The sequence below is a fragment of the Pseudomonas aylmerensis genome (genome assembly GCF_001702265.1).
Lineage (GTDB): Bacteria > Pseudomonadota > Gammaproteobacteria > Pseudomonadales > Pseudomonadaceae > Aquipseudomonas > Aquipseudomonas aylmerensis.
Genome location: NZ_MAUE01000033.1, coordinates 1 through 56,961 on the forward strand (window position 1 = coordinate 1; position 56,961 = coordinate 56,961).

Annotated in this window: 51 protein-coding genes and 3 pseudogenes; 20 read left to right on the plus strand and 34 right to left on the minus strand. The window is 61.4% G+C overall.

All coding sequences use genetic code 11. The features are described from left to right. Positions 1-168 precede the first annotated feature (168 nt). Complete coding sequence (locus tag BBG20_RS22040; protein WP_065907302.1) at positions 169-4,965, plus strand: RHS repeat-associated core domain-containing protein; 4,797 nt, start codon at positions 169-171, stop codon at positions 4,963-4,965. Between the two features lie 7 nt (positions 4,966-4,972). Further along, complete coding sequence (locus BBG20_RS22045) at positions 4,973-5,389, plus strand: hypothetical protein (RefSeq protein ID WP_065907098.1); 417 nt, start codon at positions 4,973-4,975, stop codon at positions 5,387-5,389. Positions 5,390-5,457: 68 nt separating this feature from the next. Here BBG20_RS22045 and hemB read toward each other — a convergent pair whose 3' ends face one another. The 3 genes from hemB to BBG20_RS22060 form a co-directional block, all read right to left on the minus strand. Beyond that, the gene (hemB, locus tag BBG20_RS22050; RefSeq protein ID WP_065907100.1) at positions 5,458-6,432 is read right to left on the minus strand and encodes a porphobilinogen synthase; all 975 of its coding nucleotides are present in this window, start codon (positions 6,430-6,432) and stop codon (positions 5,458-5,460) included. 130 nt (positions 6,433-6,562) lie between these two features. Beyond that, positions 6,563-7,405, minus strand: a complete 843-nt coding sequence (locus BBG20_RS22055) for a PhzF family phenazine biosynthesis protein (RefSeq protein ID WP_065907102.1) — start codon at positions 7,403-7,405, stop codon at positions 6,563-6,565. A 3-nt stretch (positions 7,406-7,408) separates the two neighbouring features. Beyond that, a complete protein-coding gene (locus BBG20_RS22060; RefSeq protein WP_065907103.1) occupies positions 7,409-8,107 on the minus strand; it encodes a glutathione S-transferase N-terminal domain-containing protein in 699 nt (232 codons plus the stop codon). A gap of 251 nt (positions 8,108-8,358) precedes the next feature. Here BBG20_RS22060 and BBG20_RS22065 point away from each other — a divergent pair, with 251 nt between their 5' ends. Together BBG20_RS22065 and BBG20_RS22070 are read left to right on the plus strand one after the other, a co-directional pair. Then, a complete protein-coding gene (locus tag BBG20_RS22065; RefSeq protein ID WP_065907105.1) occupies positions 8,359-9,060 on the plus strand; it encodes a histidine phosphatase family protein in 702 nt (233 codons plus the stop codon). A gap of 44 nt (positions 9,061-9,104) precedes the next feature. After that, on the plus strand, positions 9,105-10,160 hold the full coding sequence (locus BBG20_RS22070; protein WP_065907107.1) for a permease: 1,056 nt from the start codon (positions 9,105-9,107) through the stop codon (positions 10,158-10,160). A 111-nt stretch (positions 10,161-10,271) separates the two neighbouring features. On the opposite strand, the gene mnmH is transcribed toward BBG20_RS22070, so the two are convergent. The 4 genes from mnmH to BBG20_RS22090 form a co-directional block, all read right to left on the minus strand. Beyond that, positions 10,272-11,375, minus strand: a complete 1,104-nt coding sequence (mnmH, locus tag BBG20_RS22075) for a tRNA 2-selenouridine(34) synthase MnmH (RefSeq protein ID WP_065907109.1) — start codon at positions 11,373-11,375, stop codon at positions 10,272-10,274. Further along, complete coding sequence (gene selD / locus BBG20_RS22080) at positions 11,375-12,409, minus strand: selenide, water dikinase SelD (protein WP_065907111.1); 1,035 nt, start codon at positions 12,407-12,409, stop codon at positions 11,375-11,377. The genes mnmH and selD overlap by 1 nt, the downstream gene beginning before the upstream one ends. 94 nt (positions 12,410-12,503) lie before the next feature. Beyond that, a complete protein-coding gene (locus BBG20_RS22085; RefSeq protein WP_065907112.1) occupies positions 12,504-13,253 on the minus strand; it encodes a TerC family protein in 750 nt (249 codons plus the stop codon). Between the two features lie 28 nt (positions 13,254-13,281). Then, complete coding sequence (locus BBG20_RS22090; protein ID WP_065907113.1) at positions 13,282-13,527, minus strand: hypothetical protein; 246 nt, start codon at positions 13,525-13,527, stop codon at positions 13,282-13,284. Between the two features lie 134 nt (positions 13,528-13,661). Here BBG20_RS22090 and nhaR point away from each other — a divergent pair, with 134 nt between their 5' ends. After that, the gene (gene nhaR / locus BBG20_RS22095; protein WP_065907114.1) at positions 13,662-14,573 is read left to right on the plus strand and encodes a transcriptional activator NhaR; all 912 of its coding nucleotides are present in this window, start codon (positions 13,662-13,664) and stop codon (positions 14,571-14,573) included. 1 nt (position 14,574) lies between these two features. Here the strand turns inward: nhaR and BBG20_RS22100 are convergent, their stop codons facing one another. Continuing rightward, positions 14,575-15,729, minus strand: coding sequence for an MFS transporter (locus tag BBG20_RS22100; RefSeq protein WP_065907119.1), 1,155 nt, complete (start codon positions 15,727-15,729; stop codon positions 14,575-14,577). A gap of 158 nt (positions 15,730-15,887) precedes the next feature. Continuing rightward, entirely contained in the window at positions 15,888-16,397 is a 510-nt protein-coding gene (locus tag BBG20_RS22105) for a DUF1993 domain-containing protein (RefSeq protein ID WP_065907120.1), read from the minus strand. Between the two features lie 125 nt (positions 16,398-16,522). Here BBG20_RS22105 and BBG20_RS22110 point away from each other — a divergent pair, with 125 nt between their 5' ends. Next, positions 16,523-17,170, plus strand: a complete 648-nt coding sequence (locus tag BBG20_RS22110) for a YceH family protein (protein WP_065907123.1) — start codon at positions 16,523-16,525, stop codon at positions 17,168-17,170. A gap of 261 nt (positions 17,171-17,431) precedes the next feature. Here BBG20_RS22110 and BBG20_RS22115 read toward each other — a convergent pair whose 3' ends face one another. Further along, positions 17,432-18,250, minus strand: a complete 819-nt coding sequence (locus BBG20_RS22115; RefSeq protein ID WP_065907125.1) for a shikimate 5-dehydrogenase — start codon at positions 18,248-18,250, stop codon at positions 17,432-17,434. Between the two features lie 156 nt (positions 18,251-18,406). Here BBG20_RS22115 and BBG20_RS22120 point away from each other — a divergent pair, with 156 nt between their 5' ends. The 3 genes from BBG20_RS22120 to BBG20_RS22130 all read left to right on the plus strand — a co-directional run bounded on the left by BBG20_RS22120 (position 18,407) and on the right by BBG20_RS22130 (position 19,462). Then, complete coding sequence (locus tag BBG20_RS22120; protein WP_065907126.1) at positions 18,407-18,760, plus strand: hypothetical protein; 354 nt, start codon at positions 18,407-18,409, stop codon at positions 18,758-18,760. A gap of 233 nt (positions 18,761-18,993) precedes the next feature. After that, on the plus strand, positions 18,994-19,188 hold the full coding sequence (locus BBG20_RS22125) for a hypothetical protein (RefSeq protein WP_065907127.1): 195 nt from the start codon (positions 18,994-18,996) through the stop codon (positions 19,186-19,188). Between the two features lie 91 nt (positions 19,189-19,279). Further along, complete coding sequence (locus tag BBG20_RS22130; RefSeq protein ID WP_065907128.1) at positions 19,280-19,462, plus strand: hypothetical protein; 183 nt, start codon at positions 19,280-19,282, stop codon at positions 19,460-19,462. 3 nt (positions 19,463-19,465) lie between these two features. On the opposite strand, the gene BBG20_RS22135 is transcribed toward BBG20_RS22130, so the two are convergent. Beyond that, entirely contained in the window at positions 19,466-20,533 is a 1,068-nt protein-coding gene (locus tag BBG20_RS22135; RefSeq protein WP_065907130.1) for an AI-2E family transporter, read from the minus strand. A gap of 107 nt (positions 20,534-20,640) precedes the next feature. Further along, positions 20,641-21,087 (minus strand): annotated as a pseudogene (locus BBG20_RS22140) (thioredoxin family protein); the annotation flags it as partial. Positions 21,088-21,348: 261 nt separating this feature from the next. Here BBG20_RS22140 and trhP point away from each other — a divergent pair. Next, entirely contained in the window at positions 21,349-22,677 is a 1,329-nt protein-coding gene (gene trhP, locus BBG20_RS22145) for a prephenate-dependent tRNA uridine(34) hydroxylase TrhP (protein WP_065907133.1), read from the plus strand. Here the strand turns inward: trhP and BBG20_RS22150 are convergent. The 6 genes and pseudogenes from BBG20_RS22150 to BBG20_RS22170 all read right to left on the minus strand — a co-directional run bounded on the left by BBG20_RS22150 (position 22,674) and on the right by BBG20_RS22170 (position 28,389). Continuing rightward, the gene (locus tag BBG20_RS22150) at positions 22,674-23,876 is read right to left on the minus strand and encodes a pyridoxal phosphate-dependent aminotransferase (protein WP_065907134.1); all 1,203 of its coding nucleotides are present in this window, start codon (positions 23,874-23,876) and stop codon (positions 22,674-22,676) included. The genes trhP and BBG20_RS22150 overlap by 4 nt on opposite strands. Then, positions 23,873-24,532 carry an RraA family protein gene (locus BBG20_RS22155; RefSeq protein WP_065907135.1) on the minus strand — a complete coding sequence of 220 codons (660 nt, stop codon included), beginning with the start codon at positions 24,530-24,532 and terminating at the stop codon, positions 23,873-23,875. Before BBG20_RS22155 ends, BBG20_RS22150 begins: the two co-directional genes overlap by 4 nt. Then, a complete protein-coding gene (locus tag BBG20_RS22160) occupies positions 24,529-25,197 on the minus strand; it encodes an RraA family protein (RefSeq protein WP_065907136.1) in 669 nt (222 codons plus the stop codon). The genes BBG20_RS22155 and BBG20_RS22160 overlap by 4 nt, the downstream gene beginning before the upstream one ends. Before the next feature lie 102 nt (positions 25,198-25,299). Then, on the minus strand, positions 25,300-26,121 hold the full coding sequence (locus BBG20_RS33540) for a methyl-accepting chemotaxis protein (RefSeq protein WP_371920706.1): 822 nt from the start codon (positions 26,119-26,121) through the stop codon (positions 25,300-25,302). 36 nt (positions 26,122-26,157) lie between these two features. Next, positions 26,158-26,979: pseudogene (locus BBG20_RS33545) on the minus strand (cache domain-containing protein); the annotation flags it as partial. A gap of 90 nt (positions 26,980-27,069) precedes the next feature. After that, positions 27,070-28,389 (minus strand): Na+/H+ antiporter family protein, encoded by a 1,320-nt coding sequence (locus BBG20_RS22170; RefSeq protein ID WP_162946149.1) that lies wholly within the window; start codon positions 28,387-28,389, stop codon positions 27,070-27,072. Between the two features lie 1,384 nt (positions 28,390-29,773). Here BBG20_RS22170 and BBG20_RS33550 point away from each other — a divergent pair. Together BBG20_RS33550 and BBG20_RS33555 are read left to right on the plus strand one after the other, a co-directional pair. Then, a pseudogene (locus tag BBG20_RS33550) lies at positions 29,774-29,920 on the plus strand (HAMP domain-containing protein); the annotation flags it as partial. A gap of 102 nt (positions 29,921-30,022) precedes the next feature. Continuing rightward, the gene (locus tag BBG20_RS33555) at positions 30,023-30,778 is read left to right on the plus strand and encodes a methyl-accepting chemotaxis protein (RefSeq protein ID WP_371920707.1); all 756 of its coding nucleotides are present in this window, start codon (positions 30,023-30,025) and stop codon (positions 30,776-30,778) included. 704 nt (positions 30,779-31,482) lie between these two features. On the opposite strand, the gene BBG20_RS22180 is transcribed toward BBG20_RS33555, so the two are convergent. From BBG20_RS22180 to BBG20_RS22195, 4 genes are read right to left on the minus strand one after another with little or no spacing between them, the layout of a single operon-like run. Then, a complete protein-coding gene (locus BBG20_RS22180) occupies positions 31,483-32,802 on the minus strand; it encodes a sensor histidine kinase (protein WP_065907144.1) in 1,320 nt (439 codons plus the stop codon). Next, positions 32,799-33,467, minus strand: coding sequence for a response regulator transcription factor (locus BBG20_RS22185; protein WP_027603141.1), 669 nt, complete (start codon positions 33,465-33,467; stop codon positions 32,799-32,801). The genes BBG20_RS22180 and BBG20_RS22185 overlap by 4 nt, the downstream gene beginning before the upstream one ends. Beyond that, positions 33,467-33,778, minus strand: a complete 312-nt coding sequence (locus BBG20_RS22190) for a PepSY domain-containing protein (RefSeq protein WP_065907150.1) — start codon at positions 33,776-33,778, stop codon at positions 33,467-33,469. Before BBG20_RS22190 ends, BBG20_RS22185 begins: the two co-directional genes overlap by 1 nt. Continuing rightward, positions 33,778-34,080, minus strand: a complete 303-nt coding sequence (locus tag BBG20_RS22195; protein WP_065907152.1) for a PepSY domain-containing protein — start codon at positions 34,078-34,080, stop codon at positions 33,778-33,780. The genes BBG20_RS22190 and BBG20_RS22195 overlap by 1 nt, the downstream gene beginning before the upstream one ends. A gap of 160 nt (positions 34,081-34,240) precedes the next feature. Here BBG20_RS22195 and BBG20_RS22200 point away from each other — a divergent pair, with 160 nt between their 5' ends. The 7 genes from BBG20_RS22200 (at position 34,241) to codA (ending at position 40,841) form a co-directional block, all read left to right on the plus strand. Next, the gene (locus tag BBG20_RS22200; protein WP_065907154.1) at positions 34,241-35,320 is read left to right on the plus strand and encodes a patatin-like phospholipase domain-containing protein; all 1,080 of its coding nucleotides are present in this window, start codon (positions 34,241-34,243) and stop codon (positions 35,318-35,320) included. A gap of 75 nt (positions 35,321-35,395) precedes the next feature. After that, positions 35,396-35,752 (plus strand): 6-carboxytetrahydropterin synthase QueD, encoded by a 357-nt coding sequence (queD, locus tag BBG20_RS22205; RefSeq protein ID WP_003190259.1) that lies wholly within the window; start codon positions 35,396-35,398, stop codon positions 35,750-35,752. 91 nt (positions 35,753-35,843) lie between these two features. Continuing rightward, positions 35,844-36,284: a GNAT family N-acetyltransferase gene (locus tag BBG20_RS22210; protein WP_065907155.1), complete on the plus strand. Its 441-nt coding sequence runs from the start codon at positions 35,844-35,846 to the stop codon at positions 36,282-36,284. Positions 36,285-36,293: 9 nt separating this feature from the next. After that, positions 36,294-36,917: an NUDIX hydrolase gene (locus BBG20_RS22215; protein WP_065907157.1), complete on the plus strand. Its 624-nt coding sequence runs from the start codon at positions 36,294-36,296 to the stop codon at positions 36,915-36,917. A gap of 190 nt (positions 36,918-37,107) precedes the next feature. Beyond that, positions 37,108-38,376 carry a cytosine permease gene (gene codB, locus BBG20_RS22220; RefSeq protein ID WP_065907159.1) on the plus strand — a complete coding sequence of 423 codons (1,269 nt, stop codon included), beginning with the start codon at positions 37,108-37,110 and terminating at the stop codon, positions 38,374-38,376. Beyond that, on the plus strand, positions 38,373-39,578 hold the full coding sequence (locus tag BBG20_RS22225; protein ID WP_065907163.1) for a PucR family transcriptional regulator: 1,206 nt from the start codon (positions 38,373-38,375) through the stop codon (positions 39,576-39,578). Before codB ends, BBG20_RS22225 begins: the two co-directional genes overlap by 4 nt. A 27-nt stretch (positions 39,579-39,605) precedes the next feature. Next, positions 39,606-40,841: a cytosine deaminase gene (codA, locus tag BBG20_RS22230; RefSeq protein WP_065907166.1), complete on the plus strand. Its 1,236-nt coding sequence runs from the start codon at positions 39,606-39,608 to the stop codon at positions 40,839-40,841. A 9-nt stretch (positions 40,842-40,850) separates the two neighbouring features. Here codA and BBG20_RS22235 read toward each other — a convergent pair whose 3' ends face one another. The 5 genes from BBG20_RS22235 to BBG20_RS22255 form a co-directional block, all read right to left on the minus strand. Then, positions 40,851-43,001, minus strand: coding sequence for a lipase family protein (locus BBG20_RS22235; protein ID WP_065907167.1), 2,151 nt, complete (start codon positions 42,999-43,001; stop codon positions 40,851-40,853). A 12-nt stretch (positions 43,002-43,013) separates the two neighbouring features. Continuing rightward, positions 43,014-43,796: a hypothetical protein gene (locus BBG20_RS22240; RefSeq protein ID WP_065907169.1), complete on the minus strand. Its 783-nt coding sequence runs from the start codon at positions 43,794-43,796 to the stop codon at positions 43,014-43,016. After that, a complete protein-coding gene (locus tag BBG20_RS22245) occupies positions 43,789-44,625 on the minus strand; it encodes a DUF4123 domain-containing protein (RefSeq protein WP_065907170.1) in 837 nt (278 codons plus the stop codon). The genes BBG20_RS22240 and BBG20_RS22245 overlap by 8 nt, the downstream gene beginning before the upstream one ends. Next, on the minus strand, positions 44,625-46,643 hold the full coding sequence (tssI, locus tag BBG20_RS22250) for a type VI secretion system tip protein TssI/VgrG (RefSeq protein WP_065907171.1): 2,019 nt from the start codon (positions 46,641-46,643) through the stop codon (positions 44,625-44,627). The genes BBG20_RS22245 and tssI overlap by 1 nt, the downstream gene beginning before the upstream one ends. Positions 46,644-46,944: 301 nt before the next feature. Beyond that, positions 46,945-47,931, minus strand: coding sequence for a hypothetical protein (locus tag BBG20_RS22255; protein WP_065907176.1), 987 nt, complete (start codon positions 47,929-47,931; stop codon positions 46,945-46,947). Positions 47,932-48,279: 348 nt separating this feature from the next. On the opposite strand from BBG20_RS22255, the gene BBG20_RS22260 reads away from it, so the two are divergent. Beyond that, positions 48,280-49,431: an MFS transporter gene (locus BBG20_RS22260; protein WP_065907177.1), complete on the plus strand. Its 1,152-nt coding sequence runs from the start codon at positions 48,280-48,282 to the stop codon at positions 49,429-49,431. A gap of 49 nt (positions 49,432-49,480) precedes the next feature. Here the strand turns inward: BBG20_RS22260 and BBG20_RS22265 are convergent, their stop codons facing one another. From BBG20_RS22265 to BBG20_RS22295, 7 genes are all read right to left on the minus strand, one after another. Beyond that, a complete protein-coding gene (locus BBG20_RS22265) occupies positions 49,481-50,362 on the minus strand; it encodes a hypothetical protein (protein WP_226939954.1) in 882 nt (293 codons plus the stop codon). A 203-nt stretch (positions 50,363-50,565) separates the two neighbouring features. Then, positions 50,566-50,964 carry a type III secretion protein gene (locus BBG20_RS33245; protein ID WP_226939955.1) on the minus strand — a complete coding sequence of 133 codons (399 nt, stop codon included), beginning with the start codon at positions 50,962-50,964 and terminating at the stop codon, positions 50,566-50,568. 59 nt (positions 50,965-51,023) lie between these two features. Further along, the gene (locus BBG20_RS32665) at positions 51,024-52,013 is read right to left on the minus strand and encodes a type III secretion effector protein (protein WP_107338962.1); all 990 of its coding nucleotides are present in this window, start codon (positions 52,011-52,013) and stop codon (positions 51,024-51,026) included. A gap of 196 nt (positions 52,014-52,209) precedes the next feature. Beyond that, positions 52,210-54,615, minus strand: a complete 2,406-nt coding sequence (locus BBG20_RS22280) for a TonB-dependent siderophore receptor (RefSeq protein ID WP_065907181.1) — start codon at positions 54,613-54,615, stop codon at positions 52,210-52,212. 97 nt (positions 54,616-54,712) lie between these two features. After that, positions 54,713-55,687, minus strand: coding sequence for a FecR family protein (locus tag BBG20_RS22285; RefSeq protein WP_065907306.1), 975 nt, complete (start codon positions 55,685-55,687; stop codon positions 54,713-54,715). A gap of 31 nt (positions 55,688-55,718) precedes the next feature. Next, positions 55,719-56,219, minus strand: a complete 501-nt coding sequence (locus tag BBG20_RS22290; RefSeq protein WP_065907182.1) for a sigma-70 family RNA polymerase sigma factor — start codon at positions 56,217-56,219, stop codon at positions 55,719-55,721. Positions 56,220-56,303: 84 nt separating this feature from the next. Continuing rightward, a complete protein-coding gene (locus BBG20_RS22295; RefSeq protein ID WP_065907183.1) occupies positions 56,304-56,948 on the minus strand; it encodes a CGNR zinc finger domain-containing protein in 645 nt (214 codons plus the stop codon). Positions 56,949-56,961 lie beyond the last annotated feature (13 nt).

Genomic DNA, 56,961 nt, shown 5'->3' on the forward strand with positions numbered 1-56,961 from the left:
TGCCGGATAAGCACTACAGATATCACTTAAAAACCGCTGCAAAGTCCCTCGCCTGATCACACAGTGCGAGGGATTGCAGATGTTTTTTTTCGATAGCCCCGCCGTTTTGGTGGGTGCGCCTTGATCAACGCCACCAGCCAAACCATCGGCCTCCTGCTGCTGACGGCCATGGATGCCAAGACGCGTGACGTCGAAGCCGTGCTCAGCGACTTCAGGCGCTGCCTCAATTCCTACGAAACCTTGGCGCAAAGCGTCCTCAGCTCTTCGGCGCTGGATGTCGAGCAGGTATTCAAGGTCGGCCGTGAGGTGGCGCTTGTCACGCCGATCAACCGCTCGATCCTTCCCAGCAGTACCGTCGCCGCGTGCCAGGCCAACGGCACATTGACCCTGGTGCACATGTTCCAGAGTTCGAGGTTCGTGCCCATCGGCAATACGCCCGTGATGTTGCAGCGTATCGACCCACACGGCGGCCCGCTGGGGGCGCCCATCCATAAAACCATCGGGCCCAGCGGCATTCTGGAAGTTACCGAGTGCGATCGTAACCAGCAGTACCGCATCAGTTTCTACCCCAACGTCTCCCAAGAGCATTTCAAGGCGCTGTATGCCTCCTATCAGTCGGTCATCGGGCCGCTGGAGGGCTGGCTGCGCAGCGAGTGGGACGCCACGTTTGCACCGCTGTGGGCGGACTACTCCGAGGCCAATTTCCTCAAGCGCTACCTGATGCTGCACCGAGCCTACGCCCGGGGATTTGGCAATGCGCTGTATGAACTCTGGGATTCCCTCAAGCAGCTGCTTCAGTGGCTTATGGACCCGCTTGCCAATGCCGAGAAGCTGCTGCATTACCTGTCCCGCGCCGAACTCGAAAAGCTCCTGAACCTCAGCGCCGAAATCCTCGCAAAAGGCATTTTGGTGCTCAGCGATGAGCCGCTGCTGTTCATTTACTTGTCGGTATTGGTCAGTTGGATGCGGATGATGCCGCCGCCGTACATGAATGAATTGCTCGGGGAAATCAGCGCCGAAGTGCTGATCAACCTGCTGCTGGCCCTCGCCACCGGTGCGATGGGCGTGGCGATCGGCATGAGCGCCAAGGTCCTGGACGGCATCAAGTCTCGTCGTGCGCGCCAGTGGTTCAAACAGGTGGCCAGGCAATTTGGGAAATCTCGTGTGCAGGGCCATGTCGAGGCGGCCAAACCGTTGTTGCTGAGGAGCGCAGCGACGCCGATCACGGTGATTCCGGATGTGCCATTGAAGGCCGGGGATCAGCTGATTTCCAACCCGGTGCCGGCGGTTCGCGGCAAGACGCAGCGGACGACGTTGGTTCGGCAGGAGCATGTCGACGATGTGCCTGCTGCTGGCAAGAATCCAAACGGGGACTCGGCGGCGCCTGCGGATAAGACCGCCACTAATGGCTGCCCGGTCTCGATGGTCACGGGCGAGGAATTGCTCACTCTCACCGATGGCACGTTGGATGGAGTCTTGCCGTTTGAGTGGAGCCGCTTGTACCGCACCAGCGCGGTCGAAGTGGATGGCGGGTTGGGGTTTGGCTGGAGTCATTCGCTGGCGCATCGGCTTGCGGTCTCGGGCGATTGCGTCGTGTGGACGGACCATGAGAATCGCATTACTTCGTTTCCGATGCCGACTGTTGCTCGACCTGCAATCACCAATAGCCTGGCCGAAGCGGCAATCTATTTAGGCGCTTCGCCGGACGAACTGGTGTTGGCGCAGGCGTCGCGCTTCTACCACTTTCGTGACGGCATACTGACCGCGATCAGCGATGCGTATGACAACCGTCTGCGCATTGCCCGGGATCTTTTGGGGCGCATTGAGCGGCTGGATAACGGTGTCGGGCGTTCGCTGTTCCTGCGTTATGAGTTGGGTCGCATCGTGGCGGTGGACTACCAGGTCCAGCGCGCCAAGGGCCATGGCCCTTTCGAGTGGATGACTGAGCACAACGTTGTTTCCTACGCCTACGACGACGCTGGCCGACTGGTCTCGGCGACCAATGCCGTCGGCGAACGCGAGGTTTATCGGTACGACGATCAGCACGTCATTCTTGAGCGGCAGTTGGCCGGTGGCGCGAGTTTCTTTTGGGCGTGGGAGCGGGCTGGCAAGGCCGCGCGCTGTGTCCGCCACTGGGCAAGCTTTTCGCAGATGGACACGCGTTATGCCTGGGATGACCACGGGCAGGTCACGGTGTTTAACGCTGATGGTAGCCAGGAAGTCTACGTGCACGACCAGCGTGCGCGACTGGTGCAGCGCATTGATCCGGATGGTGCCGAGCATTTCAGATCCTACGACGACAAAGGCCGGTTGACGGTCGAGCAGGATCCGCTGGGCGCGGTGACGGCGTATCAGTACGACGAAGCCGGACGCTTGGTGGCGGTGTTTCCGGGAGACGATGAGCCGACGTCCTACGAGCATGACAATGGGTTCGTACGGGTGGTAAGGCGTGGTGAGGCTGCCTGGAAATATGAGCGTAATGACCAGGGCGATATCGTTCGTAAGACCGATCCCGACGGCAATGTAACGGACTACAGCTACGACAAGCAGGGACAACTGACCGGGGTCTGGTTTCCCGACAACAGCTGCCATCGGCTGGTGTGGAATGAGCGTGGTCAGTTGCTGGAAGAACAACTGCCAAATGGCGGGGTCAAGCGCTACCGCTATGACGACCTCGGGCGGCAGGTGGCGCGTGAGGATGCGCATGGGGCGCTGACCGAGTATCAGTGGGACAGCGTCGGGCGGCTAACTCGTGTCGTGTTGCCAGGTGGTGCGGCGCGGGAATACAGCTACAACCCCTACGGAAAGATCACCTCCGAGCGTGATGAGCTGGGGCATGTCACCCGCTACGAATACGCCGATGGCTTGCACCTGATCAGCCGGCGCATCAATGCCGATGGCAGCCAGGTCAACTACCGCTACGACAACGTGCGGTTATTGCTCACCGAGATCGAAAACGAGGTAGGCGAGACCTACACACTCGACTATCACCTCAATGGCCTGATCCAGCAGGAAGTCGGCTTCGACGGCCAACGGACGGCTTATGCCTACGACCTCAACGGCAAACTGCAGGAAAAAACTGAGTACGGCGACGATGGCAGTCAGCTGGTTACCCGTTATGAGCGAGACCACGCTGGCCGTCTCGTAAGAAAAGTACTTCCCGATGCCAGCGTCGTCGATTATGCCTACGACCGCCAAGGCAACCTCCTTAGCGTCGACGATGGCCACTGGGCACTCGCCTACGAATACGACCCACAAAACCGCCTCACCGCCGAACACCAGGGCTGGGGCACCTTGCGCTACGGCTATGACGCCTGTGGGCAGCTGCAACACTTGCGTCTACCCGACAACAATCGCGTGGTGTTCAAACACGATAAGGGTGGGCAACTGGCGAAGGTCGAGTTAAATGACCAGACGCTCACCACTCACCTTTTCGATGCAGGCCGCGAACACCAACGAGGCCAAGGCAAGTTACTCAGCAGTTACCAATACAACGCTCAAGGACGTCTGTTCGCTCACGGTATAAGCGACGTCGAAGGCGCGATTTACCAACGCCAATACGACTACGACAAATCCGGCAACCTCACCCGCCTGCTCGACACCCGCAAAGGCGAACACCACTACCACTACGCCCCCCTCGCCCGCCTGACCCGTGCCGACCACTCGCAGGATGTGCAAGAACGCTTCGGCCACGACCCGGCCAGCAACCTGCTGATGCAAGACCGCCCAGGGCCGGACATCGTCGCGGGTAACCGGCTGATGATCCAGGGCGACCGCCATTACGACTATGACGCCTTCGGTAACTTGATTCGCGAACGACGTGGCCGTGCGCACGCGCTGATCACCGAATACCGCTACGACTGCCAGCACCGCCTCATCGGAATCACCCAACCCAACGGCCAAACCGCGAGCTACCGCTACGACCCGTTTGGGCGGCGGATCAGCAAAACCGTTGATGAAATAACCACGGAGTTTTTCTGGCAAGGCGACAAGCTGATTGCTGAGCATCACGCGGATCGTCATCGCAGCTATCTCTACGAACCCGACAGTTTCCGTCCACTGGCACTGCTGGAAGGTTTCGGCCCAAAAGCCACCACCCCCTATCACTACCAACTCGACCACCTGGGCACCCCACAGGAACTCACCGCCCCCGACGGCGAAATCGTCTGGTCCGCCCATTACCGTGCCTATGGAGAAATCAGCCGCCTCGACGCCGGAAAAGTCGACAACCCGCTACGTTTTCAGGGTCAGTACTTCGATCAGGAAAGCGGGCTGCACTACAACCGCCATCGCTACTACAATCCGGATGTTGGCCGCTACCTGACGCCGGATCCGGTGAAGCTGGCGGGAGGGATCAATGCGTACCTGTACGTGCCCAATCCTACGGGATGGGTTGATCCGTTAGGGTTAAGCTCATGTCCAGGTGGAGACGAATGCAAGCCTAACGCTCCTCCTATTTTTTTGAAGCCGAGCGTTAATGAAGGCGCGCCCGCTCTACCTCAACTGGCGCACACTCAACGACAGACGAGAATAGATGAACTGGCAGAGGCAAATGCAAAACAAAAAGTACTGGATTGGGAGCAGAAATACGATATGCACTCGGTTGAAAAGCATGGCCCAGAGATACCAGACAACGCTTTAAAGCAAAGATCTATTGATGGAACAAATCCGACCACTGGGGCGAGAGGAACTATTAATTCCAGCTCCCAATTTAAAACCTGGGGAATGCAGCTCCACGCTATAAATAAAGCCATGGGTAGGATGCAAAGCGACCCACCATTTCCTACAGGTCTTGATGGAAGAGGTAACCCCGTGGTTATAGTCGAGCTACCGGGAGCCGGGCGAGGCTACAAACCTAACCGCAGGGACGTAAACGATCCTAAGTACATTGAAAACATGGACAGAGCGGAGGTCAGATTTGACAGAAACAATCCAACTCGGCCATTCACTGCATTCCCTAAGTGAGTAGACAATGCTGAAATGCCCATTCATGAATACTCCTTACACTCCTAATATCTCTCATATATTGGGAGCTCTATCGATATACGATCTTGAGGAGACAGCTGGCAAAGAACTATGGAAGTACGACCCTAACAACGAGAAAGACCGAGAAACAATCATAATTTCTTTTATTCTGAAGGACCTCATGTATCTGTCATATAGACATCGCTTCGTATTGATGTCTGAACTCAGAGATGCATTGGACAACCCCGACTTTGACTTCTCGAAAGAATTCGAAAGCGATTACGACGAGTACATAACTATGGCTTGGGACGAAACAGAAATCGCCGACCCTAGAGGCTTCTTCGCCGATATCTACCGTTTAGCCAATAAGGTCTGGAAAGACGACCTCGAAAAAGCCAGCCTCGAAGACCAGTCAACGTGGTAACACCGCCACTCTCCCTGACAACCCAAACCCTGTGACGAGCGTTTGCCCCCACAGGGTTTGCACTGCCCTTAGATCCCAGCCAACGCCAAATCCATCGCGAAGTAGGTGAAGATAAGGTCCGCCCCCGCACGCTTGATCGACCCCAACGTCTCACGTACGACCCGATCCTCATCGATCGCGCCCGCCTGGGCGCCGAACTTGATCATCGCGTACTCGCCGCTCACTTGATAGGCCGCCACCGGCAGGCGCGACGCCTCGCGGATGTCGCGGATGATGTCGAGGTAGGCTCCGGCCGGCTTGACCATCAGGGCGTCTGCACCTTCCTGTTCATCCAGCAGTGATTCGCGCACGGCTTCGCGGCGGTTCATCGGGTTCATCTGGTAGCTTTTGCGGTCGCCCTTGAGCGCGCTGCCGCCGGCTTCGCGGAAGGGGCCGTAGAGGGCCGAGGCGAATTTGGTCGAGTAGGCCATGATCGGGATATGCGTGAAGCCGGCGTCGTCCAAGGCGCGGCGGATGGCCTGGACCTGGCCGTCCATCGCTGCCGACGGGGCGATCACATCAGCGCCCGCGCGGGCGGCAGCGACGGCTTGTTTGCCGAGGTTGACCAGGGTCGCGTCGTTGTCGACATGCGCGCCGTGCATCACGCCGCAGTGGCCGTGGTCGGTGTATTCGCAGAAGCAGGTGTCGGACATCACCACCATTTCCGGCACGGCGTCCTTGATGATCGAAGACATGCGCGAGACCAGGCCGCGTTCCTTCCAGGTGTCGCTGCCGCTGGCGTCGAGGTGGTGGGACACGCCAAAGGTCATCACCGACTTGATGCCGGCACGGGCGTAGCGCTCGATCTCGCCGGCCAGTTTCTTCTCAGGGATACGCTGTACACCCGGCATGCTGGTGATCGGCACGAAGTCGTCGATTTCTTCTTCGACGAAAATCGGCAACACCAGGTCGTTGAGGGTGAACTCGGTTTCCTGGAACAAGCCACGCAGCTCCGGGGAGCGGCGCAGGCGGCGTGGGCGGGCTTGGGGGAACTGGCTGGTCATGGCGGTCCTGACTGGGTGTAAAACAGTAGAGGCAGAAAACAATGGGGCGAAAGCTTATGCCCGCAGGCCCAGGCAACACAAATGCCAAGGGCCCAACAGTGTATTGCGTGGGGCGTAATAATTTATTGATCTAGAGCTGTAGACGCCCCGTGATGCACACCGCGACGGCGCCACCGATCCAGATTTCATCGCCCTGGCGCTCGACGTGAATGCGCCCCGCACGCCCAATGGCCGTGCCCTGGCTGACCACATACCGCTCAGGCGCCAACCCCTCGCCGAGCAGCCATTGGGCAACGCCGGCGTTCAGGCTGCCGGTGGCCGGATCTTCCTGGGCGCCGTCGCCTGCGACAAAGGCACGCACCTCAAACTGCGCGTCGACGTCATCATGCGCGGGGTTGCAGGGAGCGATCACACCCACGGCCAACCCCAGCAGTTGCGAAAAGTCCGGCTGCACTGCCAGGACTTGCTGGCGGTCAGCCAACATCACCGCGAGCCACCCCGCGCCGTTATCGACCCACTGGCTGCGCACGATAGCCCCCGGTACCAGGCCCAAACCCAGGCGCACACGCTCCAGCAACGGCGCGTCGACTGGACCTGAACGCAACAGCGGCGGCGCGATGAACGCCAGCTCATCGCCCTGGCGCCGGATGCGTACCAGGCCGATCTCGCACTCCTGGATGATCTCCTCGCCGTGGGGTACGCCCCCGGCCTGCAGCCACGCATGGCAACTGCCCAGGGTCGGATGGCCGGCGAAAGGCAGTTCCTGCAAGGTGGTGAAAATGCGCACCCGGTAGTCCGCCCGTGGATCGCGGGGCGTCAGCAAAAACGTGGTTTCACTGAGATTGGTCCAACGGGCGAAATCCGCCATTTGCGCATCGCTGAGGCTGTCGGCACCGAGTACCACGGCCAGCGGGTTGCCCTTGAGCGCGACGTTGCTGAACACATCCAGCTGCTTGAAATCGAAAGTCGGCATGGGTCAGCTCGGTATGTTCAGGCCACGGATGACCGCCGGCCGGGCAACAAAGCCGTCCAGCGCGCGCAGTACGTTAGGGAAGTCGGCAATGCCCACCAGGTCGCCGGATTCGTAGAAGCCGATCAGGTTGCGGATCCACGGAAAGGTCGCGATGTCGGCAATGCTGTACTCATCGCCCATGATCCACGTGCGGCCCAACAGGCGCTTTTCCAGGACATCGAGCAAACGCCGGGATTCGGCGGCGTAGCGGTCACGGGGACGCTTGTCTTCGTAGGCCTTGCCGGCGAACTTGTTGAAAAAGCCCACCTGGCCGAACATCGGGCCGATACCGGCCATCTGAAACATCAGCCACTGAATGGTTTCGTAACGTGTCGCCGGGTCTTCAGACAGCAACTGGCTGGTTTTTTCCGCCAGGTAAATCAGGATCGCGCCGGACTCGAACAGGGCCAGCGGCTGCCCGCTGGGGCCGTTCGGGTCAATGATCGCGGGGATCTTGTTGTTGGGGTTCAGCGAGAGAAATTCCGCCGACAGTTGGTCCTGGGTCTCGAAGCTGACCTTGTGTGCCTCATAGGGCAGCCCCAGCTCTTCGAGCATGATCGAGACTTTTACCCCGTTGGGCGTGGGCAGCGAGTACAGTTGCAGGCGGTCCGGATGCTGTGCAGGCCATTTACTGTTGATCGGGAAGGCGGCGATTGAGTTCATCGGGAAGTCCCTGTGCGCAAAGCCTCCATGATAGCCAGCTGTCACCTGTCCTGCATGGGTCATCAATGCGCAACATCCGCTGGCTAATATCCCGCATGGGCGAACCAATAGGCCCAGGCACACTCTTAAGTGCGCTCTTACGGTGAATGGAGGCACCTCGCTTTATCGACAAGGAACACCGCAGGACGCCGGATGCGTCACTGGGGCCGGGCTTGTCCGCCTTAATCCGAAGCACCGAAGACTCGACACTCATGACCATCAAGCCTCTGTGCCTTGCGCTGCGCCTCAAACGCTACTCCTACATCATGTTGCCGCTGCTGCTGGTCGGCGGCGCCATCGGCCTGACCCTGGAATCGCGCATCAGCAGCGCCGAACAGGTCGACGGCGTGCAAACCCTGGTATTCCTGCGCCACGGAGAGAAACCCGCCGGTGGCCTCGGGCAACTCAATTGCCAGGGCCTCAACCGGGCGATGAACCTGGCCACGGTATTGCCGGAAAAATTCGGCAAGGCCAATTTCGTGTTCGCGGCCAACCCGACGCGCAATGTCGAGGAAGGCGAGCTGGACAACTCCTACAGCTACATTCGGCCGCTGATGACCATCAGCCCCAGCGCCATCAAGCTGGGCCTGCCGGTCAACATCAAGTTTTCGGCGAATGACACCAGCGCCCTTGCCGATGAGCTGGTCGAGGACAAGTATCACAACTCGATCATCTATACCGCCTGGTCCCACGGCTACCTGCCGGAGTTGATCAACAAAGTGGCCAGCGAGGCCTCGGGCGAAAAACACACCATCACCGACGACTGGTCGGGCAGCGACTACGACTCGCTGTACGTGCTGACATTGACCTGGCACAACGGCAAGGCCTCGCTGCTGAGCCGCAACTATAAACAGGGCCTGGACAACGGCGAAGAGACCTGCCCGCTCCCCACGCAGGTGAGAGCCGATAGCTGAGAGCGTATGATGCGCCGCTATTGACTCATCTGCGGATCATCCCCATGCCCAACCTCACCTCCCCCCAGCCCTCCCGGGGTTGGTCTTTCTGGTGGAAACCAGCGCTGTTCCTGCTGGTCGCCTGTGTCGGCCTCTACTACGTGAAGTGGTCGCCCTACTACCTCAAGGCGTTTGTGGCCGCGGATAACCACAACATCGGCGCCTCGATCCTCAATGACCAGCAAAGCTCGCCGCTGGCGGCAGCGCTGGCGTATGCCCAAGTGTATTTCCTGGCAATCTGGAAAGCCGCCGTATTGGCGGTGATCCTCGGCTCGCTGCTGCAGGTGCTGATCCCCCGCGACTGGTTGCTGCGCCTGTTTGGCCGCGCCGGCCTCGGATCGACCCTGCGCGGCGGGCTGTTCGCCTTGCCGGGGATGATGTGCAGTTGCTGCGCGGCACCGGTCGCGGCGGGCATGCGCCGCCAGCAGGTGTCGGTGGGCGCGGCGCTGGCGTTCTGGATCGCCAACCCGGTACTCAACCCGGCGACGCTGGTGTTCATGGGCTTTGTACTCGGCTGGGGCTTTACCGCCTTGCGGCTGGTGGCGGGCATTGTGCTGGTGGTCGGTGTGTCGCTGGTAGCACAACGCATCGCACGGCCGGACCAGGTGCCGGAAGCGGCACTGGAGGCAGTCGCCGACGTCAGCCAGGCGGATGCGCAGCCTTTCCTCGGGCGCTGGCTGCGCACCCTGTGGCAGCTGTTCTGGAGCACCATCCCGGTGTATATCCTCGCGGTGCTGGTGCTGGGTGCGGCGCGAGTGTGGCTGTTCCCGCATGTGGACGGCGCCATGGCCAACAGCCTGGTGTGGCTGGTGCCGCTGGCGATTGTCGGCACGCTGTTCGTGATTCCCACCGCTGCCGAGATTCCCATCGTCCAAACCATGATGACCCTGGGCATGGGCACCGGCCCAGCCGTGGCCCTGCTGATGACCTTGCCGAGCGTGAGCCTGCCGTCGCTGTTGATGCTGCGCAAGGATTTCGACGCGCGAGTGCTGGTGACGGTGGCTGGGCTGACCATGCTCGTGGGGGTGGTATGCGGCTTGATTGGAGCGGTGATTCTTTAGCGTCTGAATGAAGCGCGAGCAGGCCCGCGCCTACATTTGACGGTGGTTACCCTGGAGGAACCCGGTCAAATGTGGGTGCAAGCTTGCTCGCGAACAGGCTTCTACCCGCCCTTATGCGCGTCTGGCAACCCGTTCGCGCAGATACTCCAGCACCGCGCCCTGCTCCCCCGCAAACTCGATCCGCGCGCCTTTGCTTTCGCGCTGGAAGGCGTACATCGGGTCGTAATACTCGCGCAGCAAACACTCGATCCACACTCTGTGCAACTCCACGGCGCCACTGCGCGCCTGTTCCGCCAGCGCCTCTTGCATGATCACCTGCAAACGCTGGGAACGCTCACCGCCCAGGCGCTTGTGGATATTGGCCAGGCTCTGCGTCAGGCGCTCGGCAAACAATGCCTGGCCCTGCTCGCCAAACACCGCGATAAATTCCGCGCACAGGTCGACGACATAATCGCGCAGGATCCGCTCGACGCGGCCTTCGACGCTGTCCTCCAGCCACACCATCGCAAAGGTCTGCATGCCCTTGTGCAACGGTAATGGCAGCGCGCAACTGCCGATCATGCGGCTTTCGTCCTCGACGACAAATTGCTCGATGCCCGCCGCACGTTTTTTCAGCAGGTCGACTGCCAGGCGGTTTTCGAAGTCAATGTTGGACGGTTGCGCCGTGGCCCGCTTGCCGAAGCTCGAGCCCCGGTGGTTGGCGTGGCCTTCCAGGTCCAGTGCATTGCGTAATTGGCCGAGGACTTCGGTCTTGCCGGTGCCGGTCATGCCGCCGAGCAACACGAAATCACACTGGGCCGCCGCCTGGTCAAGGGTCTCCAGCAGAAAGGTGCGCATGGCCTTGTAGCCACCGCCGACGCGCGGGTAATCGATGCCAGCGTCGGTTTTCAGCCATTGCTGCACGATCTGCGAGCGCAGCCCGCCACGAAAGCAATACAGGTAGCCGTCAGGATTGGCCTGGGCAAACCGCGCCCAGTGCTCGATGCGCTCGGCCTTGATCGCGCCCGATACCAGCTCATGCCCCAGCACGATGGCGGCTTGCTGGCCCTGCTGCTTGTAGCAGGTGCCGACGCGCTGGCGCTCGTCATCGGTCATCAGCGGCAGGTTGATCACGCCGGGAAAGGCACCCTTGACGAATTCAACCGGCGCGCGGGTGTCCATCATCGGCCGGTCGTTGAGGAAGATGTCGCGGTAGTCGGTGATGTCAGTCGCCATCAAAACACCTCTACCGCGTGGGTCTGTCGCTCAACCAGTGTACCGATCGGCTCAAGGCTCAGGCCGAGTTCGGTGGCCACGGTGTGGAATTGCGCGTCACCTTCCGGGGTTACCGCGATCAGCAGGCCGCCGCTGGTCTGCGGGTCGCACAGCACGCGCTTGTGCAACTCCTGCAAGCGTCCGATCTTGCTTGAGTAGCTGTCGAAGTTACGCAAGGTGCCGCCAGGCATGCAGCCCTGGTCCAGGTAGTCCTCGATCCCCGGCAGGCGTGGGACTTTGGCGTATTCGACGCGCGCCGTTACGCCGCTGCCGTCAGCCATTTCCACCAAGTGGCCCAACAGGCCGAAACCGGTGACATCGGTCATGGCGGTCACTCCCGCCAACTTGCCGAAGCGGCTGCCCGGCTTGTTCAGCGTGCACATCCAGTCACGGGCCAGGCCGATATCCGCCTCGCGCAACTTGCCCTTCTTTTCGGCAGTGGTGAGGATGCCGATGCCCAGCGGCTTGGTCAGGTACAGGCGGCAGCCGACGGTGGCAGTGTCATTGCGCTTCATGTGGCGTTTTTGCACGAGGCCGGTCACGGCCAGGCCGAAGATCGGCTCAGGTGCGTCGATGGAGTGCCCACCCGCCAGCGGAATCCCGGCTTCGTCGCACACCGAGCGACCGCCACGGATCACTTCGCGAGCGATCTCCGGCGCCAGCACATTCACTGGCCACCCAAGAATCGCGATAGCCATCAACGGATCGCCGCCCATGGCGTAGATGTCGCTGATCGCGTTGGTCGCGGCGATCCGGCCGAAGTCGAAGGGGTCATCGACAATCGGCATGAAAAAGTCGGTGGTGGACACTACGCCGCGCTCGTCGTCGATGGCATACACCGCCGCATCGTCGCGGGAGGCGTTGCCCACCCACAGGTTGGGGTCGAGGTTCTGCGCGCCGCTGCCGGCGAGGATCACTTCCAGCACCTGCGGCGAAATCTTGCAGCCACACCCGGCGCCGTGGCTGTACTGGGTAAGGCGAATCGGCTCGTTCATGGTGGACCTCAATCTATCAAGTGGGCGGATTCTAGCAGACAGCAAAAGGCCGGCTGGGCTCTGGTGAGCACAGCCGGCCGATTTGTTTCAGCGATTACTGGCGGGCAGCGAGCAAACGCTTGTGGCGGTTGCGTCGGGCGATGTTCAGGCACTCGATCACGGCCGAGAACGCCATGGCTGCATACACATAGCCTTTAGGCACATGGGCACCGAAGCCTTCGGCGATCAGGGTCATGCCGATCATGATCAGGAAGCCCAGGGCCAGCATCACCACGGTCGGGTTGTCGTTGATGAACTTGGCCAGCGGCTCGGCCGCCACCAGCATCACGATCACCGAGGTCACCACGGCAATGATCATGATCGGCAGGTGCTCGGTCATGCCCACGGCCGTAATGATGCTGTCGATGGAGAACACCAGGTCGAGCATCAGGATCTGGCCGATCGCCGCGGCAAAACCGATGGACACGACATTACCGGTGGTTTCCTTTTCTTCCGGCTCAGGGTCCATGCTGTGGTGGATCTCGGTAGTGGCCTTCCACACCAGGAACAGGCCACCGGCGATCAGGATCATGTCCTTCCACGAAAATGCCTGGCCGAGGACTTCGAACACCGGCGTGGTCAACTGCACGATAAACGCGATGGTGCTCAACAGGCCCAGGCGCAACACCAACGCCATGCTGATGCCGATGCGACGCGCCTTGGCACGATGCTTTTCCGGCAATTTGTTGGTGAGGATCGAGATGAAGATCAGGTTATCGATACCCAGCACGATTTCCATCACGATCAAGGTCGCCAGGGCGACCCAGGCGGTGGGGCTGGCGGCCAGTTGTAAAAGGTAGTCCATAGGTCAGTCCTGACGTTGTGCTGGGAAATTAGGCTTCTTTGTTACTGTTCGATTCTTCTTGCTCGTCTTCCTGCTTTTCAGGACTGATCAAGCCTTGGGTTGCTTCACTCAATGCCTGCTCGGCGGCCTTGTGCGTGTCATCGATGGCCTGCTTGGCCGACTCGGTGGCTTTGCCGATCACTTGCTGCGCGCTTTTTTCGACTTGATCGCAACCACTGATCATCACCAATGAAAGCGCAAGCACCGACGCCGCGCCCAGGGAATTGAGTTTCATGATGTATTCCTCGTTAGAACCATTGGGTCCAAATACTGGCCCCTCGATAGCGAGGCATTCTATGCAGGCGAACAGTTCAGGAAAATTCGTATTTTTCTCGCGTATACTTCGATTTTTACGAAGTGACGCACAGCATGCTCAATTATCGCCAATTGCATTATTTCTGGGTCGTGGCCAAGACCGGCAGCATCGTGCGCGCTTGCGAGCAACTGAACCTCACACCCCAGACCATCAGCGGGCAGATCAGCCTGCTCGAACAGACCTTCGGCATCGCGCTGTTTCAGCGGGTCGGCCGCCAGCTGGAGCTGACCGAAGCCGGGCGCCGCGCCCTGCCCTATGCCGAACAGATGTTCCAGACCGGCAATGAATTGGAGGCGATGCTGCGCGCGCAACCGAATGAGCAGCAGATCCTGTTCCGGGTCGGGGTGGCGGATGTGGTGCCCAAGTCCATCGTCTATCGCTTGATTGCGCCGACCATGGAATTGAGCGAGCCGATCCGCATCACCTGCCGTGAAGACAAACTCGAACGGTTATTGGCCGATCTGGCGATCCAGCGCTTGGACCTGGTGATCTCCGACAGCCCTATGCCTACGCACCTGGACATTAAAGGCTACAGCCAGAGACTGGGGGAATGTGGCATCAGCTTTTTCGCCACCCGGGCGTTGGCTGACCGGTATGCGGGAGACTTCCCACAGTGCCTGCACGGTGCGCCGCTGTTGATTCCGGGTGCGGAAACCGTGGTGCGCAGCCGTTTGCAACGCTGGTTTGCCGAACAGCAGATTCAGCCGAAGATCATCGGCGAGTTCGATGACAGCGCCTTGATGCAGGCCTTTGGCCAATCCGGCAGCGGGATCTTCATCGCGCCCAGCGTGATCGCCGATGAGGTGGTGCGCCAGTACGGCGTGGTGTTGATGGGCCAGACCGACGCGGTCACCGAGTCCTTCTATGCGATCTCGGTGGAGCGCAAGGTCAAGCACCCCGGCATCGTGGCAATCACCGAAGGGGCGCGGCGCGAGCTGTTTACCGCCCTGCCCGCGCCCACCTGAGTCAGCTGCAGGTCGCTGCCGGCTTGGCGGTCATCAGCCACAACGCCAGCAGGATCGACACCAGGATAAAGCCGGAAGCCGCGAAGCCCAGGCTGCCCAGGCCAAGGGTGTCGATCACGTGCCCGCCGACCATCGCCCCCAGGCCGATCCCGAGGTTGGCCCCGGCGATATTCAGCGACGCCGCAAACGCCGGCGCATGGGGCGCGGCCTTCATCAGCCGCACGTGGCTGACCAGGAACATCGCAGCCTGGGTCACACCCCACACGGCCATCGCCGCGGCCAGGCCAACGGTGGAGTGAATTGCCGGCACCAGCGCAACCATGCCCGCGATCATGAAGCCGCAGAACACCATGGAGGCAATCAGTGGGTGCCGATCCACCGCACGCCCGCCCAGTGAGTTGCCGAGCAACCCGACCGCGCCAAAGCCCATCAGGCACCAACCCACCAGGGTGCCGTCGAAGCCGGCCAGGCGCTCAAGGATGTCGGCCAGGTAGGTGTAGGCGGTGAACATGCCACTGAACACCAGGATCGACAGCAGGATATGGCCCTGCATCAGCGGGTTGCGCAGGATCTTGAACTGCGAGCGCAACGTCACCTGGTCGTTCTTCGGCTGCGTCACCGGCAGGTAGATAAACAGCAGCACGGCCTTGGCCAGCGCGACCACGGCAAGGATGGCAAAGGCGGTGCGCCAGCCGAACATATCCGAAATCAGCGTACCCACCGGAATGCCGAACACCGTGGCGCAGACGATGCCAAAGCCGATTTTCTCGATGGCGCGCCCGGCGTATTCGGGGCCGACGATATCCACTGCCGTTTCACTGGCCAGCGCCCAGAACACCGGCAGGCCCAAGGCCGGGATCAAGCGCGCCAATGCCATCACCCAGATGTTCGGCGCCAGCGCGGCCACGGTGTTGGCGACGCCGAACAGGATCAGGATGCTGATAAACAGGCGCTTGCGTGGGAAACGCGCGAAGTAGGCGGTCAGAAACGGGCCGAATGCCGCCACGGTAAACGCGAACAGGGTCACCAGCAGCCCGGCCTGGGACACGCTGACATTCAGGTCCCGGGCGATGGACGGCAGCAGGCCGACGATGACAAATTCTGTGGTCAGCACGGTAAAGCCGGCGGCCGACAGCAGCAGGATGGGAAACAGCATCAAAAACTCCAGAAACAGCAACACCAACGACAACCCGAAGGTTCGCTGGCAGATAGGATGAAAAAAGGATGCTGAATCTTAACAGAGTGTGTCGGTGTAGCCCATGAAAAAGCCCGGCGACGCCTGCAGGCATCGACCGGGCTTTGCGGCGTTACGACTTAGAACGCGCCCATGTAGTCGCGCTTGCCCACTTCCACACCGTTGTGACGCAGCAAGGCGTAGGCGGTGGTGACGTGGAAGAAGAACTGCGGCAGGCCGTAGGTCAGCAGGTAGGACTGGCCGCTGAAGCGCTTCTCTTTCGGCGTGCCTGGACGGGTGATGATTTCGATGCCTTCCTTGCCGTCGATTTGCTCGGGCTTGATGCTGTCGACAAAAGCCAGGACCTTGGCGATCAGCGCCTGCAGGTCGGCGAAGGTCACTTCGGAATCTTCGTATTTAGGCACTTCGATCTCGGCCAGGCGCGCGGAAACGCCCTTGGCGAAGTCGACGGCGATCTGCACCTGGCGCACCAGCTGGAACATGTCCGGGAACAGACGTGCCTGCAGCAAGGCGTTGGGCTCGATGTTCTTGGCGGTGGCGTGGGCTTCGGCTTTGTTCAGCACATCGCTCAGGGCGGTGAGCATTTGCTTGAAGACCGGGACGGAAGCGGCGTACAGGGAAATAGTCATGGCAGTCTCATGGGTAATGGCACGGTTTGAACCAGCGGCGATTATAGACACGCCAGCCGCGCGCGCGGCTTGTCTTTTATTTTTTCAGGATTAGGCTAGAGCGCTCACTGCATAGGGAAAGCGCGATGACCGCCGAGCACGACACCGACACCCCTGAGCCGCGCCTGAACAGCACGGAAATCCGCGTCCTGGGCTGCCTGATCGAAAAACAGGCGACCAACCCGGAAACCTACCCCCTGACCCTCAATGCGCTGGTGCTGGCCTGCAACCAGAAGACCAGCCGCGAGCCGGTAATGAACCTCAGCCAGGGCCAGGTCGGCCAGAGCCTGCGGGTGCTCGAGGGTCAGGGCTTCACCCGCCTGGTGATGGGCAGCCGCGCCGATCGCTGGGAGCATCGCGTGGACAAGGCGCTGGAACTGGTGCCCGCCCAGGTGATCCTCACCGGGCTGTTGTTTTTGCGCGGGCCGCAGACGGTCAACGAACTGCTGACGCGCAGCGGGCGCATGCATGACTTTGAAGATGCCGAGCAGGTCGTGCATCAGCTCGAACGCCTGATTGCGCGCGGGCTGGCGGTATTGGTGCCACGTCAGGCAGGGCAGCGGGAAGACCGCTATACCCATGCGCTGGGAGATCCTGCGGATATTGAAGCGATCATCGCGGCCCGCGGGAATCCGGTGGAGCGCAGTACGGGGGTTTCTGCAGAGCGAATAGAAGAGCTGGAAGCACGAATTGCAGCACTGGAAGAGCGTCTGGCCCAGCTCGAACAGGGCTGAACCCATCTAGAATGTGAATACGCGGGATTGCTCGCGAAGGCGGCGGTGTGTCAGTTGATGCATTTGGTGGCTGATGCACCGCTTTCGCAGGCAAGCCAGCTCCCACATTTGATCTCCATACACCCGCATACCCGAGCCACACCAGGATCCCCCTGTGGGAGCGGGCTTGCCCGCGAAGGCGGTGTGTCGGTCAATGAATGCTTAACGGATACTCCGCATTCGCGAGCAATCCCGATCCCACACTTGGCTCGGCGCCAGCTTTCAGCTTCGGGCGAAGGCTACGGCCGCCTCAAACTGCTCCTGCGTAGGCCGCACGCCGGTGTAGAGCACAAACTGCTCCAACGCCTGAATGGCGATGACTTCCAAGCCCGTGATCACTTGCTTGCCTTGCGCCCGACCGCGCACGATCAGCGGCGTTTCGGCGGGGATCGCCACTACATCGAACAGCGTTTGCGCGGCATCCACCGCTTGCGCCGCGAACGCCAGCGCATCCGCCTCGGCCCCGCCGGTCATGCCGATCGGCGTCACGTTGATCAGCATCTGGGGGCGCAGGTCACCCAGGTCGGCTTGCCATTCGTACCCAAGGTTGCGGGCCAATGCCTGGCCGGCTGCAGCGTTGCGCGCCACGATCACGCCATTGGCATAACCGCCGTCGCGCAAGGCACTGGCAACGGCCTTGGCCATACCGCCGCTGCCGCGCAGGGCGAAGGTCGATGCTTTCGGCACCGCATGCTTTTTCAGCAGTTGTTCAATGGCGATGTAGTCAGTGTTGTAGGCCTTGAGATGGCCGTCGGTGTTGACGATGGTGTTCAAAGAGTCGATGGCTTGAACCGAATCGTCGAGTTCGTCCACCAAGGCAATGGCGGCTTCCTTGAACGGCATGGAAACCCCGCAACCACGTATGCCCAACGCGCGAATACCACCTATCGCGCCGGGCAAATCCTGGCTGCTGAAAGCTTTATAGTAGAAGTTCAGACCCAGCTGTTCGTACAGATGGTTATGGAATCGCAGGCCAAAATTCCCGGGACGCGCCGACAGTGACATGCACAGTTGGGTGTCCTTGTTGGGGTGCATCTGCATGGAAAACTCCTTTGAGTAAGCAAATCGGTACAGACCTTACACAACCTTTACCTAGCGGCCGTGCTGTTTTTCAGAAATACGTTGTCTTAAAAGTATCCCCGCGACATTACTTGAGTCTATTGATTGCAGACCACAAGCGCAGGGGCTAACCGAGGAATGACCATGATTCGTAAAATCCCCAAGATCGCCTTGCTTATCGGTGCACTCGCTATGGCCGGCCAAGCCTCCGCCCACGGTGGTGGATGGGGTGGCCCGGCTGTCTTGGGTGCGTTAGTCGGCGCAGCCGTCGTAGGCTCCGTGGTTGCCAGCCAGCCCCGCGAAGTCTATGTGCAGCAACCGGTATATGTGCAACCTCAGCCGGTGTACGCCGCCCCACCGCCCGTCTATTACGCACCGCCACCACCGGTGTATGTGCAACAGCAGGTTTACTACCGCCCGGCACCGGTCTACTACGGTCCACCGCGTGGTTACTACGGCCCTCCCCACGGCTATTACGGCCGCGGCTGGTAATGGCCAATCGTCCTGTCTGAAACAGGCCTCGCTTATACGCGGGGCCTTTTTTTTGCGTGCAACGTCCGAATTTATGCGGCCAAGGTCGCTCTGAGGACAATGACGCGGGTGAAATCGCACATGATTGAGGCCAATGTCTACTTGCTTGATGGGGCCTCGCGCTGTCATGTTTGTGTCACGACACACTCTCACTATCGATCCTGTCCACTCAATAACAACAAGGACGGCTGACCATGCCCACGCAAAACCCCCATCGCACCGCTGGCCTGTGCACGTCCAGCAAGGTCTATAGCGCCCTCACCGAGCTCAAGCACCTGGAGGGCCATCGCAGCGCCAAGTTCCTCGCGCTGCTGGCTGAAAACCTGGTGCACAAGGGTCTGCTCAGTGAGCAGGAAGTGGTGAACATGCTCGATCAGGTAGTGGACTGACGCCTCACGTCGATGTCGACTATCGAGCCAGGTGATTTTTCCTACGGCTCCCGGCACCGTAAGGTGACCTCCATAGCGATTGGAGGTTCTTATGCCCACTGTTCAAATCATGTCCGTTATCGGCAGCGCCGTCCCCGCCCCTCTGCGGGAACTGGGGTTGCTCGCCTGCTGGTACCTGGTACGCGATGGCGAGGCCATCAGCGGCCCGCTCACCTCGTTGTCCGCCGCCGAACAGCAACTGCGACAGGCGTCGAGCTTCAGGCTCCACGCCTGAAACTCAAGGCAAGGGCAGCTTGACCCGCGGCTTGCTTTCGACAAACAGCGCCCAGGTCGACATGAACAGCGCCGCCACCAGCGGGCCGATCACAAAGCCGTTCAGGCCAAATACCGACAGGCCGCCAAGGGTCGAGATCAAGATCAGGTAATCCGGCATCCGCGTGTCCTTGCCCACCAGGATCGGGCGCAGCACGTTGTCCACCAAGCCGATCACAAACACGCCAAACAAGCCCAGCACCACGCCCTGCCAGATCGAACCACTCAGCAGGAAGTACACGGCCACCGGGCCCCAGACAATCCCGGCACCGACTGCCGGCAGCAGTGACAGAAACGCCATCAGCACCGCCCAGAGCAACGCGCTGGGAATGTCCAGGAACCAGAAGATCAGGCCACCCAGCGCGCCCTGGGTCACGGCCACCAACACGTTGCCCTTGACCGTCGCGCGCACCACCCGATTGAACTTGAGCTGCAGGCGGCGCTTCTGCGGTTCGGCCAACGGCACTGCCGTGCGCACCTTGCGCACCAGATCAGGGCCGTCGCGCAGCAGGAAAAACAGCAAGTACAGCATGATGAAAAAGCTCACCAGGAAATCAAACGTGCCCTGGCCAAAGCTGAATGCCTGGGACGCAAAGAACTGGCTGCCCTGCATCGCACTCTTGACGATCTTCTCCCGCAGCCCTTCAAGGTTGCCCATGCCGAAGCGGTCGAGCAGGTGCTGGAAGTACGGCGGCAAAAAGTTCTTGAACTGCTCGATATAGCCGGCCACGTCGAGCTTGCCGCTCTCGACGTTTTTGTACAGCGTGGCGCCCTCTTGCACCAGCAAGGCACTGGTGATGATCACCGGCAAAATCGCGATCACCAGGCACACCGCCAAGGTGGTCAGGGACGTCAGGTTGCGGTTCCAGCCGAAGCGCTGCTGCAGGCGGCGCTGCATCGGGGCGAAGATGATGCCGAGGATGATCGCCCAGAACACTGCGCCGTAGAACGGCAGCAATATCCAGATAAAGGCGATGGTCACCAGGACCAGCAGTAACAGCAGGGTTTTGAATTGCAGGTTGGATTGATTCATGTCCGGTCCATGTCAGAAAAGCAGAGGGCCTGTGTAGGCCCTGTTGCTTAGTCCACTGCGAAACCTGGGAGTGCCATCCTTTATCCCACCAGCATAGACCGCAATCTTCAATGGCCCGCCGCCTCACGCAACAGCGCCTGGATCATGGCCTCCTGCGCGTCATACCGGCCCTCGCCGAAGTGGCTGTAGCGCACCTGGCCCTGGGCATCGATCAGGTAATGCGCGGGCCAGTACTGATTATCGAAATTGCGCCAGATCGCATAGTTATTGTCGATCGCGACCGGGTAGGTGATGCCCAGCTTGCGCACCTGCTCCCTGACATTCGTGATGATGTGCTCGTGGGCATATTCCGGGGTGTGCACGCCAATGACCACCAGGCCGTCCCGTGCATACCGCTGGGCCCAGGCCTTGACGTGCGGCAGCGCCCGGCGGCAGTTGACACAGTCGTAGGTCCAGAAATCCACCAGCACCACTTTGCCCTTGAGCATCTCGGGTGTCAGCGGCGGTGAGTTGAGCCATTCGACCGCCCCGGCCAGCGACGGCATGGCGCCCTGGGGCTCGTTGCTCTCATTGCCTGCCACCTGGCTGGAAATCAGCGCGAAAGCCAGCAGCAGGCCGGCAAACACGGCCGTGATAAGTCGCATGGGGATGACCTTGTGGAGACGGGGAGCGCCATTGAACGCCCCGGAGGTATCACGTCTGTGTCCACACCTAGCTGGCGATACACAGCGATACAAAATCGCCAAAGGACGACCTGGATCAATAAACCGCCGGCCCACCTGCACTACCCTCGCGCCCTTTTGCGACCCACGCCCATGCTCCCTGCGATTGCCTCCCCACTGCCAGCCCCTGAACTGCTCGCCCCCGCGGGCAGCCTGAAAAACATGCGCTACGCCTTCGCCTACGGCGCCGATGCGGTCTATGCCGGCCAGCCGCGCTACAGCCTGCGCGTGCGCAACAACGAGTTCGATCACCCCAACCTGGCCCTGGGTATCGAGGAAGCCCACGCGCTGGGCAAGCGCTTCTACGTGGTGGTGAATATCGCGCCGCACAACGCCAAGCTGAAGACCTTCCTCAAGGACCTCGCGCCCGTGATCGCCATGCGCCCGGATGCGCTGATCATGTCCGACCCGGGGCTGATCATGCTGGTGCGCCGCAACTACCCGTGGATGCCGATCCACCTGTCGGTGCAGGCGAACACGGTGAATTGGGCCAGCGTGGAGTTCTGGCAGCAACAAGGCATCAGCCGGATCATTTTGTCGCGCGAGCTTTCCCTGGAGGAAATTGACGAAATCCGCCAGCAGGTGCCAGCCATGGAGCTGGAAGTGTTCGTCCACGGTGCCCTGTGCATGGCCTATTCCGGGCGCTGCCTGCTCTCGGGCTACATGAATAAACGCGACGCCAACCAGGGCACCTGCACCAATGCCTGCCGCTGGAAGTACCAGGCCACGCCGGCCGTGGAAAATACCACCGGCGATATCGTCCAGGCATTCGAACCGACGCTGGGGATCGGCACCCCGACCGACCAGGTCTTCCTGCTGCAGGAAGCCAACCGTCCGGATGAGCAGATGCCCGCTTTCGAAGACGAACACGGCACCTACATCATGAACGCCAAGGATTTGCGCGCGGTGCAGCATGTGGCGCGCCTGACCCGGATGGGCGTGCATTCGCTGAAGATCGAAGGCCGGACCAAATCCCACTTCTACTGCGCGCGCACCACCCAGGTGTATCGCCGTGCCATTGATGATGCGGTGGCCGGCCGTGAATTCGACCGCAGCCTGATGACCGACCTGGAGTCGCTGGCCCAGCGCGGCTACACCGAAGGTTTCCTGCGCCGCCATGTGCACGACGAATACCAGAACTACCAGAACGGCAGCTCAGTCTCGGAGCGCCAGCAGTTTGTCGGCGAGTTGACCGGCGAGCGGCGCGGCGAACTGGCCGAGGTCAAGGTCAAGAATCGCTTTGCCGTGGGCAACCACCTGGAATTGATGACGCCCACCGGCAACTTTCACTTTGACCTGGCCACCCTGCACAACGCCCAGGGCGAAGCCATCAAAGTAGCGCCGGGGGATGGGCACACGGTGTATGTGCCCCTGCCCGCCGAGATGGAACTGCAGTTTGGCCTGCTGATGCGCGACCTCTAGCGGGTCGCCAGGCAAAACCGGCGGATCGCTTCGCACGCCTGGCGCAAGGAATCCTCATCCAGCGCATAGGCAATGCGCAGGTACGGCGCCAGGCCGAACGCACTGCCGTGTACCACCGCCACATTGGCTTCGTCGAGCAGCGCGTGCGCCACGTCTTCATCGGTGCGCAGCAGCGTGCCGCCAGGTGTGGTACGACCGAGCAGGCCGGCGCAGGACGCGAAGGCGTAGAACGCACCCGAAGGTTTCAGGCACTCCAAACCCGGTGTGGCATTCAGAAAAGCCACCACCCAGTCCCGACGCGCCTCGAACACCGCCCGCGACTGCTGGAGAAAAGCCTGCGGGCCGTTCAATGCCGCGATGGCGGCCTGCTGGGAAATCGCACTGGCTCCCGAGGTCTGCTGGCCCTGGAGTTTTTCCATGGCCTCCAGCAACCAGCGCGGCCCGGTGGCGAAACCGATGCGCCAGCCGGTCATGGCGTAGGCCTTGGACACGCCGTTCATGGTCAGCACGCGCGGTGCCAACCGAGGTTCCACTTGCGCCAGGGTGTGGAAGGTTTGCCCGTCGAACAGCAAGTGCTCGTAGATATCGTCCGCCAGCACCAGCACATGGGGATGCTGCAACACTACCTGCGCCAGGGCCTGCAGCTCCTCGCGGCTGTACACCGCGCCGGTCGGATTGGACGGCGAATTGAGGATCAGCCAGCGCGTGCTGGGGGTGATCGCCTGGTCCAGCGCGGCGGGCGTCAACTTGAAAGCGTCTTCGGCACTGCACGCCACGATCTTCGCCGTGCCGCCGCACAACTCGACCATTTCCGGGTAACTGACCCAATACGGCGCGGGCACGATCACCTCGTCGCCTTCGTTCAGCGTGGCCGCCAGCGCGTTGTAGATCACATGCTTGCCGCCGTTGCTCACCAGGGTGTCCTGCCAGTTCACGTCCAGGCCATTTTCACGGTGGAATTTATCCGCCACGGCTTCACGCAAGGCGCGTACACCGGCGACCTGGGTGTAGCGCGTCTGGCCGTTGCGGATCGCGTCGATACCGGCCTGGCGAATGTGCTCCGGCGTGTCGAAATCCGGCTCACCGGCGCACAGCGAGATGATCTTCGCACCTTCGGCACGGCGGGCGGCCACGCGGTCGATGATGCGGTACGTGGCGGAAGGCTTGGCCTGGGCCAGGCGCTTGTTCAGAGTATTCACGCGTCCTTCCTCTGCAAGGTGTGATAGCCCAGGGATTCACGGGCCTGCCTGAGGGTCTTGCCGGCTTCGATCTGCGCCCGGATCTGCGATTCGACGGCCTCGATCTGGCGGGCGGTACGCGCGACTTCCTCGGCACGCGCCCGGGGCACCAACAGCACGCCATTGGCATCGGCCACCACGATGTCGCGCGCACACACACGGGCGCCGCTGATAGCCACCGGCTGGTTCACCGCCAGGACTTGCACACGGTCCTTGCCGGTGCGCATGTAGCGGCCTCGGGTAAACAGCGGGTAACCGTCGCCCAAGGCCTTGCTGACGTCGCGGCACACGCCATCGATCACCGTCGCCGCGATGCCACGGCTGCCGGCGTACTGGGTCATGATGTCGCCCCACACAGTGCAGTCAGTCCGACCGGCATTGGCGATCACCACCACATCCCCCGGCAACACGTCCTCGATAAAGTCGCCGACCGAACCCGGCGGCATGCTGGCCGGTACGTATTGCACGGTGAACGCCGGGCCCACCACGGTGCCGGAGTAATTATCCAGCGGTGCGATTCCCAGGCAATGGCCGGCGATGCCCAGTTTGTCCATGGCATCCGAGACGCCCGGGGTGTCGAGCCCTTCGAACAGGGCGACAAGCTGTTGATCGTTCATCGGGCAGGCTCCACGCGGATGGCTTCAAATTGGCGGTCATGCATCACGTCGGCGACCGAACGACCGCTGCGCACGGCATCGATCATCCCCGCTTCACGGGCGGCGATGCGCTCGCTCAACGCCAGCACCTGGTCGATCACCGCAGCCGGGATAAACACGCTGCCGCAGCGGTCGGCGATCACGTAGTCATCCTGCGCAACGTCCACGCCGCCGACGCGGATGGTCACGCCGGAATCGACCTGCACCACGCGATTGCGCGCGCTGATCATGGTCACCCCACGTCCGTAGACCGGGTAGCCGATGGACACGCTGCCGTCGATATCGCGGCTGAAACCGTCGATCACCGAACCGCGAATGCCCTTGGCCACGGCGGCATTGGCGATGATGTCACCCCAGCACGAGATGCCATCGAGGCCCCCGGCGATCACCAGCACGCGGTCATCCGTGGTGATTGCGTCGATCACCGGCGAGATCAGGTGCACGCCGGGCGCGGCGTCGGTCTTGGGTGCCAGTTTGACCGTGCTGGCGCGGCCGACCACCTTTGGGCAGTCCCACAACGGGCGGATGCCCACCACGGCGCCCGGCAGTTGCAGGAAGTCGAGGGCGTCGGAGACGGTGTTGGTGTCGAGTTCAGCCAGGCGCTGAAGCGGGTCGGGAGGTGACATGAGATGAGCCCCTGTTGTGGTTGGGGCTCAAGTCTCACTGAGGCGCTGTGATGGGTATATTCGTATTAACGTTAGGCAGACATACGCCCAAGCTATGGTTGCTCAGATGCGGAACTGCCCCACCAGTTGCCCCAGGCGCTGGCCCAAATCCGCCAGGCTGCGCGAGGTCTGGGCGCCCCGCTGGGTTTCATCGGCCACGCTGTCGACTGCCACGGCAATCTGATGCACGCTGCGGTTGATCTCCTCGGCCACGGCGGTCTGTTCTTCGGCGGCGCTGGCGATCTGCGCGTTCATCGAATTGATGGTGCCGATCAACTGGGCCATGGTGTCCAGCGACGCCCCGGCTTCATTGGCCTGGGCCGAGGTGCCGTCGCCCGCATCGCTGGAGCGGCGCATGGCGTCGACGGCAGCCACGGTGCCTTTTTGCAGGCGGTCGATCATGCCCTGGATTTCCTGGGTGCTGGTCTGGGTGCGACTGGCGAGTGCACGCACTTCGTCGGCGACCACCGCAAACCCGCGCCCGGCCTCGCCTGCTCGCGCGGCTTCAATCGCTGCGTTGAGCGCCAACAGGTTGGTCTGTTCGGCGATCGAGCGGATTACGCCGAGCACGCTGACAATCGACGACACGTCCTGCTGCAGGCTGTCGAGGGACACGCCGCTGCTGCGGATGTCGCTCACCAGCGCATGGATCTGCGCAATGCTGCCATCGACCACACGCTTGGCGGCCTGGCCTTCGACATCGGTCTGCTGCGCGGCCACCGAGGCGCCCTGGGCACTGCGCGCGACTTCCTGGGCGGCGGATGACATCTGATTGATCGCGGTGGCGACCTGGTCGGTCTCGTGACGCTGGCGCTCCATGGCCTGTTCCGAGCGTTGGGCCTGGTCGGAGACCTGGCTGACCAGGCCGGTGAGTTGGCTGGTCATCTCGGTGATCTGGCGCACCAGGCCGTGGATCTTGTCGACAAAGCGGTTGAATGCGCCGGCCAGGTCGCCCAGTTCATCCTGACTGGTGATGTCCAGGCGACGGGTCAGGTCGCCATCACCGGCGGCGATGTCGTCGAGGTTGGCTTTCATCAAGTGCAGCGGGCGCAGGATAGCGTTGGCCAGCAGCATGCCGACGGCAGCGATCACCAGCAGCACCACCACGGCCACGCCGAGGATGCTCAGCAATACGCCTTCCATGCGCGTTTTCACCTTGGCCTCGACCACCGCCACCTGGGCTTCGATGCCGTCCAGGTTCACCGACGTACCGATGACCATGTCCCACTTCGGCAGGTATTCGGTGTAGCCGAGCTTGGGCACCAGTTCGGTCTGGCCGGGCTGGGTCGAGCTGTATTGCAGGTAGTGCGTACCGTCCTTGCCGACCTTGACCAGGTCGCGGTTGACGTAGACACCGTTGGGGTCGCGGTTGTCCTTGAAGCTCTTGCCCACGCCGTCGGGGCTGTTGCCCTTGAACAGGCGAATGGTCTCGGAGTCGTAGCCGAAGAAGTAGCCGTCCTTGCCGTAGCTGGTGTTGGACAGCAGCTTGACCACCTGGGCCCGCGCGGCCGTATCGCCGGGAGCCGCCGCGTCGTAGAGCGGCTTGATGGTGGTCATGGCCACTTCGACGTAGCTCTGCAGGGTCGCCTTGGCGTCGTTGAGCAGGCGCTGGCGGGTTTCATCCACTTCGTTGCGTGCCTGGCCTTGCAGGATCCACACGGTGGTCAGGCTGATCACCACGGCAAACAGCAACACCGGCACAACGGCGAGGGACAGGACTTTGGCCTTCAAACTCAGACGCATGGCTTTTCTCTCTTATTAGTGGCGACTTGAGAGGTTATCGGCCATGCGCCTGGGATCTGTAGGAGCCGGCTCCTACGGAACGGCGGTGTGTCAGAGGGTCATCGCGGCCAGCCAGCCGAACGCCAGCAGCGGGATGTTGTAGTGCAGGAACGTCGGCACCACGGTGTCCCAGATATGGTGGTGCTGGCCGTCGATGTTCAGGCCGGAGGTCGGGCCGAGGGTTGAATCCGAGGCAGGCGAACCGGCATCGCCCAGGGCCCCGGCGGTGCCGACGATGCACACGATGGCCAGCGGGCTGAAGCCCAGTTGCACACACAGTGGCACGAAGATAGCGGCCAGGATCGGCACCGTGGAAAACGACGAGCCGATGCCCATGGTCACCAGCAGCCCCACCAGCAACATCAACAACGCGCCGACGCCACGGCTATGGCCGATGAACGCCGCCGAGGCTTCCACCAGCGAACGCACGTCGCCGGTGGCCTTGAGCACTTCGGCAAACCCCGACGAGGCGATCATGATGAAGCCGATCATGGCCATCATCTTCATGCCTTCGGTAAACAGGTCGTCGGTGTCGCGCCAGCGCACGATGCCCGACACCGAGAAAATCAGGAACCCGGCCAGGGCGCCGATGATCATCGAGTCCAGCCACAGCTGGATGATGAACGCCGCGGCAATCGCCAGGCCAGCCACCAGCAGGGTCAGCGGGTTGTACTGCACCGCGACCTGCTCGACCCGCTCGATTTTCTCCAGGTCATACACGCGCTTCTTGCGGTAGCTGACAAACACCGCCACCAGCAGGCCAACGACCATGCCCAGCGCGGGCAAGCCCATGGCGTGGGTGACGTTGACCTGGCTGATATCCACGCCGCTCTTGGCCACATTGGCCAGCAGGATCTGGTTGAGGAAAATATTGCCGAAGCCCACCGGCAGGAACATATACGGGGTGATCAGGCCGAAAGTCATCACGCAGGCGATCAGGCGGCGGTCCAGTTGCAGCTTGGTCAACACGTAGAGCAGCGGCGGCACCAGCAGCGGGATAAACGCGATGTGGATCGGCAGAATATTCTGCGAGGCAATCGCCACCACCCACAGCAGGCCGATCAACAGCCATTTGACGTGACTGCCGCCGGTGGCTTCCTGGCGGTCGACCAGCAGCAGGGCCTTGTCTGCCAAGGCGTGGGCCAGGCCGGATTTGGCAATCGCCACCGCGAAAGCGCCGAGCAAGGCGTAGGACAACGCCACAGTCGCGCCGCCGCCCAAGCCGCCATTAAAGGCCTTGAGCGTGGCCTCGATACCCAGGCCACCGGTAAGCCCGCCAACCAGGGCGCCGACAATGATGGCGATGACCACATGCACGCGGGACAAGCTGAGCACCAGCATGGTGCCGACCGCGGCGATGACTGCGTTAATCATGGTTACCTCAAGCAGAAACATAAAAAACAGGCATGCCCGCGCCCGGGCGGCCAAGGGGTGGCTGCCAGCGTGCAGGCTTGAAGGAGGTCTTATTAGAGGGCGCGCACTTTGCAGCAGGCAGGGCTGCATGTCAAAAAACGACGCCGGTTTAAGGTTTAAATTGAACGTTTGAATAAAGAAAGTTCCACGGCGGCCGATACAAAGGCTCTCTGTGTTTTCAGGTTAAGGATGCTCCTCGATGTCCCTCAGACAGCTGTCCATTCAATGGAAAATCACCCTGCTCGCCGGCCTTTGCCTGTTGGGGATCGTGACCCTGCTGGTGGGTCTGTCGCTGTATCGCATGGCGCAGAGCTCCGAGCAGGTCAAAGCCTCCAGCATGCAAATGCTCGATGAGGCCGCCCAGGCGCGCATCGAGGCTCAGGGTGAAGTGCAGGCGCTGGGCATCCGCCAGCAATTCATGGACGCCTATCAATACGGGCATGGTTTTTCCCGTCAGGTACTGTTTTTGCGCGAACAGGCCGAAAAGCGCTTCCTCGACGCCTTCGACACCCGCGAAGACCTGACCCGCCAGGTCAAGGCCGCGCTGCAGGCCAACCCGGACCTGCTCGGCCTGTCGCTGGTGTTCGAAGCCAATGCGCTGGACGGCAAGGACGAGCTGTTCGCCAACCAGGCTGAACTGGGCAGCAACGACAAGGGCCGCTTTGCCCTGTATTGGTCGCAACCGACGCCTGGCAAGCTGACCTCGATGCCGCTGCCGGAAAGCGACATGTCCGACACCTCCGTCGGCCCCAGCGGTGAAAAGGCCAATGCCTGGTTCACCTGCCCGCGCACCACGCTCAAGCCGTGCGTGATCGAGCCCTACTTCTATGTGATCGACGGGCAGAACGTGCTGATGACCAGCATCGTGTTCCCCTTGATGGTCAACGGCAAAGTCATCGCCTCGTTGTCGGTGGACATCAACCTCAATAGCCTGCAGGCCATCAGCCAACGCGCCAGCCAGAAGCTCTACGACGGCCAGACCCAAGTCAGCATCCTCAGCCCGACCGGCCTGCTCGCCGGCTACAGCGCGGACGCCAGCAAACTCAGCCAGCGCCTGGACCAGGTCGACAGCGCCAGCGGTGCGCAACTGATCAGCGCCCTGGCCAGCAGCACGCAGATCCGCAGCCTGCGTACCGACCACCAACTCAAGGTACTGGCACCGTTTGCACCGATTCCCGACGGCAAGCCGTGGGGTGTGTTGCTGGATGTGCCGGAAAAAGTCCTGGTCGGCCCTGCCGAAGCGCTGAAAGCCCAGATGGACGCCGACAACACCCGGGGCACCTTGCTGGAACTGAGCCTGGGACTGCTCGCCGCCGTGCTCGGCCTGATCCTGGTGTGGCTGATGGCCCGCAGCGTGACTCGCCCGATCCTCGGCGTAGCGCACATGCTCGAAGACATCGCCAGTGGCGAAGGCGACCTGACCCGGCGCCTGGCCTACGACAAGAAAGATGAACTGGGCCAACTGGCGGGCTGGTTCAACCGCTTTCTCGACAAGCTGCAGCCGATCATAGCCGAGGTCAAACGCTCGGTGCAGGATGCACGTGGCACGGCCGACCAGTCCGCCGCAATCGCCACCGAAACCAGCGCCGGCATGGAACAGCAATACCGCCAGGTCGACCAGGTGGCCACTGCCTCCCATGAGATGAGCGCCACCGCCCAGGACGTCGCCCGCAGCGCTGCCCAGGCGGCCCAGGCCGCACGCGATGCCGACCAGGCCACCCGCGAAGGCCTGACGGTGATCGATCGCACCACCACCAATATCGGACACCTGGCGGCAGACATGAGCACCGCCATGACCCAGGTCGAAGGCCTGGCCGCCAACAGCGAGAAAATCGGCTCGGTGCTGGAAGTGATTCGCGGCATTGCCGAGCAGACCAACCTGCTGGCGCTCAACGCCGCCATCGAAGCCGCCCGCGCCGGTGAGGCCGGTCGCGGATTTGCCGTGGTCGCTGATGAAGTGCGCAACCTCGCACGCCGCACCCAGGAATCGGTGGAAGAAACCCGCCTGGTCATCGAGCAATTGCAGAGCGGCACCACCGATGTGGTCGGCGCCATGGGCAACAGCTATCGCCAGGCCCAGGGCAGCGTCGAACAAGTCGGCGAGGCCGTCACCGCCCTGCGCCAGATTGGCGAGGCGGTCACGGTGATCAGCGACATGAACCTGCAGATCGCCAGCGCCGCCGAAGAGCAAAGCGCGGTGGCCGAGGAGATCAACAGCAACGTGGCGACGATTCGCGATGTGACCGAATCGCTGTCCGAGCAGGCCAATGAATCCGCGCGCGTCAGCCAGGCACTGAACAGCCTGGCGAACCAACAGCAGGGGTTGATGGATCAATTCCGGGTCTGAAGGTTGAAGTAGATCCGCTGTGGGGTATGACTCGGGGTCTCGGGTGAATGAAGATCAAAGGTAGGAGCTGGCTTGCCTGCGAAAGCGGTGGGTCAGCCACCGAATGCATCCACTGACACACCGCCTTCGCGAGCAAGCCCGCTCCCACAGGGGAGTCCGGGTATGACTCGGGGTCCCGGGTGTATGCAGATCAAATGTGGGAGCTGGCTTGCCTGCGAAAGCGGTGGATCAGCCACCGAATGCATCACCTGACACACCGCCTTCGCGAGCAAGCCCGCTCCCACAGGGGGATCCGGGTATGGCTTGGGGTCCCGTGTGTACGCAGATCAAATGTGGGAGCTGGCTTGCCTGCGAAAGCGGTGGGTCAGCCACCGAATGCATCCACTGACACACCGCCTTCGCGAGCAAGCCCGCTCCCACAGGGGAGTCCGGGTATGACTCGGGGATCCGGGTGTATGGAGATCAAATGTGGGAGCTGGCTTGCCTGCGAAAGCGGTGGGTCAGCCACCGAATGCATCCACTGACACACCGCCTTCGCGAGCAAGCCCGCTCCCACAGGGGATCCGGGTATGGCTTGGGGTCCCGTGTGTACGCAGATCAAATGTGGGAGCTGCCTGCGAAAGCGGTGGATCAGCCACCGAATACATCCACTGACACACCGCCTTCGCGGGCAAGCCCGCTTCCACAGGGGATTGGGGTATGCCTCAGCCCTGGCGTCTGGGCAGTTCGATCAGCGCCTTGAGCCCGCCAAGCTCGGACTCCTGCAGTTGCAACACCCCGCCCCACACCTCGACGATATCGCGCACGATCCCCAGCCCCAGGCCATGGCCGTCAATCTGCTCATCCAGGCGCGCGCCACGGCTGAACACCTGGTCACGCTGGGTTTCCGGAATGCCGGGGCCGTCATCCTCGACCGCCAGCAGATAACCCTGCGGAGTCTCACTGATGCTCAGCCGCACTTCGGCATCCGCCCATTTGCAGGCGTTGTCCAGCAAATTGCCGAGCAGTTCGAGCAGGTCCTCACGGTCCCAGGGCAAATGCAGGCCTGGAGCCACCTGGTAGCTGAGGTCCAGGTGCTCGCCGTGGATCATGTTGAGGGTGGCGAGCAGGCCGGGCAGTTCCTTTTCACAGTCGAACAACGCACCTGGCAGGGTTTCACCGGCCAGGCGCGCGCGATTGAGTTCACGATTCAGACGTTGCTGCACCTGCTCCAACTGGTCACGCAGCAGCTTGCTCAGTTCGGGATGATCCTTGAGCGCCTCGCTTGAAGCGGCACTCAACAGCACCGCCAGCGGGGTTTTCAGGGCGTGCCCAAGGTTGCCAAGGGCGTTGCGCGAACGCTTGAGGCTGTCTTCGGTATGCGCCAGCAGGTGGTTGATCTGTGCCACCAGGGGCTCCAGCTCCAGCGGCACCTGGGTGTCGAGCTGCGAACGCTGGCCCTGCTGCAATTGCGCGATCTGGTTGCGCGCGGTTTCCAGCGGGCGCAAGGCGCGGCGTACGGTGACACGTTGCAGGATCAACACCAGCAGCAACGCCGCCAGCCCGAGTACCAGGCCGATCTGACGCATCAGGCGAAAGCTTTCGCGCACCGGCGTGTAGTCCTGGGCCACGCTGATGGAAATCGGCTGGCCAAAGCGTTTGTAGTCCGAACGCAGCACCAGCAGTTGCTGGCCTTCCGGCCCCAGTTGCAGATTGCCCTTGAGACCGGCCTCGGGCAGTTGGGGCAGTTCCTGGTCCCACAACGAGCGCGAACGCCAGTGGACATCGGCAAAGTCGATCCGAAAGTAATGCCCGGAAAACGGCCGTTGGTAAGCCGGCGACAGGCGCTGTTCATCCAGCTGCACGCCGTTGGGCCCACGCACCAGCGCCACCAGCAGGTTCTCGGCGTCGTTGCGCAGGCCCGCTTCCAGGTAGCGCTGCAAGCCGGCTTCGAACAACCACAGGCTGGTCTGCGCCAGCACTACGCCGACGATCACCATCACGCTGATCAAGCCCAGGCTCAGGCGTCGCTGGATCGACTTCATGCAGGGCTGGCGCCAAATCGATAACCCTGGCCACGCCGGGTTTCAATCACGCTGCGCCCCAACTTTCGGCGCAGGTGGTTGACGTGCACTTCCAGCACGTTGGAGTCGCGCTCGGTTTCGCCGTCATACAAGTGCTCGGCTAGGTGGCTTTTCGAGAGGATCTGTTCGGGGTGCAGCATGAAGTAGCGCAACAAGCGGAATTCGGCGGCGGTCAGCTGGATCTCGTCGCCATCGCGCAGCACGCATTGACGGCCTTCATCCAGATGCAGACCGGCAGCTTGCAAGGTCGGTTGGTTGGCCTGCCCATGGGAACGGCGCAACAGTGCCTGGATGCGCAGGTGCAACTCTTCGGGGTGAAAAGGTTTGCTCAGGTAATCGTCGGCGCCGGCCTTGAGCCCTTCGATACGCTCGGCCCAGGAATCACGGGCGGTGAGAATCAACACCGGGGTAGCCAGCGCGGCGGCACGCCATTGCGCCAGTACTTCAAGCCCGGGCAGCCCCGGCAGGCCGAGGTCGAGGATGATCAAGTCATAGGGTTCGCTACGGCCCTGATAGGCGGCGTCGCGGCCATCGGCCAGCCAATCGACGGCATAGCCCTGGCGCTGCAGGCCGGCGAGCAGTTCATCGGCCAGGGGTACGTTGTCTTCCACCAGGAGCAGGCGCATCAGTCTTCCTCGTCTTTGATCAGCACACCGGTACTTGCGTCCAGCTTGATCTCGCGTACCACCCCTTCGGTGGTCACCAGTTCGACTTCATAGGCATATTTGCCATGCTTTTTCTCCAGCTCAGCCTCCAGCAGCCGCGAGCCGGGGTAGCGCGCCATGGCCTGCTGCAACAGTTGCTCCAGCGGCAGGATCACACCCTGCTGGCGCAGCGCCAGGGCTTCATCCTGATTGAGGTCGCGGGCCGCCAGGCTCGAGCAGAAAACCATGAGCACCAGTGCCACTCGACTGCCGGCGGGTAAATTTACCTTCATTACGTATCCTGATGATTCTTGAGAACCTGCCCGGTGAGCGCGTCCAATTCAATATCCCACTCAATGCCGTCGGCATCTTTGAGTTCGACCTCGTAGACAAACTTGCCGTAGGCCTCGTCCAGATCGGTGTCCAGCAGCGTCGAGCCGGGGTGCAGGGCCAGGGCCGTAGCGTCGAGTTGATCGAAAGCGACAATTGTAACAGTGGCGGGCACGGTCAGTGATTTGTCCGGGTCCACGGCTCCGGCCCGGCTCGCCGTGATGGCGATGATAACGGCGGCGGCCAGAGCTGTGAGGCGCTTCATGAGGAGTCTCCGTTACACGATGTTTTTCCTACGCCGGTAACGGTACCTGCTGCAACTTAACTGAAACTGAATTGCCACCATGGCAATTTCGCCGGACTGCGTTTTTCCCACATCGGCTGAGATTTCCTATAATGCCCTGCTTGCTTCAACAGAGACCGGTATGACAGCCATCCACATCAAATTCCCCGCCCTGACGCTCAAGGCAGGCACCCGCGCCTTTGCGCGCATTCGTGAACGGGGCCTGGCGCCTGCGGATGTGGGCATTCTCCCCGGTGCGGCCGGCGGGCCCAAGGCACTCGGAATCCAGGGCCTGGACCTGGCGCTGTTCGGCGACTGGCTGCCACGCGCGCCTCGCGAGCGCGCGCTGATCGGTGCGTCGATTGGCTCCTGGCGGTTTGCCAGTGCCTGCCTGCCCGACCCGGTGCAAGGCCTGCTGGACCTTGGCCGCCTCTACAACGAACAGCGCTTTGCCAAGGGCGTGACCATGGCCGAGGTCAGCCGCAGTTGCCAGCGCATGCTCGACGACCTGCTGGCCGGCCGCGACGCGCGGGTGCTGGACAACCCCGACTATCGCCTGAACATCATGGTGGTCAAGAGCCATGGCCTGCTCGCCGATGACCATCGCGGACGGCTGGGCCTGGGCCTGTCGTCGGTGATTGCCGACAATCTGCGCGGGCGGGCGCGGCTGGCGCGGCACTTCGAGCGGCTGATCATCCACGACCCACGCCAGGCGCCGCCGGTGCATGCGCTGAAGGATTTCCCGTCGCGCTTCGTCAACCTGGAACTCGGCAACCTGCGCCAGGCGCTGTTGGCGTCGGGCTCGATCCCCATGGTCATGCAAGGTGTGCGTGACCTGCCCGGCGCGGGTGCCGGCACTTTCCGCGACGGCGGCCTGCTGGACTACCACCTCGACCTGCCCTACCACGGCGACGACATTGTGCTGTACCCGCACTTCACCGACCGGGTCATCCCCGGCTGGTTCGACAAGGGCCTGCCGTGGCGGCGCAGCAATCAACAAGGCTTGCAGGATGTGTTGCTGCTGGCGCCGTCCCGGGATTACCTGGCACGCCTGCCCCACGGCAAACTGCCGGACCGCAGCGACTTCAAGCGTTTCATGGGCGACGACCCGAGCCGCAACAAATACTGGCAAACCGCAATGAGCGAGAGCCGGCGGCTCGGCGATGAGTTTCTGCGCTTGGCCGATAACGGCGAGCTGGGCGAACACCTGCAGCCACTTTGACCCAGCGGTATGCGCGGCGGCGAATCAAACTGTTAAACTCGCCGCCTGCCAGATACTGACCGAGCTGAAAATACTGTGGAAATCTTCAAAGAGTTTACCTTCGAGTCCGCCCACCGCCTGCCCCACGTACCCGAAGGCCACAAATGCGGGCGCCTGCACGGGCATTCGTTCAAGGTGGCGATCCACCTGAGCGGCGACCTGGATCCGCATACCGGCTGGATTCGCGACTTCTCGGAGATCAAGGCGATTTTCAAGCCGCTCTACGAACGCCTCGACCACAACTACCTCAACGACATCCCCGGCCTGGAAAACCCGACCAGCGAAGTGTTGGCCAAGTGGATCTGGAATGAGCTCAAACCCCTGCTGCCGGAACTCAGTGCGATCCGCATCCATGAAACCTGCACCAGCGGCTGCATCTATCGCGGCGAGTAAGCCGGCGAGATGAAAAAACCACCCTGGCGGTGGTTTTTTTATGCCCTGCTCCCTTACAGTCGTGGCTCCAGCCGACCAGGAGCACGCCGCAATGCTGCGCCCCGCCACGCCCAATGATGTTGCCGCCATTGAAGCCATCGTCGAGGCCGCTTATTCACCGTACATCGAGCGTATCGGCCGCAAACCCGGGCCGATGCTTGAAGACTACGGCCGGCGAGTCGAGGGCGGCGGTGTGCATGTGCTGGACAACGACGGGCAGATCCAGGGTTTTATCATCCTGCAAGACACCGACAGCGCCCTGCTGCTGGATAACCTGGCGGTCGCCCCGCAGGCCCAGGGCCTTGGTCTTGGCCGCGTATTGATGGACTTCGCCGAACGCCAGGCCATCGACGCGGGTTACAGCGCCATACGCCTCTACACCAATGAAGCCATGACCGAGAACCTTGCGCTGTACACCCGCCGGGGTTACGTGGAAACCCACCGGGCCGAGGAACAGGGCCTGCGCCGGGTGTACATGGGCAAGCCCCTTTAGGAGACAGGCATGGAAAACACCTGGCTGGCCCAAGCCAAACGCCTGCAGGCGCTGGCCTCCACGGGCCTGCATTTTTGCACCGATGATTTCGAACGCGAGCGCCTGGAGGAAATCGCCGAGATTGCCCACAGCATGTTGGCGCAACTCGGTAACGTGCCGCTGGAGCGCATCACCGGCTTGGTCTCGGATTTTGCCCAGCGCTATTCCACGCCAATGATCGACGTGCGCGGCGCGGTCATTGAGGGCGACCGGATTCTGCTGGTGCGCGAACTGACCGATGGCTGCTGGGCGCTGCCGGGCGGTTATGCCGATATCGGCTTGTCGGCAGCGGAAAACATCATCAAGGAAATCCGCGAGGAAGCCGGCTTGAGCGTTACCGCGCGCGCACTGTACAGCGTCACCCACAAGGCCAAGGGTTTGTATCGGCCGGATGTGCGCGACTTCTACAAGCTGTATTTCCTGTGTGAGCGGGTGGACCAAGCGGCGCCAATGGCCGGGTTCGAGACCACCGACGTGGGCTTTTTCGCCCTGGATGATCTGCCGCCGCTGTCCCGGGGGCGCACCATCGAGAGTGATCTGGCGGCGGCATTTGCCTTTCATCGCGGCGAAACCACCCACACGCTGTTCGACTGATCCAATTTGTATCACGGCTGCACCGCTTTCGTGCCTGACTGGGCACTGCGAACACCCTTGCCCGCTTTTTCTGCCTGTTTGGCTATAAATACTGTGCATGCTGCACAGTGCAGACCGTGCGCCTGTCACTGGGAGTGATTTGGCACGCGCGGTGCAATACGCCTGCGTCACTCATTCAGGGAGTACCGACATGACGCAGCAAGAACCGGGCAACGACTACCCCTTAAGCGAAGTTCCCATGCATGCGCGCAAAGGCCTGGCGTCTACCGCCATGGTGCTGCTGGGCTTCACCTTTTTTACCGCGACCATGTTCGCCGGCGGCAAGCTGGGGGTCGCGTTCAGCTTCACCGATATGCTCGGCGTGGTGGCGCTGGGTAACCTGCTGCTGGGTATATACGCCGCAGGCCTGGGTTACATCGCGTTCAAGAGCGGGTTGAACTCCGTGTTGATGGGGCGCTTCTGCTTTGGCGAAGTGGGCAGCAAACTCAGCGACTTGATCCTCGGTTTCACTCAGATTGGCTGGTATGCCTGGGGCACCGCCACCGCCGCCGTGGTGCTTGGCAAGTATTTCGAACTGAGCCAGGGCAGTGTGCTGGCATTGATGGTGCTGTTCGGCCTGGTGTTTTGCGCCACCGCCTACGTGGGTTATCGCGGGTTGGAGATTCTTTCCTACATCGCGGTACCGGCCATGGGCATCCTGCTGTTTCTGTCGATGTGGGTGGCCACGGTAAAAGTCGGCGGGTTGGACGGACTGCTGGCGGTGGTGCCGACCGCTGAGCTGGACCTGTCCACCGCGATCACGCTGGTGTTCGGCACTTTTGTCAGCGGCGCGACGCAGGCGACCAATTGGACGCGGTTCTCGCGCTCGGCCCGGGTCGCGGTGCTGGCCAGCCTGATCGGTTTCTTCATCGGCAATGGCTTGATGGTGCTGATCGGTGCCTATGGCGCGATCGTCTACCAACAGCCCGACGTGGTGGAAGTGTTGCTGCTGCAAGGCTTCGCCATGGCCGCAATGGCCATGTTGTTGCTGAATATCTGGAGCACCCAGGACAACACCATCTACAACTTCGCCGTGGCCGGCTGCAATCTGTTGCGCACCAAACGCCGCAAGACCGTGACCCTGGCGGGAGCAGTGATCGGCACCCTGCTGGCGCTGCTGGGCATGTACGACATGCTGGTGCCCTACCTGATTCTGCTGGGCACCGTGATTCCACCGATCGGCGGGGTCATCATGGCGGACTTCTTCTACCGCTGGCGCGGCCACTACCCGCGCCTGGCGGATGCACGCCTGCCGGCTTTCAATTGGCCGGGGCTGGCCGCGTATGCGGTGGGCACCGTGCTGGCGTTCAATTCGCCGTGGGTCGCGCCGTTGGTGGGCATCGTGGCCGCATCGCTGACTTACATGCTGCTGACCTCCGTGCTGCGCGCTCGCGCACCGCTGGCTGATGCCCCGGCATGAGCCTGACGATTGCCGATGTACTGGCCTTGCCGGGTCTTGCGTCCATGCGTCTGCGCGCCGCAGAGGCAGGCCTGGACAACGTCGTACGCTGGCCGTATGTGGCGGAAAACAGCGGGATCGCCGAGTGGGTGCTGGGCGGTGAGCTGGTGTTCGTCACCGGTATCAATCACCCTCGGGATGAAGCCAACTTGCTGCAACTGCTGGATGAAGCCTGTCAGCGGCAGGTGGCCGGCTTGGTGATCCTGACGGGGCCGGCGTATATCCAGGCGATACCCCAGCGCTTACTCGACGCCGCCGAGGCCGCCGGTATGCCGCTGATCGAGCAGCCCTACTCGCTGAAGATGGTGCTGGTCACCCAGGCGATCGGTTCGGCGTTGATTCAATCCGAACAATTGGGCCGCTCGCGCCACGATGTACTCGAGCGTTTGCTGACCGGCGATTACCAATCCCTGGATCTATTGCTGCACCGCGCCGTGCAATTGGGCATGTCGCTGGCCGGGCACTGGCAGGTGGCCCAACTGCAGCTCGAAGGCAGCGAGTTGCTGTTTGCCCAGGACGACGCGGCGCAGGTGGAGGCCCAGTTGGCCCGGCAGCACGACGCCATCAGTCGACGCTTGCGCCAACTGTCGCCGGTGTTACCGGTACTCGGCCGCGCCGGACAATGGACGCTGCTGCTGCCGGCCGCGGATGCCGTCGCCGCCTTGGCCAATCGCCAGCAACTGGTCAATTGGCTGAACCCGCTGAACCTGCGCCTGGCGCCGCTGAAAGTGTTTATCGGCCTGAGCGCTGCCGCGCACCCACCTGCTCGCCTGGCCCAGGCTCACGATGAGGCGCGCCAGGCGTTGACGGCGGCACGCCGGTTCAGCGAACGCGCCGGGCTCTGCGTGTATGACGAACTGGGGGTGCTCAAGCTGCTCAGCGGTGTGCGTGATCGCGCGCTGCTCGACCAGTTCCTGAATGAACGCCTGGGCCCGCTGCTGCGCCACGACCTGCACCATGGCCCCAGCCTGATGCCGACCCTGGAGGCCTGGTTTCATGAGAATGGTAACCTTGTGGCCGCGGCCCAGCGCCTGGCCGTACACCGCAATACCCTGACACACCGCGTCCAGCGAATCGAAGCCCTGTGTGGCCTGACGCTGGAGAATGCCTACGACCGCCTGGACATCGGTATTGCCCTGATGATCTGGCGGCTGTCTGCCTGATTGTTGTTATCCAAGAGGAACTTGCCCATGCACATCATCAACGCCCGCCTGCGCAACCGTGAAGGCCTGCATGATCTGCACCTGGAACACGGCCGGATCGCCAGTATCACCGCACAAACCAGCGTGCCCGCAGTGGGCGTCGACGACCTCGACGCCGGCGGCAACCTGGTGATCCCGCCCTTTGTCGAACCGCACATTCACCTCGATGCCACCCTGACCGCTGGCGAGCCGCGCTGGAACATGAGCGGCACCCTGTTCGAGGGCATCGAATGCTGGGGTGAGCGCAAAGCCACCATCACCCAGGAAGACACCAAGACTCGCGCCAAAAAGACCATTCAGGCCCTGGCCGCCCACGGTATCCAGCACGTGCGCACGCACGTCGACGTCACCGACCCGGACCTCACCGCGCTCAAGGCCATGCTCGAAGTGCGCGAAGAAAGCACGCACCTGATCGACCTGCAGATCGTCGCCTTTCCCCAGGAAGGCATCGAGTCGTATTGCAATGGCCGCGAGCTGATGGAAGAAGCCATTCGCCTCGGCGCCGACGTGATCGGCGGCATCCCGCACTTTGAATACACCCGCGACCAGGGTGTGAGCTCGGTGAAGTTCCTGATGGACCTGGCCGAACGCACCGGTTGCCTGGTGGATGTGCACTGCGACGAAACCGACGACCCGCACTCGCGCTTTCTCGAGGTGCTGGCCGAAGAAGCCCGCAGCCGCGACATGGGCGCCCGCGTCACCGCCAGTCACACCACGGCCATGGGTTCCTACGACAACGCCTACTGCGCCAAACTTTTCCGCCTGCTGGGGCATTCGGGCATCAGCTTCGTCTCCTGCCCCACCGAGAGCATCCATCTGCAAGGCCGCTTCGACACCTTCCCGAAACGCCGTGGCGTGACCCGGGTCAACGAGCTGCTGGAAGCCGGCATGAATGTGTGTTTCGGCCAGGACTCCATCGTCGACCCGTGGTACCCGCTGGGCAACGGCAATATCCTGCGCGTGCTGGAAGCCGGGCTGCATATCTGCCATATGCTCGGCTACCGCAACCTGCAGAGCGCACTCGACCTGGTGACCGACAACAGCGCCAAGGCCATGGCCCTGGGTGACCGTTACGGCCTGGACGCGGGGCGCCCGGCCAACCTGTTGATCCTCTCGGCCAACAGCGACTACGAAGTCATTCGCAGCCAGGGCCTGCCGCTGTACTCGATTCGCAATGGCCAAGTGTTGATGAAACGTCAGCCGGCCCAGGTGGAGTTTATGTAAAGGCCCGGCTCAAACGATGGCGTCGATATCCAGCGGCTGCGCCCTGCCCCACTCAGTTTGCGTGGGAGCAGGGATGCTGGCGACTTGCGGCAGCGCGTGGTTTTCACGGTGGCTGAACCAACGCTTGAGGCTGGGTTGCAAGTGGGCGGCCTGGGCCTGACTGCCATAGACATCGCGCGCTTCCAGGCGTCGCCAGCGCAGGGTTTCGAGGCGCTCGCGGCTGGTGTGCAAACGGTCGATCTCGGCGTTCAACGGCTCGTGGTGCTCATAGGCACGGTCGTTCATCGGCTGGCGACGGGCGAGCTCGCGGCGTTTATCGCGCAGTTGCTGACGCATGGTCTCCAGCGCATGGTCGAGCCATTCGAACTCCCGCGCGGTCACCAGCGGGCTATTGCTGTCCACGGCTTGTTGCCAGCGGCGCAACGTCGCCCAAGCGGCAGGAATGTAGCTTGCGGTCATGAAGTGCTGACTGGCCTGGAACAGCTGTTTTAACAGGTTGTCACGATCAGGCATGTCGCCATGAAGCTGCAGCGCACGATTGCAGCCGGCTTCCTGGATCGACTCGCAACCCGGCTTCCACAACACGGAAGAGTGCGTGCCATCCGGCAGCACGATCGGCATGAAGTGTTGCTGCTCACCATGGTGCTGGTAGGGGTTACCGCCAAAACGCACCAGGCCAGCCGCGAACAGCAACCCGCCCGGTGTAGGCAGGCTGAATAGCGTGATGGCGCCGGGAACCCAGAGTTTTGCGGTGGTGTTCATCCACGGTGCCGGGACGCTGGGCACCGGGTCGTTGTGGTTGACGATACGGTGGTGGACGAGGGTCGAAGCGCCGTGGGTGAACTCGGCATCCGCGGCACGGGGGGCGCCGTAGGTGTAGAGAAGGATGTTGTAGGTACGATCGGGAGTACGGCGCAGCCCTTCTGCCAGCAGCAACGCTATTGCCCCTCCAAGGCTATGGCCGCAAATGATCACGCGTTGCCCGATGTGAAATTGGCCTAGGTAATGCAGCACGAAATCACGCATGGCCCGATAAGCCTGATAAAAACCTTCATGGGCCTTGCCGACACCATCGGCGAACGCAACCTGATGGGCGTTCGCATCCCGCAGCACGTCTGCATTGCTGACGGTGCCTCGCACGGAAATCAGGATCACCTCCTCGTGGTGAGTGATGAACGCCTGGGTGTCAGTGCCGAATTTTTCATCATCGAAAAAATGTAAGCGCGCGGGGTGCTCCTGCTCGTCCCCAAGCGCCGGACGATTTTGTGGGTACAACTCAGGATCAAAAGGCAGGATCTCGAATCGCCGGGAGTAAGGTACGTCCTCATAGAGCGGATAAAAGCGCTGCGGGTGGTCCGGGTCGATCCGCCAGGCTTCCTGGTAGCCCGCCAACTGCTCGGCGAATAGATTTCCGACACTGGGATCGAGTGGAAAATGGACCTCATCCACGGGATGATTCGGCGGCGCCTGACCGAAATCGCAGTAACTCAACGCCGCGAACAAGGCCAATTGATACAGGTTCAAGGCACAGAATTCGTCTTGCGTGGACAGGATCGGGCGCAGGGCTCGCAACGGGCGCACTTCGAGAACAGTGTGCCTGTCGGGGAACAGTACGACTCCCGCGAAGCTAGGCTGGGGTGGGCCGAAGCCCAGGTCGGCCATCATTTTCAGTGCGTGACGCTTGGGGCGGTGGGGCGTGGGTGTCACCGGGGGAAGATGCGCGATATGCCGAACCAGATCGCTGACTTCTACCTGATAAAACTGGTCTGCTTTTTCCCCGGCAGGGTGACGCTCGGTTGGGCGGCCATTCGTGTTTGAGAAGCGTGTTTGTTCAGCGCGGATCTGCAAGTCAGTGATGGGTAATGGGTAGGTTTTACGCTGCTGCAATGTCGAATAATAGCCAACTCGCGTTTCGGATGAAGCATCAAAAACCAACACGACGGGACCTTTACAAAGCCCCTCTAACTTAGCAAAACCCCCTTCGGTCAAACGCCCTTTGTAACATCCCCCGGCACTGTCAAAAACCTCATACCTGAGTCCTCCGTAGGGTTTTCCATCCCCTGACTCATCCACCAGACAGAAGCTCAGCCAGGCGCCACCCAGTGCGCAAACGGGCATTTTTTCATTGAAAAAAGAGTGCTTCGATCGTTCTATCACCATGACTGGATATCCTTATTCAGTACAAGTTGGATATAGCTCGCAAATTCGCCCATCGGGCATTTTTATGGGTTTGAAGTCGACGGTATTGCCGTTGCAGAAAGCGTACAGGTCCTCAAAATTGTCTCCCAGGCAGCGTTTCCATCCATTAGGAAAGCGAACCCAATTGTCGCCCATGTAAGGCAGTTCCTCGGCGGCCAGGCTTATCTTTACCCGTACCTTTTTCCCTGCCAGCTCACCTCGTACCAAACCACCGCCCGTGCGGGACTTATCCGGTGGATCGACTGCACTCAAAGGTTCGCATTTAAGAACCTTGATAATCGCGTGCTGTGGCCCTGCCGTTCGAAACAACCATTGGCATTGCCCGGACAGCTCCTGGACGCCCGATTCCGGCATCCCCGGCCTATCCATCTCCGAGAGATCGCGGATGGAAATGCCGCCAAAAGCCCCGCCGACATCCGTACTGCGCTTCCCCCACTTCGCATTGAAATCAAACGCCACATTGCGCAATACCAGTGGGCAACCGTCGACCGTTTCAGTAAGGGGAAGCTGGTAGCTCACACGACTGGCCACGGGCGTGAACTCGGTAAAGAACACCTTTCGCTCCGGCCTCTTGCCTCGACGCCGTGGCAAGGTGCAGAGCTCTCCCGTGGCAGGCCTATAGTTGGCGGCCGTTTTAAGTTCAAATTCCGCCGGCAAGTCCACCTCCAGCGTGAAACTGTCCACCGGCCTCGCCGTACACCCCCAAAGCCCCATCACACAGAGCGCCAGCCCTGCCCTGCAGATTTGCCTAAACATCCTGCTGCTCCATCAAACGCCACTGATTCACCATGCGGTCAAAGTGCTCGACGGGCGTTTCACCCACCCTTGGCGACCATTGGAAGACGCTGCTACGAATGGTTTCTGCCAAGCGCCTCACGACGAGAAATTCCAGCTGTTGCGGCCTGTCCCACTGCCATGCGCGTGCTTGCTCAAGCACTTGGCTCAACCAGTTTTTCGGGTCGTGGAATTCCACCAATGCCGCCAGGTCCTCACTGTGTTCAGCCAACAGGTAGCGCAGGATATTGGCGTGGAGGATGGCCCTGATGTTTGGATTTGGCGTGTTCAGCCAAGGGGCTGGATCGGGTACCGGGTAGTCACCGGGGGCTGGATTGTCGCGGCAGCGCCAGCCACCTTCGTGCCAGTAGCACAGGCTGACCAGTGGGCCGAGGAATGCCGGCCAGTCCTCCGCCGGCAAATGATCCAATGCGCGTGCCAGCGTGCGGTTGTCGTGAAAGCGATACAACGCCTGGGCGCCCTTCGGTCCGATCAACAGGCGCTCGCGCCAATGGGCTGTCACGCACACCAAGTCCTCGTCCGGCAAGCTGCCCAGCCAGCCCCAGTTCGTTTCAGGCGTTTGTAGAAGGTTGAGTAAGGCGGGCTCGTCCATGTGCTCCAGCAGCATGATCACCGGACCTGTCTGCGCCAATTGCGCCACGGTGGTCTCGGCGTAGACGCGGCGATACTGCAACAGGCTGCGCACTGACAGCAGGGGTTGATGCGTCGTGTGGTCGCCCTCGAGAATCAGACACAGCCGGCGTCCGGCCTGCTGCTGTTCGGCGATCCATTGGCCTGGCATGCTCGACATCAAGCGGCCCTCCCCGGAACATCACCCAGGCTTTCACGACAACATTCGCAGACGGGGCAGAAATCGGCCCCCAACTGGCGCGCCAGGGCCATGATCGCGCCCTGCTCCGCACTGGCTTTCGGCGCGTCCACGTGCTCTCCAGAAGCCGCCAACTGAATCGCGGACGGCGAGCCGCCAAGGGTGATCGGGCGACTGCTGAAAATACCGCCTGCCTGAATCACCAGGTGCTCCCCACCTGCCTGGAAGCTCAGCTGAGCGCCTGCTTGGATAACCAGACTGGCACCCGCCTTCAGTTGCAGCTGTTGCCCAGCTTCGATCACCACGGTCCGGCCAATGTGAGTGCGGCTATCGCCCTGCACCTCCAGGTGATCGCTCGCCTTGAGGACAACCTTGCGATCACCGGTAACGTGACGATGCTCCTCGTTTTCCAGGTGAGTGGTGCTTAAGCCCCGGATGATTTCATGTCGCTCCCCCACCACCTCCAGACGGCTGTCATGGCCAACCTGCTGCTCCAGGTCGCGCTGGGCGCGCAGGTAGATGAGTTCTTCGCCACGCCGGTCTTCGAGGTACAGCTCGTTGGAGCCTGAGTCGCCGACGACGCTGCGGCTGCGCAGCACACTGCGGGTCTTGTGCTGCGGCAACGGATAGGCCGGCCTGTTCGCCGCATTCGGCAGGCAACCGCTGATCAAGGGCTGGTCCGGGTCACCTTCAAGAAACGTCACCAGCACTTCCATGCCGACTCGCGGGATCATCATGGCGCCAAATCCGTCACCGGCCCAACTGGACGCTACCCGGACCCAGCAACTGCTCTTGTCATCGTCCTTGTCCAGCCGGTCCCAATGAAAGCGTACTTTCACCCGGCCATACATGTCGCAATGGACCTCTTCACCGGCAGGCCCGGTGACAGTTGCCGTCTGGCTGCCGTTAAGGAGCGGTTTGGAATGGTTGAGGGGCGGCCGGTGCACCGCTCGCCAAGGTGTCGCGGTGAAGCGATTGCGGTAGCCCGTAAATTGCTCAGCCTCTGAGGTCGCCTCCTCCAGAACCTGCGGTTGACGCCCCTCGTGGCGTACCGACGTGATCAGCCACAGATCATTGCACGCGGGGTCGGGATGATCGCGCAGCTCGAGGAAATGCCCACTGCGCAACGCCGGTTGATCACTCTTGCCGAGCACCCGATGGCGGTCGCGTTGATGACGCTCCAACGCCCGACGCGCCAATCGTCGGCCGTGGGCATACCCGGTAAACCCCGCCGGGTAGCGATAGTCCTCGAGGGGATGCGCCGAGGCTGGTCCCGCGTACTCCTGCAGGCGCAGTGCAGGGTGTTCGAAGTCGCGATCGCGGCGCACGGTTTTCTGGCTGCGTGTGGCCAGGCGCCTATCGAAACGCTGGATAACCTGCGCCTCGGCCTGTGGCCCGCCGGCCGCGCTGTAGCGCTGCGCGGGCAAGCGGCGAAATACCGTCTGGTCATCGCCGAATACCAGGAGGTGAGCGTCGGCGCTGTGGCGAAAATGATAGTGAATGCCCTCCTCCTCACACAGTCGCTGGATGAAGTGCAGGTCGCTTTCCGCGTATTGCACACAGAACGTGCGTGGCGGATACACCACGGGGCCCAGCTCGAACACGTATGCGTCCGCCAGGATGCCGTGGTGTTCGAGAACGGCTGCAATGATCTGCGGCACGCTGCGGTGCTGGAAAATTCGCTGGTCGAACCGATGGGCGAGATTGGCCAGGCGCGGTGCGAGGGTCAGGTGATAGCGGGTGAGCCGTCGACCCGGATCATCCCGGCCAATGGCATAGACCTGCCCGTGCAAGCCTGCGCTCTCCTGTGCGAAATCCAGATAGGCAGGCTGCTGAAGCAGCCCCTCCAGGTCGACCGAAGGATTCTCACTGATCAACTCCACATGGATGAAAAACGGCTGATCCAGGACTTCAGTGCCTTTAAACGCCAGCACCTGGAAGTCGGTATTCATACCTGAAAGAATCAATTTGAAACGTGATTCGACAAACGCCTCGACCATCCGCTGTTACCCGCCATCCACTCATGCGCTGAAAGACTTTCTCTCTTCAAAAGGCCGAATGATCGCCGAGAAAAAGTGCCTGAACGCCTTGAAGCTTAGCGATTTCGGGGGAAAGACAGGCCATGCAAAAACAAAAAAGAAGTTTCGCACAATGAATCTGGAAGTATCTTTTACAAGATAAAAACATGAGCCAAATAGCCACTTCTTAATATCAAGAAATGCCCTACAACAACTTAACCCGCATAACTAAACAATAGAGAAACGCCCGACACCTCATGCCTATGTCGGGCGTTTGAAAAACTTACGTCTGCACGCGGGCCGTCCCGAAGAGGCTAACGCTCAGCAACGTTTCAGCCTTAGCCTGCAAACGCACTGGCGCGGTGCCACCCGGCATCACCACCGTGACATCACCACTCCTGACCCACCCCGCACGCCACGCCGCACATGCGACCGCGCTCGCGCTGGTCCCGGAGGACGCGGTAGGTCCTTCGCCCCGCTCGAATACCCGTGCGACAAGCCGATTGGCGGATTCGCGTACAACCCATTGCAAGTTGACCCCGGCCGCACACGGCTGCCCGCCTCCCGCAGGGGGCGCGAAGGCAATCGCCTTCAGCGCCTGGAACAACCCTGGCTGTTGCATCTGCAGATTGTCCGGCAAGCCCGACGCCTGCTCGACCAGGGTCACACAATGGGGATTGCCCACCCGCACAAACTGACTGCGTGCCCACTGCGCATTGAGTGCCGACAACTCGCTCACGTGGCTCATTTCAGCGCCATTTAACAAGGTCGATTCAACCCCCTGCGCGCCCACGGCCGATGGCCCGAACTCGGGCAGCCCTAACGCCAGCCAGAACCCGGCCTTCTGCTCATGGACTGCAGGTTCGATCCGGGTCGCGGTGGGCGTCGGCACATCCGATTTATCGTGATGCACGCGCAACTCACAGGCTTGCGTCATCAAGCCCTGATCCGTGAGCGCCTGGGCAAAGATCGTCAAGCCGTTGCCACTGCGCTCGGCCAGCGAGCCATCGGTGTTGACGATCAACAGATCAAATGGCGGGTCAGCCTGAAACGGCCCGACCAGCAGCCCATCGCAACGGTGGGCCTTGGCGTGCGCAGGTTTGGGACTCGCCCCCCAGCCACACTCGGATGCGATAGCGGCCGCCGTCCACCCCTTGCGCGCAGCCGCTGCCTGGGCCGCACTGTCGGGTACATCCATGCCTCGAGTGCGCAAAAAGGCCGGGCTGACGACTGCATAAATGTTGCCGCGTGCGTCGTAGAACAGCGTCATAGCGCTGCGTGCCTGAGAATGTTCATCGGTTTATCCGTCTGGTTGCCTGCTTACACACTCGGCAGCGTATTACAGAACCTGACGTTTGTGGGAGACGGCCTGGAAGGTGGTAATCCACCGCAAGAGGCCCGGGGTTCACCAGTTCCCGCAGGGATTACACACCTTCAAGACCGTCTCCTACGCACTCGATAATCCCTGTGTGGTCGCCCACCTTGATTGCGTTCCGCGACTGTAAAAATAAAATTCACAACCGCCCATCCCAAGGGAACCCGGCTCGCTCCTCAAGGCCTGATGTGCAACGATGTCACGCCGGACATCGTTCGTTGAACGCAAAACCAAGGATTTTTCATGACTGCCATCCCAACCTCAGCGCCCGTGGTTCCCGGGCGACTGGAGCAAATGTCGACCCGTATCGCCTTCTTCATCGCCGGTTTCGGTATCGCCGCCTGGGCCCCTCTGGTGCCGTATGCCAAGGCGCGCGCGCAACTGAGCGAAGGCACGCTGGGGCTGTTGCTGTTGTGCCTGGGGGTGGGCTCGATCATCGCCATGCCGGCAGCGGGCGCATTGGCGTCGCGCTTTGGCTGTCGGCGGGTGCTGACGGCCGGTACGATCATGATCTGCCTGGCCTTGCCGATGCTGGCCACGGTCACTTCGATTCCGTTGCTGATGGCTGGCTTGTTCCTGTTCGGTGCCGGCCTGGGCACGGTAGATTCCACGGTCAACCTGCAGGCGGTGATTGTCGAGCGAGCCAGCGGAAAAACCATGATGTCGGGGTTTCACGGGTTGTTCAGCCTGGGAGGGATCGTCGGTGCGGCCGGTGTCGCCGGGTTGCTCGGGCTCGGCCTGTCACCCTTGCAGGCGACCTGGGTGGTGATCGCGGTGATGGTGGTGGCCCTGCTCAAGGCCGGCCCACACCTGTTGCCCTATGGCAGTGAAAGCTCAGGGCCGGCCTTTGCGGTTCCCCATGGCGTGGTGCTGTTTATCGGCTGCCTGTGTTTTATCGTGTTTCTGGCCGAGGGCGCGGTGCTCGACTGGAGCGCGGTGTTCCTCAGCGCCGAGCGCGACCTGGATGAAGCCTACGCCGGCCTGGGCTACGCGGCTTTCGCCTTGACGATGACGGCCGGGCGCTTGACCGGTGACGCCATCGTGCGGCGCCTGGGCGCGACCTGGGTGATCGTCGCCGGTGGCGCGCTGGCGGCGGCCGGTATCTTTATCGCCACGCTGTCCCCCGCCTGGGAAATGGCGTTGCTGGGCTACGCCCTTGTCGGCGCCGGGTGTTCAAATATCGTTCCGGTGCTCTACACCGCCGTCGGCAAGCAGAACGTCATGCCGGAGCACATTGCCGTACCGGCCATTACCACCCTGGGGTATGCCGGTATTCTGACCGGGCCTGCCGTGATCGGGTTCATTGCGCATGGCAGCAGCCTGGCAACGGCGTTCCTGTTGATCGGAGGATTGCTGGTCGTGGTGGCGGTCAGCGGCAAAATACTGCGGGTATGAAGGAAGAAAACATGAGCTTCCCGAGTCTGTCAGGAAGCCCATACATGATTCATTTACCCTTTTCTTTCTTATCGTTCTTCAACCAGCGTTCAATGCTGTAATTCTTCAACCAGTCATCGGCGTTATGGCTGCCGAAGATGTCGGTTCCGTTAGCCTTGGTGCTGTCCAGCGAGGCCAACAGTCCTCGGTCGACCAGGTTTGTGGCCACAGCTACTTGGTGCGCGCTGTATTTCTTCTTGGGCCGCAAGGTCGTTGGATCCCACACGACCTGACCATTCTTATCTGTTTCGTCAGGATTCTTGCTCATCTCGATAATTTTATCTTTATGCACATACCGGTGCTTCTCGAAAAAGAAGGTGCGGTCTTGCGACTTATCCCGCAGCTCATCAAACATGGCCAGGAATGCCTCTACAACCTGCGCGTTGGTTTTCGCATGCAAGGGGTTGAGGCTCTGGGTGTTGGGGTTGGTATTGCCAATAATCAAGCTGGCGGCTTTTGCGAGGCTGTCCAGAGTGATCTCACCGCCCTTGCCAACAATGGCCTCCTCCAGTCGCGGGCGATTGAGTATCTCCCGGATCGCCATGATTGTCCGTACGTAGACCTTACTTTTGCCGGGTTCTTCATTAGCTATGTCCGTCAATGAACTCAGGGTCAGGCGACCATCTTTTTTGAAATCTCCCAACATCGAATAAACGTTACTCAACTTGGTCGCCAACAGGTGATCGTCCGAGCCGATATACGGGTTCCCCACGTTCGACATGCCCCCGTAGAAGTTTTGGCCGTCGAAAAACCGCTCGGCACCGTTCGCGAACCTACTATCGTAAGATTTGCCCAGCGCCGGCGCGTTTACGTCAGTTTGGGCATAGCCATTCCCCGTCGGTATATTCATCCCGGGGAAGAAACCCCTTGGATTATTGGTAGTCAAGTCCATAAATGAGCTCCAGCATAATTAGATTCCACGGATCGGCTTCTGGTTGTTCGATCGGTGAAAACACCGCGAAATCAACAGCCAGCGATTAAGTGGTCGTCGCAAAACAGTGGTTCCGGAAAAAGACCAAATCGACCCGAGTAAAACGTGATTGTTTGTAACGATCGGGAAGGAGCCGTCGAAGGGGCGTCAGTCAACCCGGCAGATCAACTGGTTTTCTGCTTGCGCCACCAAGCGGCCAGGCTATTGAGCAGGCCGGTGTTTTTCAGCGAGGAGGCATCAGCATGGGCGCGCTTTTCCTCGACCTGCATGCCCCTGGAAAAATCATCCGCGACGGGTGCCTGGAATTTGCGCTGGTCGACAAAAGCCTTCATCCGCTGGGTTTCGACCGCGTGTGCATTCGATGCAATGATGGGATCCCGCGCTGCGGCATCCGTTTCTGCCCCCGTCAGCGCCTCTGCAGGCGGGGTACGAAAAAGCTCTTGGCAGCCGGGCTGGGGAGAACGAAACGAGGTTGATGTCATTGGCGAGCCCTCACTGTGAATCTGAAAGCGACCGGCCTGATGGAAACCGGTAGGTACAGCCTGTGTGGCAAATTGGCGCAAACAGTTCCTGAAACAATTGAGCCAGGCACCGCATCCGGCGTGCGGCGCCTGGACATGGGTCAGCGGGATAGATAACGCAGCATGGCCTGGGTGATACGGTTACCGGAGCTCGCCAGGTTGAGCGCATTGGTACGCTTGAACATTTCCTGGGCCAGTTGGATGAGGTGATCCTTGGGGGAATCGCCGGTAAGGCTTTGGCCAGCCAGTTTTCGCAGATCGCTGACGGTCAGGTCTCGCCCGAATCGGCCTTTGAGCTGGTTGTAGTGTTCGAGCATTTCACCGAACAGTTCTTTGTCAGTCTTGAATTGGAAGTAGTTGGTTCCATTGATGACAGCGTTGAGACTGGTCCGGTCGATCAGCCCATCGAGTGCACCGGTGGAACCATGACGATCAAGCGCACTCATCAGCCCCGGGTCCCGTAGCAATGCTTTTGCCAGGCGAATGTTCTCGTTGACGGCCGGGTTAGGCGACCAGCCCTTATTGGCCATCGCTCGAATACTGTCAACGCTGACATACCCAGGGTTCCTGGGGTCCCTGAAGGCGCTGTATTTGGCACTCAACTGTGCAGCCAACTCATTACGACTCATTAACGAGTAATCCAGGCCTGGCCCGCCGGGTACGGTGGGGAAAGGCCTGGGTGGCGGATTACTGATGACCGGCATCGGGCGTGGCGGTGGATTGCTCCAACCAGGATGCGGCCTCGGTGGTGGGTTACCCCAGCCTGGATGCAGGGGTGGACGATGCCCGCCAAACCATTGGCCCATCCAATGCTTGATCTGGCCCAAGGCGCTCGACGTCGCCACTGCGCCGCCATGGCGACTCGAGTCAGCCGCAGACGTCGTTGTAGCCGTGGCCGACTGAGGCGCGCCGAATACCGGTCCGGCGTGGCTTTCTCGAGACTGGAAGCTGACGCTTGCAGCGCTTTGCCCCATGAAGGTTGGCGCGGCAGGCGCCGGGCCACGGGCTTTGGCGTGGGGGCTGGATTTGGCCTGCGAAAGTTCAGGGCCTGATGAAGCAGGTGTGGGTTTATCGAGCATCGATACCGACATAGGTTTCTCCGTTACGGTGGGCGCGATTTTCAGCCTGTCGCTCCAACCACAATGTCGAAGCCCATCAGCTAGCCCATGTGTGGCGCTATGTCGGAATTGGTTCCTGATCAACCGGCAACATGTGCTGTGCAGGTGTAGGAAACAGGCAAAAAAATCGCAGCCTCGGGGAGCTGCGATTTTTCCCAATCGATGCGGTTCAGAACCCGACGCTGGCCTGCACAAAGAACGTACGTGGCTCGCCCAGGTACAACCCGGAGTTGTTATCACTGGAACGGGTGTAGTGCTGCTGGTCGAAAACGTTCTTCACGCCGACGCCCAGTTTGAGGTTCGACAATTGCTCGCCGAAGTCATAACCACTGCGCACGTTGACCGAGACATAACCCGGGATATCACCGTACTGGCCGTCCGCCGTGCCCTGGGTGATATAGGTGCTGGTGGTCCCCGGTGCGCGCTGCCCGGACTGGGCGTACACATCCAGGTTGTGGGTCCAGTGGTTGATGTCGTAGCGCAGGCCGAGGGTCGCCACTTCGCGGGAATACAGCGGCAGGTCGCGGCCCTTGAACGGCACGTCACCTTCCGAGGTGGCTTTGGTGTAGGTGAAGCCGGCGTTGGCGGTCAGGCCGTCGAGGCGCGGGTCGAGGTTCGACAGGTCATAGTGGGCCGACGCTTCGATACCGGTGTGCTTGGTGGCCCCCAGGTTGGTCCAGCCCACGTCGTTGCTGACGTATTGCAGCTCATCCGAGAAGTCGATGTAGAAGAACGTCAGCTCGCCGCCCCACACGTTGTCGTTGTAGCGCGTCCCCACTTCATAGGTCTTGGCCTTTTCCGGGTTCAGGCCGTTGGCGGTCTGGTCGCCCGTGCCGCCCTGGCCCAACTGGAAGTATTGCAGGCTGCCGAACGAGGTTTCGTAGTTGGCGAACAGTTTCCAGGCATCGGACACGTGGTACATCACGCTCAGGGCCGGCAACGGCTCGTTGTTGTTAACCTCGCGGCGCTTTTCCGTCACGGCCTCGCCCTTGAGTCCGACCACCGGCCGGTCGTGCCATTCGGTACGAATGTCTTCAAAGCGAATGCCCGGGGTGATGGTCCACTTGCCGATATCGATCTTGTTGTCGATATAGAAAGCATTGGCCTCGGTGCCACCGGTGCGATCCTGATAGACGTGGCCATCGTTGAAGCCGACCGGCGTCGGTACGTTGTCGACCAGTTTCAGGCTGGTCGCCTGCTCGTGCATGCCTTCCTTGAGGTAGCGATAACCCAGGCTGACTTCCTGGGTGCTCGGGCCCACGTCGAACACATGGGACACCCGCGGCTCGATGCCGAAGGTGTAGTAGGTGCGCGGGTAGGAGCCGATGCTTCCCAGGTCGCGGTTGGCGATGTTGCTGCCACGGAAACTGTCGGAATAGTAAGTGAGGACTTCGGCTTGGGTACGGTCATCGATCTGGCGGATGTACTTGAAGGACACGTCCTTGCGGCGGCCGCTGAAGTTGTCCCAGTCACGCACCGATTGGTACGGGTTGGCGTCGAACTGCTTCTGGGTCAGGCCGCCGGGCATATCGGCGCTGGCGTCGTAGTAGTGGAAGTTCAGCGAGAAGTCGTCTTGATCGGTCGGCGCCCAGTGGGTCTTGAAGATCACGTCGTCGATGTCATTGGAGTTGTTGCTGTTGCGATAGCCGTTGCCATTCACCCCGGAATACAGCAATGCCACGCCGATGCCATTGTCGGCGGTGCCGCCGATGAAAGCGTTATCGATGTGTTTCCAGCCGCCATGGGCGGACGTTTGCAGGGTGCTGCCGACTTCTCCGGAGAATTTCTCGGGGATCGCGCGGGTCACGAAGTTGATCACGCCGCCGACGTTCTGCGGCCCATAACGTACGGAACCGGCGCCGCGCACCACGTCGATGCTGTCCAGGTTGCCGGCGGAAATCGGCGCCATCGACAGCTGCGGCTGGCCATAGGGCGCGAACGCCGCCGGCACGCCGTCGATCAGCACCGTGGAGCGCGGCGACAGGCGCGACGTCAGGCCACGTACACCGACGTTGAGGGAAATATCACTGCCGCCGGTGCCGTTGGATTCCTGCACCTGCACGCCGGGCACGCGGCGCAACACGTCACCAACGTTCATCGCGCCCTGCTCGACCATGGCTTCGCGGCGGATCACCGTGCGCGCGCCGGGGTGGTTCTGCACCACTTCGGCGTTGGCATCGCCGAGCCAGTCACCGACCACCTTGATGTCGGTGGCGCCCAGTTCCAGCGGCGAGCCGGCTTCACCAGTGCCGCTGTTCAACGGGCGCAAGGTCACGGAACCGGCGTCGATCTGGTAGTCCAGGCCGCTGCCTTGCAGCAATTGGCGCAAGGCTTGTTCAGGAGAAAGGTTGCCGTCGACCGCCGGTGCCTGCTTGCCAGCGACCATGTCCGGGCTGAAAAACACTTGCAGGGACGTCTGCTGGCCCAGTTGGCTCAGCGCTGCGCCCAGGGGCTGGGCCTGGATGTGGATGCCCTCGGCGGCGTAGGCGGCCGGCAGCGCGGCGCTGACAGCAAGCGCCAGCGCGAGTGGCGCCCAGCGAGAGATTTTATTGTTGTTCACGGCAAGTTTTTTCACGTCGAACCTAGTCCTGTGATCGCAAAAGTACGCGGCTGTTAATGCAAACCAGTTGCAGTTGCAGGAGAAGACGAAGAACTCGGAAAAAACCTGAATGTCAGCGTGAAATAATTTCCTGGCTGCCGTCCGGCAAGGTGCGCAAGGCCACCGGCAGGATATGTGGCAAGGCCTTGAGCAAGGCGTCGGTGTCGTTGGCCTTGAACACACTGGTCAGGCGCAGGTTGCCGACTGTCGGTGTGCTGACCCGCAGTGGCTGCTCGCGATAACGCGAGACTTCGCGTGCGACTTCGCCCAGCGGCGCGTTGTTGAACACCAGCTTGCCCGTACGCCAGGCTGTCAGCTCCTCGGCGTTCACCGCGTAGGCCGTCGCCACCTGCCCCTTGCGGTCGACATGCGTACCCAGGCCCGCCGTCAGTGTCACCACGGTGTCTGCAGCCTGCCCTTGCACCTTCACGGTACCGGCCTCGACCGCTACGCGGGTCTGGTCGTCATCGCGACGCACATCGAACCGCGTGCCGGTGACCGTCACCTGCCCTGCCCCGGCGGCCACCACAAAGGGCCGGCTGGTGTCGTGCTCGACGCTGAACATCGCCTCGCCCTGCTTGAGCTCCACGCCACGCCGGCCTTTTTCAAAATGCACGGCGACGATGCTGCGGCTGTTGAGGTCCATCACTGAACCATCCGGCAAGGCCACCTGGCGATGCTCACCCAGGCGGGTGCTGAACTCGGCAGTGTAGGGTTTTGGATGATCGAGGCCGCTGAACAGCCCTAGCCCCACAGCCACGGCGACCACACTGGCCGCCACCGCATAACGCAACACGGCGCGGCGCTTGGGGCGCTCGGCGGGTGCTTCGCACAATGCCTGCAGGCGCGCCCTGGGCAGCAAGTCGGTGGCGCTCCACAATCCCTGCAGCACATCGAACTCGTATTGATGCTCGGCGCGCTCATTGCGCCAGGCGTCGAACCGTTGGCGCTCTTCAGGGCTCAGGTCGGCGTCTTGAAGACGTACGAACCATTGCGCAGCTGCATCGCGAGCCTCCTCACTGCCGCAGGCACGTTCAACGTTATCCATCATGGAAGGTCCTGTAAAAAGCGGGCGTGGGTCATGGGGCCATCGCGTCCAGGCGGTCACGCAAATGCCGCAGGGTGCGGATCATATACTTTTCCACCATGTTTTTAGACAACCCCAGGCGTTCGGCGATTTCCTGCTGGGTCAGGCCCTCGATTTTCTGCCAGATGAAAATCTTGCGGCAGTTGAGGGGCAGCTCGGCCAAGGCCCGTTCTATGGAGTCCGCCAACTGGATCGCGTGCATGAAATGCTCCGGGTCGCCGCTGTGGGGCGAGCTCTGATCACAGGTTTGCAGGGCCATGGCTTCGCGACGGTCTTCGCGCCGATAAGCGTCCACTGCAATATTGCGCGCGGTCTGGTGCAGGTAGGCGCGCGGTTGCTCGACCTCGGAAGATTTTGACTCAAGCACCCGCACAAAGGTGTCATGGGCCAGGTCTTCGGCCTGCTGACGGTTTCTCAGGCGGCGCGTCCACGTCCCGACCAACTCTTCGTAGTGTTCGAAAAAGCCTGTTCTGCGGGGCGGCTGAGGGATCATCGCGGGAGCACTGGGGAGGCGGGGCGTGAATAGTAATGCTTCCTATTAAGTCGAGCAATTGCTACCCGTCGCCCGTGGCACTCGCTATGGCTGGCTGGCCACCTGCCGGAGACGGCTAAGCTTCTCCCGGCTGCCGCAGACGCTCATCTGGCACCACTTGCGCAGTTTGTTCTTGGAGATGTCCAGGAACACCCAATCGCAGTCGGTGGCCGTGCAACTCCTCAATGCCTGAAGATCACCGGACACCAGCATTTGCGTGGCCTCGATGGCAAGGCGGCCTAACACCATGGTGGTGAGTTCCTGCGCGGTGGTGCAAGGTTTCCACTCCCAGGCAGGCTTGCCATCCACCGAGCGCAGCAGTCGCCAGGCAACGCCCTGCTGGAATGCCAGGTTGATCTGCTGCAATGGCGCATCGGGCGCGGCCTGTTGCAATGACAACGGATAGAACACGGCGTACAGGCACTCCCTGAACGCGATGATCGCGTCCAGGTCGGGCTGATAGGAAATCGGCGACTCAAACACCATGGGCTTGTAGTCATCGAACTCTTGTGCCGAGATCAACGAGGCATGGAGCGCCCATTCGAAGAAGAACTGAAAACTGGTCAGCCGCTCTTCGATCACCTTGAGAGTGGTGCCGGGACGCCGGCCATTGGTGGTATTGATAAAGTCCAACACCCGGGCCCCGCCAATCAGACGGATCGATTTTGCAGTGCCCGTAAAATGCGTCATGTCTGCTCCTTAG

Bases quoted from the DNA above. Each gene is read 5' to 3' on its own strand.
- BBG20_RS22040 (WP_065907302.1), top strand. From the start codon at position 169: ATGGATGCCAAGACGCGTGACGTCGAAGCCGTGCTCAGCGACTTCAGG.
- BBG20_RS22135 (WP_065907130.1), bottom strand. From the start codon at position 20,533: ATGAATCAATCCAACCTGCAATTCAAAACCCTGCTGTTACTGCTGGTC.
- BBG20_RS22090 (WP_065907113.1), bottom strand. From the start codon at position 13,527: ATGAAACTCAATTCCCTGGGCGCGGCGTCGGTGCTTGCGCTTTCATTG.
- BBG20_RS22120 (WP_065907126.1), top strand. From the start codon at position 18,407: ATGACCATGATTCGTAAAATCCCCAAGATCGCCTTGCTTATCGGTGCA.
- hemB (WP_065907100.1), bottom strand. From the start codon at position 6,432: ATGACCAGCCAGTTCCCCCAAGCCCGCCCACGCCGCCTGCGCCGCTCC.
- BBG20_RS22225 (WP_065907163.1), top strand. From the start codon at position 38,373: ATGAGCCTGACGATTGCCGATGTACTGGCCTTGCCGGGTCTTGCGTCC.
- BBG20_RS22115 (WP_065907125.1), bottom strand. From the start codon at position 18,250: ATGCAGATGCACCCCAACAAGGACACCCAACTGTGCATGTCACTGTCG.
- BBG20_RS22155 (WP_065907135.1), bottom strand. From the start codon at position 24,532: ATGAACGATCAACAGCTTGTCGCCCTGTTCGAAGGGCTCGACACCCCG.
- BBG20_RS22045 (WP_065907098.1), top strand. From the start codon at position 4,973: ATGCTGAAATGCCCATTCATGAATACTCCTTACACTCCTAATATCTCT.
- BBG20_RS22060 (WP_065907103.1), bottom strand. From the start codon at position 8,107: ATGAACTCAATCGCCGCCTTCCCGATCAACAGTAAATGGCCTGCACAG.
- trhP (WP_065907133.1), top strand. From the start codon at position 21,349: ATGCTCCCTGCGATTGCCTCCCCACTGCCAGCCCCTGAACTGCTCGCC.
- BBG20_RS22105 (WP_065907120.1), bottom strand. From the start codon at position 16,397: ATGACTATTTCCCTGTACGCCGCTTCCGTCCCGGTCTTCAAGCAAATG.
- BBG20_RS22190 (WP_065907150.1), bottom strand. From the start codon at position 33,778: ATGAAGGTAAATTTACCCGCCGGCAGTCGAGTGGCACTGGTGCTCATG.
- codB (WP_065907159.1), top strand. From the start codon at position 37,108: ATGACGCAGCAAGAACCGGGCAACGACTACCCCTTAAGCGAAGTTCCC.
- BBG20_RS22125 (WP_065907127.1), top strand. From the start codon at position 18,994: ATGCCCACGCAAAACCCCCATCGCACCGCTGGCCTGTGCACGTCCAGC.
- BBG20_RS22200 (WP_065907154.1), top strand. From the start codon at position 34,241: ATGACAGCCATCCACATCAAATTCCCCGCCCTGACGCTCAAGGCAGGC.
- BBG20_RS22285 (WP_065907306.1), bottom strand. From the start codon at position 55,687: ATGGATAACGTTGAACGTGCCTGCGGCAGTGAGGAGGCTCGCGATGCA.
- BBG20_RS22070 (WP_065907107.1), top strand. From the start codon at position 9,105: ATGCCCAACCTCACCTCCCCCCAGCCCTCCCGGGGTTGGTCTTTCTGG.
- BBG20_RS22255 (WP_065907176.1), bottom strand. From the start codon at position 47,931: ATGACGCTGTTCTACGACGCACGCGGCAACATTTATGCAGTCGTCAGC.
- BBG20_RS22290 (WP_065907182.1), bottom strand. From the start codon at position 56,219: ATGATCCCTCAGCCGCCCCGCAGAACAGGCTTTTTCGAACACTACGAA.
- codA (WP_065907166.1), top strand. From the start codon at position 39,606: ATGCACATCATCAACGCCCGCCTGCGCAACCGTGAAGGCCTGCATGAT.
- BBG20_RS22180 (WP_065907144.1), bottom strand. From the start codon at position 32,802: ATGAAGTCGATCCAGCGACGCCTGAGCCTGGGCTTGATCAGCGTGATG.
- selD (WP_065907111.1), bottom strand. From the start codon at position 12,409: ATGAACGAGCCGATTCGCCTTACCCAGTACAGCCACGGCGCCGGGTGT.
- tssI (WP_065907171.1), bottom strand. From the start codon at position 46,643: ATGGTCGAGGCGTTTGTCGAATCACGTTTCAAATTGATTCTTTCAGGT.
- BBG20_RS22130 (WP_065907128.1), top strand. From the start codon at position 19,280: ATGCCCACTGTTCAAATCATGTCCGTTATCGGCAGCGCCGTCCCCGCC.
- BBG20_RS22210 (WP_065907155.1), top strand. From the start codon at position 35,844: ATGCTGCGCCCCGCCACGCCCAATGATGTTGCCGCCATTGAAGCCATC.
- BBG20_RS22085 (WP_065907112.1), bottom strand. From the start codon at position 13,253: ATGGACTACCTTTTACAACTGGCCGCCAGCCCCACCGCCTGGGTCGCC.
- BBG20_RS22245 (WP_065907170.1), bottom strand. From the start codon at position 44,625: ATGTCGAGCATGCCAGGCCAATGGATCGCCGAACAGCAGCAGGCCGGA.
- BBG20_RS22065 (WP_065907105.1), top strand. From the start codon at position 8,359: ATGACCATCAAGCCTCTGTGCCTTGCGCTGCGCCTCAAACGCTACTCC.
- BBG20_RS22055 (WP_065907102.1), bottom strand. From the start codon at position 7,405: ATGCCGACTTTCGATTTCAAGCAGCTGGATGTGTTCAGCAACGTCGCG.
- BBG20_RS22100 (WP_065907119.1), bottom strand. From the start codon at position 15,729: ATGCTGTTTCCCATCCTGCTGCTGTCGGCCGCCGGCTTTACCGTGCTG.
- BBG20_RS22240 (WP_065907169.1), bottom strand. From the start codon at position 43,796: ATGTTTAGGCAAATCTGCAGGGCAGGGCTGGCGCTCTGTGTGATGGGG.
- BBG20_RS22295 (WP_065907183.1), bottom strand. From the start codon at position 56,948: ATGACGCATTTTACGGGCACTGCAAAATCGATCCGTCTGATTGGCGGG.
- BBG20_RS22185 (WP_027603141.1), bottom strand. From the start codon at position 33,467: ATGCGCCTGCTCCTGGTGGAAGACAACGTACCCCTGGCCGATGAACTG.
- BBG20_RS22260 (WP_065907177.1), top strand. From the start codon at position 48,280: ATGACTGCCATCCCAACCTCAGCGCCCGTGGTTCCCGGGCGACTGGAG.
- BBG20_RS22265 (WP_226939954.1), bottom strand. From the start codon at position 50,362: ATGGACTTGACTACCAATAATCCAAGGGGTTTCTTCCCCGGGATGAAT.
- BBG20_RS33555 (WP_371920707.1), top strand. From the start codon at position 30,023: ATGGAACAGCAATACCGCCAGGTCGACCAGGTGGCCACTGCCTCCCAT.
- BBG20_RS22215 (WP_065907157.1), top strand. From the start codon at position 36,294: ATGGAAAACACCTGGCTGGCCCAAGCCAAACGCCTGCAGGCGCTGGCC.
- BBG20_RS32665 (WP_107338962.1), bottom strand. From the start codon at position 52,013: ATGTCGGTATCGATGCTCGATAAACCCACACCTGCTTCATCAGGCCCT.
- BBG20_RS22160 (WP_065907136.1), bottom strand. From the start codon at position 25,197: ATGTCACCTCCCGACCCGCTTCAGCGCCTGGCTGAACTCGACACCAAC.
- BBG20_RS22110 (WP_065907123.1), top strand. From the start codon at position 16,523: ATGACCGCCGAGCACGACACCGACACCCCTGAGCCGCGCCTGAACAGC.
- BBG20_RS33540 (WP_371920706.1), bottom strand. From the start codon at position 26,121: ATGACCAGCCAACTCACCGGCCTGGTCAGCCAGGTCTCCGACCAGGCC.
- BBG20_RS22235 (WP_065907167.1), bottom strand. From the start codon at position 43,001: ATGGTGATAGAACGATCGAAGCACTCTTTTTTCAATGAAAAAATGCCC.
- BBG20_RS22195 (WP_065907152.1), bottom strand. From the start codon at position 34,080: ATGAAGCGCCTCACAGCTCTGGCCGCCGCCGTTATCATCGCCATCACG.
- mnmH (WP_065907109.1), bottom strand. From the start codon at position 11,375: ATGGCGACTGACATCACCGACTACCGCGACATCTTCCTCAACGACCGG.
- nhaR (WP_065907114.1), top strand. From the start codon at position 13,662: ATGCTCAATTATCGCCAATTGCATTATTTCTGGGTCGTGGCCAAGACC.